Annotated in this window: 33 protein-coding genes; 15 read left to right on the top strand and 18 right to left on the bottom strand. The window is 38.9% G+C overall.

What is annotated here, in order from left to right:
* Nucleotides 1-725: 725 nt before the first annotated feature.
* Nucleotides 726-1,616, bottom strand: a complete 891-nt coding sequence (locus GQR38_RS19050; RefSeq protein ID WP_007583526.1) for a tetratricopeptide repeat protein — start codon at nucleotides 1,614-1,616, stop codon at nucleotides 726-728.
* Nucleotides 1,617-2,786: 1,170 nt separating this feature from the next.
* On the opposite strand from GQR38_RS19050, the gene katG reads away from it, so the two are divergent.
* Nucleotides 2,787-4,967 (top strand): catalase/peroxidase HPI, encoded by a 2,181-nt coding sequence (katG, locus tag GQR38_RS19045; protein ID WP_165722934.1) that lies wholly within the window; start codon nucleotides 2,787-2,789, stop codon nucleotides 4,965-4,967.
* 178 nt (nucleotides 4,968-5,145) lie between these two features.
* Here katG and GQR38_RS19040 read toward each other — a convergent pair whose 3' ends face one another.
* Nucleotides 5,146-5,718, bottom strand: a complete 573-nt coding sequence (locus tag GQR38_RS19040; RefSeq protein ID WP_010555231.1) for a hypothetical protein — start codon at nucleotides 5,716-5,718, stop codon at nucleotides 5,146-5,148.
* A 192-nt stretch (nucleotides 5,719-5,910) separates the two neighbouring features.
* Between GQR38_RS19040 and arfB the strand changes: the two genes are divergently transcribed.
* A complete protein-coding gene (gene arfB / locus GQR38_RS19035) occupies nucleotides 5,911-6,324 on the top strand; it encodes an alternative ribosome rescue aminoacyl-tRNA hydrolase ArfB (protein WP_007583522.1) in 414 nt (137 codons plus the stop codon).
* A gap of 129 nt (nucleotides 6,325-6,453) precedes the next feature.
* On the opposite strand, the gene eat is transcribed toward arfB, so the two are convergent.
* The 3 genes from eat to GQR38_RS19020 are packed head-to-tail and all read right to left on the bottom strand — an operon-like array spanning nucleotide 6,454 to nucleotide 10,210.
* On the bottom strand, nucleotides 6,454-7,860 hold the full coding sequence (gene eat / locus GQR38_RS19030) for an ethanolamine permease (protein ID WP_165722935.1): 1,407 nt from the start codon (nucleotides 7,858-7,860) through the stop codon (nucleotides 6,454-6,456).
* 59 nt (nucleotides 7,861-7,919) lie between these two features.
* On the bottom strand, nucleotides 7,920-8,807 hold the full coding sequence (gene eutC, locus GQR38_RS19025; RefSeq protein ID WP_165722936.1) for an ethanolamine ammonia-lyase subunit EutC: 888 nt from the start codon (nucleotides 8,805-8,807) through the stop codon (nucleotides 7,920-7,922).
* Nucleotides 8,804-10,210 (bottom strand): ethanolamine ammonia-lyase subunit EutB, encoded by a 1,407-nt coding sequence (locus tag GQR38_RS19020; protein WP_165722937.1) that lies wholly within the window; start codon nucleotides 10,208-10,210, stop codon nucleotides 8,804-8,806. The genes eutC and GQR38_RS19020 overlap by 4 nt, the downstream gene beginning before the upstream one ends.
* 220 nt (nucleotides 10,211-10,430) lie before the next feature.
* Between GQR38_RS19020 and GQR38_RS19015 the strand changes: the two genes are divergently transcribed.
* Entirely contained in the window at nucleotides 10,431-11,387 is a 957-nt protein-coding gene (locus tag GQR38_RS19015; protein ID WP_165722938.1) for a helix-turn-helix domain-containing protein, read from the top strand.
* Nucleotides 11,388-12,050: 663 nt separating this feature from the next.
* Here GQR38_RS19015 and GQR38_RS19010 read toward each other — a convergent pair.
* From GQR38_RS19010 to GQR38_RS19000, 3 genes are all read right to left on the bottom strand, one after another.
* A complete protein-coding gene (locus GQR38_RS19010) occupies nucleotides 12,051-12,251 on the bottom strand; it encodes a ribosome alternative rescue factor ArfA (protein ID WP_165722939.1) in 201 nt (66 codons plus the stop codon).
* A gap of 215 nt (nucleotides 12,252-12,466) precedes the next feature.
* Nucleotides 12,467-15,007 carry a TonB-dependent receptor gene (locus GQR38_RS19005; RefSeq protein WP_007583516.1) on the bottom strand — a complete coding sequence of 847 codons (2,541 nt, stop codon included), beginning with the start codon at nucleotides 15,005-15,007 and terminating at the stop codon, nucleotides 12,467-12,469.
* A 251-nt stretch (nucleotides 15,008-15,258) separates the two neighbouring features.
* Nucleotides 15,259-16,212 (bottom strand): HAMP domain-containing sensor histidine kinase, encoded by a 954-nt coding sequence (locus GQR38_RS19000; RefSeq protein ID WP_165722940.1) that lies wholly within the window; start codon nucleotides 16,210-16,212, stop codon nucleotides 15,259-15,261.
* Nucleotides 16,213-16,412: 200 nt separating this feature from the next.
* Here GQR38_RS19000 and GQR38_RS18995 point away from each other — a divergent pair, with 200 nt between their 5' ends.
* Nucleotides 16,413-17,741 (top strand): HD domain-containing phosphohydrolase, encoded by a 1,329-nt coding sequence (locus tag GQR38_RS18995; RefSeq protein ID WP_165722941.1) that lies wholly within the window; start codon nucleotides 16,413-16,415, stop codon nucleotides 17,739-17,741.
* A gap of 74 nt (nucleotides 17,742-17,815) precedes the next feature.
* Nucleotides 17,816-18,835, top strand: coding sequence for a ferrochelatase (gene hemH / locus GQR38_RS18990; protein WP_007583511.1), 1,020 nt, complete (start codon nucleotides 17,816-17,818; stop codon nucleotides 18,833-18,835).
* Between the two features lie 586 nt (nucleotides 18,836-19,421).
* On the opposite strand, the gene GQR38_RS18985 is transcribed toward hemH, so the two are convergent.
* The 6 genes from GQR38_RS18985 to GQR38_RS18960 all read right to left on the bottom strand — a co-directional run bounded on the left by GQR38_RS18985 (nucleotide 19,422) and on the right by GQR38_RS18960 (nucleotide 25,392).
* On the bottom strand, nucleotides 19,422-19,742 hold the full coding sequence (locus tag GQR38_RS18985; protein ID WP_007583509.1) for a hypothetical protein: 321 nt from the start codon (nucleotides 19,740-19,742) through the stop codon (nucleotides 19,422-19,424).
* Nucleotides 19,743-19,751: 9 nt separating this feature from the next.
* Entirely contained in the window at nucleotides 19,752-20,495 is a 744-nt protein-coding gene (locus GQR38_RS18980; protein ID WP_165722942.1) for a nuclear transport factor 2 family protein, read from the bottom strand.
* Nucleotides 20,496-20,746: 251 nt separating this feature from the next.
* A complete protein-coding gene (locus GQR38_RS18975; protein ID WP_024591141.1) occupies nucleotides 20,747-21,490 on the bottom strand; it encodes a ferredoxin--NADP reductase in 744 nt (247 codons plus the stop codon).
* A 514-nt stretch (nucleotides 21,491-22,004) separates the two neighbouring features.
* Nucleotides 22,005-23,603: an ABC-F family ATPase gene (locus GQR38_RS18970; protein ID WP_165722943.1), complete on the bottom strand. Its 1,599-nt coding sequence runs from the start codon at nucleotides 23,601-23,603 to the stop codon at nucleotides 22,005-22,007.
* 294 nt (nucleotides 23,604-23,897) lie between these two features.
* On the bottom strand, nucleotides 23,898-24,638 hold the full coding sequence (locus GQR38_RS18965; protein ID WP_165722944.1) for a transporter substrate-binding domain-containing protein: 741 nt from the start codon (nucleotides 24,636-24,638) through the stop codon (nucleotides 23,898-23,900).
* A gap of 13 nt (nucleotides 24,639-24,651) precedes the next feature.
* The gene (locus GQR38_RS18960; protein WP_165722945.1) at nucleotides 24,652-25,392 is read right to left on the bottom strand and encodes a transporter substrate-binding domain-containing protein; all 741 of its coding nucleotides are present in this window, start codon (nucleotides 25,390-25,392) and stop codon (nucleotides 24,652-24,654) included.
* Between the two features lie 196 nt (nucleotides 25,393-25,588).
* Between GQR38_RS18960 and GQR38_RS18955 the strand changes: the two genes are divergently transcribed.
* The 5 genes from GQR38_RS18955 to GQR38_RS18935 all read left to right on the top strand — a co-directional run bounded on the left by GQR38_RS18955 (nucleotide 25,589) and on the right by GQR38_RS18935 (nucleotide 31,952).
* A complete protein-coding gene (locus tag GQR38_RS18955) occupies nucleotides 25,589-26,833 on the top strand; it encodes a UPF0149 family protein (protein ID WP_165722946.1) in 1,245 nt (414 codons plus the stop codon).
* A gap of 208 nt (nucleotides 26,834-27,041) precedes the next feature.
* Nucleotides 27,042-27,638 (top strand): class I SAM-dependent methyltransferase, encoded by a 597-nt coding sequence (locus GQR38_RS18950; protein ID WP_165722947.1) that lies wholly within the window; start codon nucleotides 27,042-27,044, stop codon nucleotides 27,636-27,638.
* Nucleotides 27,635-28,735 (top strand): HNH endonuclease, encoded by a 1,101-nt coding sequence (locus GQR38_RS18945; protein ID WP_165722948.1) that lies wholly within the window; start codon nucleotides 27,635-27,637, stop codon nucleotides 28,733-28,735. The genes GQR38_RS18950 and GQR38_RS18945 overlap by 4 nt, the downstream gene beginning before the upstream one ends.
* A gap of 516 nt (nucleotides 28,736-29,251) precedes the next feature.
* Nucleotides 29,252-30,838: an AAA family ATPase gene (locus tag GQR38_RS18940; protein WP_165722949.1), complete on the top strand. Its 1,587-nt coding sequence runs from the start codon at nucleotides 29,252-29,254 to the stop codon at nucleotides 30,836-30,838.
* 1 nt (nucleotide 30,839) lies between these two features.
* Nucleotides 30,840-31,952, top strand: coding sequence for a hypothetical protein (locus tag GQR38_RS18935; RefSeq protein WP_165722950.1), 1,113 nt, complete (start codon nucleotides 30,840-30,842; stop codon nucleotides 31,950-31,952).
* 31 nt (nucleotides 31,953-31,983) lie between these two features.
* Here GQR38_RS18935 and GQR38_RS18930 read toward each other — a convergent pair whose 3' ends face one another.
* Both GQR38_RS18930 and GQR38_RS18920 read right to left on the bottom strand, forming a co-directional pair.
* Nucleotides 31,984-35,136 (bottom strand): DEAD/DEAH box helicase, encoded by a 3,153-nt coding sequence (locus tag GQR38_RS18930; RefSeq protein ID WP_165722951.1) that lies wholly within the window; start codon nucleotides 35,134-35,136, stop codon nucleotides 31,984-31,986.
* 519 nt (nucleotides 35,137-35,655) lie between these two features.
* Nucleotides 35,656-36,135, bottom strand: coding sequence for a PD-(D/E)XK nuclease superfamily protein (locus tag GQR38_RS18920; RefSeq protein WP_165722952.1), 480 nt, complete (start codon nucleotides 36,133-36,135; stop codon nucleotides 35,656-35,658).
* A 1,172-nt stretch (nucleotides 36,136-37,307) separates the two neighbouring features.
* Here GQR38_RS18920 and GQR38_RS18915 point away from each other — a divergent pair.
* The 5 genes from GQR38_RS18915 (at nucleotide 37,308) to GQR38_RS18895 (ending at nucleotide 42,411) form a co-directional block, all read left to right on the top strand.
* On the top strand, nucleotides 37,308-37,793 hold the full coding sequence (locus tag GQR38_RS18915) for a hypothetical protein (RefSeq protein WP_165722953.1): 486 nt from the start codon (nucleotides 37,308-37,310) through the stop codon (nucleotides 37,791-37,793).
* A gap of 2 nt (nucleotides 37,794-37,795) precedes the next feature.
* Nucleotides 37,796-38,929, top strand: a complete 1,134-nt coding sequence (locus tag GQR38_RS18910) for a DUF1570 domain-containing protein (RefSeq protein ID WP_165722954.1) — start codon at nucleotides 37,796-37,798, stop codon at nucleotides 38,927-38,929.
* A gap of 272 nt (nucleotides 38,930-39,201) precedes the next feature.
* Entirely contained in the window at nucleotides 39,202-39,528 is a 327-nt protein-coding gene (locus GQR38_RS18905) for a helix-turn-helix transcriptional regulator (RefSeq protein WP_165722955.1), read from the top strand.
* On the top strand, nucleotides 39,512-40,900 hold the full coding sequence (locus tag GQR38_RS18900; protein WP_165722956.1) for a HipA domain-containing protein: 1,389 nt from the start codon (nucleotides 39,512-39,514) through the stop codon (nucleotides 40,898-40,900). The genes GQR38_RS18905 and GQR38_RS18900 overlap by 17 nt, the downstream gene beginning before the upstream one ends.
* Nucleotides 40,901-41,316: 416 nt before the next feature.
* Nucleotides 41,317-42,411: a Fic family protein gene (locus tag GQR38_RS18895; RefSeq protein WP_165722957.1), complete on the top strand. Its 1,095-nt coding sequence runs from the start codon at nucleotides 41,317-41,319 to the stop codon at nucleotides 42,409-42,411.
* A gap of 175 nt (nucleotides 42,412-42,586) precedes the next feature.
* On the opposite strand, the gene GQR38_RS18890 is transcribed toward GQR38_RS18895, so the two are convergent.
* Both GQR38_RS18890 and GQR38_RS18885 read right to left on the bottom strand, forming a co-directional pair.
* Nucleotides 42,587-43,012, bottom strand: a complete 426-nt coding sequence (locus GQR38_RS18890) for a DUF86 domain-containing protein (RefSeq protein ID WP_033037879.1) — start codon at nucleotides 43,010-43,012, stop codon at nucleotides 42,587-42,589.
* The gene (locus GQR38_RS18885) at nucleotides 43,005-43,394 is read right to left on the bottom strand and encodes a nucleotidyltransferase domain-containing protein (protein ID WP_002962075.1); all 390 of its coding nucleotides are present in this window, start codon (nucleotides 43,392-43,394) and stop codon (nucleotides 43,005-43,007) included. The genes GQR38_RS18890 and GQR38_RS18885 overlap by 8 nt, the downstream gene beginning before the upstream one ends.
* Between the last annotated feature and the right edge of the window lie 174 nt (nucleotides 43,395-43,568).

Here is a 43,568-nt window from a genome sequence, read left to right as displayed (position 1 = left end):
CAAGAAAGTTAAATACGACCTTGAAGCTTAAAATGAGAGATGGTATCTACAGGTGGATTTTAGCCACCGCGTTAAGTTTTCCACGTAGGCGCAGAGCTCGCTCGCGCGAGAAGCGCAGCTTCTAATTACTTAATCACCCATCCTAAAAACTACGTTTTTAAACGCCCGCAAGCAGCGCGTCTACAAGTGAATTTTAACCACCGCGTTAAGTTTTCCACGTAGGCGCTAAGCTTGCTCGCGCGAGAAGCACAGCTTCTAATTACTTAAGCTAACTACTCTAAAAGCGCAGCATCTCTAAACCTATTTGTGTATAACAGCCCTAAAAAACAATATGCACGCAGAGAAGAAAAGGAGGAGCAAATGAGAAGAGCAAAACCAATGCTGACTCGGCATTATAAAAGTACAAGCGTTGCTTTAAAAGCTTGTAACCTGCGCGAATAGAAGTGTTTATACCAAGTTTAAAGTATGACTTGTTGCTCATGTTAGAAGCACAGTTTCTGATTGTTTTTATTATTTTAACTTCTAAGCTCTTCTCTAAAAGCGCAGCGTCTCTAAACCTCTTTGTGAATTAATCACTTTAGGTCTTAACTCTACGGTAGAGCAGAGTTTGTAGAGCGCAGTAAAGCTTCTAATTACACAACAAACATAACCTTTAAAAACAAAAAAAGGGCCAAGGCCCTTTTTTATGATGTTGCGCCTAATCATACAGGCCAAATACTGAGTGCTTAAACAACTTCACCAGCTACTATCGTATTAAAGCTGTCGTTGTCATGTAAGCTTGCAAATGCGCTCTCATGTAATAGCTCATTACGTAAATTTGGAGAGTATTCAAGTGCCATTTTAATGTCGGCTAATGCATCAGCATGCTTATGTGTTAGCGCATAAGCACATGCTCGTTGCCAATAGGCATAACCATAGACACTATCTATATCAATGGCTTGATTACACAATTCAATGGCTTGTGCTGTTTCATTTATTTCTAATAACGCATCGGCCTTATAAGCAATGGCTTCAACATCCTCTGGTTTACGTTTTAAAATCTCATCAAATATTTCAATTTTATTAGCAAAATCACTTTCTAAATTAGCACGCATCCATAACGAATGAACCTCGTTGGTAACCGATATGCGCTCTTGGTTACTGAGTATTTCTTCTGAGCGTACGCGTAGTTTTTCTTCAAGAATTTTTAATCGGTCTTCATACTCGTCAGTAATTACACTTACACGTGTATTTACAATATCTTCTACTTTGTTTTTAACATCGCGTAGTGAGTTCCAGCCCACTAAAACCAAAATAGAAGCCGTAGCGGTAATTATAAAAAATACATTATTAATAGTATCGGTAGTGTATGTTAACGCGCGATCTGCAGTATCAAGCTGTGCATGAGTAACTTGCTTAGTTACATCCTCACGGAGCTTTTGTTGATCTTGCCTTACGGCTTTTAGCTCGTCGAGTATGTAGCGCTCCATTAGCGGTTTAAACATAGACTCTTTAAGTTGTTTGAGGGCTTGTTGCTCTTGTTGTGCTGTAGGGGCTGCTGGTTTTTGTTCAGCAGAATTTACTATACCCGAAAAAAAAGTTAAACAAACAAAAAGTGTAGATAGGTAATAACGCATCGGTACGCCTAATTAAATTAATTACTGTAATAACTTTAACATGCAGGGCTGAATGGCACTAGGGCGCGTTGACTTTTCAGGATTAAAATTGACCTAATTTAGATAGGAGCAATAGTTGTAAGAATTTTTTAGTCTAGAGGCTAGGGCGTGTTGACCTTTCGTGATTAATTTTGCAGCTGTATATTTGGTTTTTAGGCAAGGCAGAGCCTATGTAGTGTGGTTATTCCCCATAAATAGGCGATAACGAAGCATAAATGCCAAACATGCGCTGCCCTTAGGGTTCTTTCTAGGGACGATTTACTCTTTGTTGCTCGGTTTTTACTTAGCCCACTAGGTTACAAACCTCGCGCCGGATTAAATCGTCCCTAGATTAAACAAATTTCAATCCACAAAGGTCAACACGCCCTAGCAATAACAGGTTAAAGCATGAGCATTTTGCTAATACTTAGGTGGTTTTAAGAAAAAATAGGCAAAAAAAACCAGCTCAATATGAGCTGGCAAAAACTGCTTAAAACAACAATATGTCGTAGGGATTCACAGGAGAACAACTTTATACTAACTGAATCTTTATGAACAAATACTTAATTCAATTCAATTAGTTAAAAATATAAGAATACTCAAAGTATTCGGTTTATAAAGTAAAGGTGCATTGGGCTTAAGTAATGCACCTTTATAATTATAACTATATAACTACAATTTCATGGTGAAGGGGGGTATTCCAATGTGCGCTTTAAATAAATTAAAGCCACTTTTAAACCCTTCACATACCATTACGCCGAAATTTTTCAATTCGATCACAGGTCTAGTAAAAAGGTTAAGGTTAATTCACTAATTTGTTTTTTTTATCTTACGTAATACTTTACACGAGCGTCATCAGGTTTATTTTTACTATTATTTTGAACGTAATTACAAAGCTATTGTTAAATACATCATTAGCAAAAGGCCAATCAAAAATATAAATTGGAGCAATCGTTTTAAATAGTATGTTGAGGCTGGCGTAGCATAATTTATGCGCCTATATTAAGGATACGTAAGTGTTTAGGCAGGCACACTAAATAATAAGTAAGCCGATTAAATAAAAATAACCGTTACTTTTTAAAAAGTTATAAATACATAAACAACAATACTGATTGATTAAGTATTTTACTTTTCTATTATAAGGATTCCAGAATGAGCAACCCTAAAGCAGGCCAATGTCCGGTCATGCACGGCAGTAATACTAAAACGTCTAATCCCAATACTGATTGGTGGCCAAATGCCCTAAACTTAGACATTCTTCATCAGCACGACACCAAATCAAACCCATACAATAGCGACTTTAATTACGCTGAAGCATTTAAATCAATCGATCTTGACGCGCTAAAAACAGACGTAAAAAGCTTAATGACCGATAGCCAAGATTGGTGGCCAGCCGATTGGGGACATTACGGCGGTTTAATGATTCGTCTAGCATGGCACTCAGCGGGTTCATACCGTTTAGCCGATGGTAGAGGGGGCGGTGGTACAGGTAATCAACGTTTTGCGCCACTAAATTCATGGCCAGACAACGGTAACCTCGACAAAGCGCGCCGTTTACTTTGGCCAATAAAGAAAAAATACGGTAACAAGCTTTCATGGGCCGACTTAATTATTTTAGCGGGCAACATGGCATACGAATCAATGGGTTTAAAAACCTTTGGTTTTGCCGGCGGCCGAGAAGATATTTGGCACCCTGAAAAAGACGTTTACTGGGGAGCCGAAAAAGAATGGTTAGCGCCAAGTGACGGTCGTTACGAAAGTGTAGATAAACCAGATACCATGGAAAATCCATTAGCCGCAGTACAAATGGGCTTAATTTATGTAAACCCTGAAGGTGTAAATGGTATTCCTGATCCGCTTAAAACAGCGGCCCAAATTCGCGAAACTTTTGCACGTATGGCAATGGATGACGAAGAAACCGCTGCATTAACGGTAGGCGGGCACACAGTAGGTAAAGCGCACGGTAATGGCAAAGCAGAAAACTTAGGACCAGAACCAGAAGCAGCTGACGTACACGAGCAAGGCCTTGGTTGGAATAACACTACAACACGTGGGATTGGCCGCGATACAGTTACATCAGGTGTAGAGGGCGCATGGACTACGCACCCAACACAATGGGACAACGAATACTGTAAGCTTTTATTAACCTACGAATGGGAACTCACTAAAAGCCCAGCAGGCGCTCATCAGTGGGAGCCTATTAATATTAAAGAAGAAGACAAACCTGTCGATGTAGAAGATTCATCAATTCGTTTAAACCCAATGATGACAGATGCTGATATGGCCATGAAAGTGGACCCAACGTACCGTAAAATTATTGAGCGTTTTTATAACGACTTTGACTACTTTTCAGACGTGTTTGCACGTGCCTGGTTTAAACTAACTCACCGCGATTTAGGTCCTAAATCATGTTACTTAGGTGCTGACGTACCAAGCGAAGACTTAATTTGGCAAGATCCAATTCCAGCCGTTGATTACACATTAACAGACGACGAAATTAGCAATCTAAAAACCACATTATTAAATTGTGGTGTTAGTGCCGCTGATTTAATAAATACAGCTTGGGATAGCGCACGTACTTATCGTGGTTCTGATAAACGTGGCGGCGCAAATGGTGCACGCATTCGTTTAGCACCGCAAAAAGATTGGCAAGGTAATGAGCCAGAACGTTTAGCATCAGTACTTAGTGCGCTTGAAAAAGTGCAGGCTGGCTTGAGTAAACCTGTTAGCATCGCCGACTTAATTATTTTAGGTGGTACAGCAGCCGTAGAACAAGCTGCAAAACAAGCTGGTGTTGATGTAAACGTGCCGTTTGCTCCAGGACGTGGAGATGCAACAGATGAAATGACTGATGCAGAATCGTTTGATGTACTAGAACCCATTCACGATGGTTTTAGAAACTGGCTGAAAAAAGATTACGCAGTATCAGCTGAAGAGTTATTACTAGAGCGCAGCCAACTAATGGGGTTAAGTGCACCAGAAATGTCGGTACTTATTGGTGGGATGCGAGTACTAGGTACTAACTATGCTGGCAGCGAACACGGCGTATTTACAAATAGTGTAGGCTTATTAACCAACGACTTCTTTGTAAACTTAACTGACATGTCAAACCGTTGGGAGCCAACTCAAAAAGGTTTATACAATATAGTAGACCGTAAAAGTGGCACTACTAAATGGACTGCAACACGCGTTGATTTAGTATTTGGATCAAACTCTATATTGCGCGCACTTGCTGAGTTTTATGCACAAGACGACAACAAAGAGCGCTTTGTACATGACTTTGTAAACGCATGGGTAAAAGTAATGAACGCAGACAGATTCGATCTTAAATAATCTGTACGCTAAATAAAAACGGGGGAGTAATAATTTACTCCCCCGTTTTTGCATATAGTCCCGGTCAGTATTACTTATAAAATATTGTAATTTATCTAAGTCATATAAAAATTAGGCATTAAAAAAGGCGGCAAAAGCCACCTTCTTATAAAACAATAAAACAATAAAACAATAAAACTTATAGAAGTGCAAAAAGCTTTTGTAGTTGTGGCATATATTCGCTCACAAGTTCAAGGTTACTTTCGCTTACTAAAGACTCTGTAGACTCCTCAGCTGCGCTTGACGATTTACCAAACGAACCCATTAACGAGCTAGCGCCTTTATCTTTAGCACTTTTCATGCTTTGAAAACCGCCCATTACTTTATTCGCTGTTTCTTGATTATCAGCCGAAAGACCCGATTTAAGGTTTTCGATATAAGCCATTGATACTTCAGAACCTACAGTTACTAGTTGCTCTGGTGTAAAGCCGTAGCGGCCTGTAACACCCGCGAAGCTTTTGTATAGGTCTTGCTCTTTAATCATGCTTAGTGCGCTATTAGCTAGAGAGCTTTGCTCGTCAACACTTTGATCTGCAGAACCACCTAACATACTTGCTAAGTCTAAGTCTTTTAAAGACTCTTGGCTGCTTGCCCAGCTCGTTACAGCTGGCAGTGCTTTCATATAGCTTTGAAGTTGACCTTCGTTAATATCTACTGCAAGGCTTGAGAAACTCATTGCTAATAAGCTAAGTGATACAAGTATTTTTTTCATTGAGCATTTCCTAGTATTAAAGTTGTGCCAATTAGAAACTAATAAGCAACACTTGCCAACACAAAATAATATATTGGCTGATTTTATAGTACAATTTATGAGAATTTATTTAAGTTCTAAGAATTTAGTTCATTCACCACAAGCTAATGTACTGATGATATAATACATTTTTGACAAATAGAGCTGAACACAATGTTAACAATTTCAAATACTGTCACTATCGATGAATGGGAACTAGAGCTTACGGCTATTCGTTCGCAAGGTGCCGGTGGTCAAAATGTTAACAAAGTAGCCAGTGCCATTCATTTACGCTTTGATATTAATCGCTCTAAATTACCTGATTTTTATAAAGAGCGTTTGCTAGCCTTAAATGATACAAGAATTACCAAAGAGGGCGTTTTAATAATTAAAGCGCAAAGCCACCGTACGCAAGAGCTAAACCGAGAAGATGCCCTTAAGCGCTTAAAAGATTTAATTCTTAGTGCTACCGTTGTTAATAAAGCGCGTCGTGCCACCAAGCCTAGCCGTAATTCACAGCGCAAACGTATGGATAAAAAAACTAAACATGGGCAAAACAAAGCGCTACGCGGCAACATTAAGTTTTAGTTTTAAACGGTATAAATAAAATATAGAGGGGACTTGATGTCTAAATGTAGGCGCTATTTTTACATCCTACAGCGTGCATAAAAATATAAGTGAGGGGTCTCCTCACTTATATTTAATAGCTATTAATGTCTACTTAGCCATTTCTAAATCAGATTCTGCATCCGCCAGCATTGCAAATTCTTCGTCCGCGCTTTTAGCAACTAAGTGTTTTGAGCTATAGCCAAAGTAATATGCGGCGCCCACAATAAACAGCACCATAGTGTATAAAAATGCACGAGGGTCAAACGCATACACACCCGTTAATGCTATAAGCGAAAGTACTAAAGCAATGCTTGACGTAACTACGCCACCTGGAGTTTTGTACGGGCGAGGTAAATCAGGTTGTTTAACGCGAAGTAAAATATGGCTCAGCGCCATTAATGCATACGAGAGCGTTGCACCTACTACTGCCATTGCAAGTATTAAATCACCCTCACCACTGAGTGATACTAAAAAGCCAAATACTGCCGGTACAATCAACGCACGTGCTGGCACTTTGCGATTAGTCGTAATAGACAACGAACGTGGTAAATAACCGGCTCTAGATAAAGCAAACACTAAGCGACTATAACCATAAATAATAGAGAAAAACGAAGCGACTAAACCCGCAAGCCCTAATATATTTACAACGGTTGCTAAGCCCTCACTACCGGATGCATTTAATGCATCAACTAAAGGCACAGCACTTGCCCCCATTGCAGCAGCACCGCCAGCACCAGGTACTAAAACAACAACTAAAAAAGCAGTAAATAACAAAAAGATCATTGCACCAATAATGCCTTTTGGCACATCTTTAGCGGGATCTTTTGCTTCTTCAGCAGCAAGCGGTACACCTTCAACCGCTAAAAATAACCACATGGCAAACGGTAATGCAGCCCAAACCCCGTACCAACCTAAAGGTAAAAACTCACTGGCTCCCACTGCATTTGTTACGGGGACGTCAAATAAGCGCGATGCATCAAAATTTGTGATTAAAACAAAAGCCGTTGCAATAATAGCTAATACCGCTAAACCACTTATTACCATCATTACTTTAAGCGCTTCTCCTACGCCCGCTAAATGAATTCCCACAAATAGTAAGTAAAATAATGCATATACCCATGGGCCATTAAACCCGGTGAGGGCTTCAACTGCCGAACCAATAAAAATAACAATAGCAGCGGGTGCTAAGGCATATTCAATTAATACGGCAAGCCCGGTTAAATAGCCTCCCGCTGGCCCCATAGCTTGACGCGCAAAACTATAACCACCGCCTGCAGCAGGTATTGCAGCTGACATTTCAGCAAGCGATAGTACAAGCGCTAAATACATAACCGCCATTAATACTGCAGCAATGGCAAAACCACCCCAACCGGCTTCGGCGATACCAAAGTTCCAGCCTGCAAAGTCACCCGATATTACATACGACACACCCAAACCTGCGAGCAATAACCACCCCGCAGTACCCCGTTTTAACTGTCTTTTAGCAAGGTACTCTGTATTATTATTAGTAGACATAACCTTTCTCCGTTGATGTTTAGTTTTTATTTTTTTATTTCATGTGTTTTTAATTAAAATTACTCAGCAATTAAAAAGTTAGTGGTTGAAACCTGATGCTCAATTACATCATCTTGTGTGCGGTCTTTTAAATTAACCCCAGTTAGTTTCAGTTTTTTAGCTTCACGTAATAAGTACAGTGCGCGTCTCGCCGCTTCTGTATAAGGTAGGCCTGCAGGGCGAATATTCGATATGCAATTACGACATGCATCGTTAAGTCCTGTTTTGGGCTCCCATGTTAAATACAAGCCAAGGCTATCTGGCGAACTAAGTCCTGGGCGCTCTCCTATTAACACCATAACCACCTGCGCATTTAGCAACTCACCTATATCGTCGCCAATCGCTACTCGCCCTTGCTCAACCAAAGTAATGGGAGCAATTTTAAATTGCTTGTCTGTTGTAAGGTGCGTTAATAGCTCTGTTATAAATGGGTATGCATTTTTTTGTACCGCCAACGACGAAAGTCCATCAACCACTACAATCGCTAAATCGTATTTAGCCTGCGCAGTGTGCTTTTGTTTATTCATATAGCTGAGAAGTACTTGCCTACCATTTTCATCAAGTTTACGGCCTAAATCGGGTCGCTGAAGGTAAGTAACCCTGTCAACGGCTTGGCTGTGTAAATGCAGGGGAGGGGCAACCTCTTTTAGAGCACTAATATTGCCTAGTTGCTCAGTCATTGCGTTAATATCAAGCGGAAAACTCACCGCATCACGCGCTTGTGCATGAGATAGCTGAAAAGCCAGCATTTCTGAGGTTGGCAAACTTATACCGGCGCGACCAAGCCCAATACGGGCGTCGGTAAAACGCCGTAAATCACTCCAAGGGTTGTGCACTACATTACCGTTATTTTTATGCTCATTTACTGAGTTATCTAATGGAGTGGTCGGTTTTGAACGTGATTTCATGAGCCACCTCCAGCAATTGCACCCAGAGGTTTAGCAAAAGCGGGAGGCAAGGTATCTGAAAGTGTGATGTCGGTAGTGCTTTGCATAATTTTCATTTTGCTTAGCCATGCTTCAAACTCAGGGGCGGGTCTAGAGCCAAGAACTCGACGCACATATAATGCATCATGAAACGACGTAGTTTGGTAGTTAAGCATAATATCGTCAGAGCCAGGTATTCCCATTACAAACGAGCAACCTGCAACACCTAATAGCGTTAGCAAATTATCCATATCGTTTTGATCGGCCTCTGCATGATTGGTGTAACACACGTCGCACCCCATCGGTATGCCTAGTAACTTAGCGCAAAAGTGATCCTCAAGTCCTGCTCGGGTAATTTCTTTACCATCAAACAAATATTCAGGGCCAATAAACCCCACCACGGTATTTACCAGTAACGGGTTAAACTTACGAGCAACTGCATAAGCGCGAGCTTCACACGTTTGCTGATCAAGGCCATGATGCGCATTTGCTGAAAGCGAACTGCCTTGCCCAGTTTCAAAATACATCACATTATTGCCAACAGTGCCGCGCTTTAAACTCAAAGCGGCATCTTGCGCTTCAGCTAAGGTATTTAAATTAAAACCAAAACTTGAGTTAGTAGCCTCCGTGCCGCCAATCGACTGAAATACCAAATCAACCGGCGCGCCAGCTTCTATACATTCAATAGTGTTAGTAACATGTGTAAGCACACAGCTTTGCGTCGGTATGGCGTATTTTTGAATAACATCATCCATTAATGTCATTAATTTAATGGCCTGGGCAACGTTGTCGGTTGCTGGGTTTATACCTATTACGGCATCGCCATTACCGTATAGCAGCCCATCAAGCATGCATGCAGCAATACCGTTAATATCGTCAGTTGGATGATTTGGTTGTAAACGTGTAGATAAATGCCCAGGGAGGCCAATAGTGTTTCTAAAAGCACTTGTAACATGGCACTTTTTAGCAATTAATATGAGATCTTGATTGCGCATTATTTTGCTAACTGCAGCAGCCATTTCAGGCGTAATTCCTTGCCTTATACTTGCAAGTACAGCGGGTGTTGCAAAGTCGCTTAAAAGCCAATTACGAAAATCGCCTACAGTTAAATGTGCAATAGCCATAAAGGCATTGGCATCGTGCTCGTCAATAATTAAGCGTGTAATTTCGTCATCTTCGTAGGGAATAAGTACCTCATTTAAAAATGTTTTAAGAGGTACATCGGCCAATGTCATTTGAGCCACAGCACGTTCTTGTGCTGATTGTGCAATGACACCCGCTAAGCGATCACCCGAACGTTGCGGCGTTGCTTTAGCCATTAACTGGGCTAAGTTCTTGAATTTATAAGTGTGTGTACCTAAAGTGTAACTGTACGCTTGCCCCATGATTTACTCCACATAACTAATATGATAAACCTTGGTATAGGTTTTGCTGCATCTTTAGCTATAAATCAATTTTCAATAGTTACAAGACAGCTTATTTTGTACCAAGTAACTATCGAATTTCGGCAAAAGATTATTTATTAATCCAATTCAATTGGTTACATACGCAAAGCGGTGTTAACTTAACCATAATAAAAGTGTAACGAAAAAGAGCATCCCCTATATGGCGCAGCAAAGTAGCTACAACGCACCACTAAAGAGCAAGGTGCAAACACACGATATAGACGAGCAAGCGCATAGCCTTACTCAATGGCAGCAAAAATACGATCAAATGAGCGACGGCAGCTTTTATGGTTTTATTGAAGAAACAGATTACGCCAATATTCATGTGTTTAAAGAATACACCGAGCGAGCGCTTCGTCAGCAATGTAACATCGCCCCCAATTCTGTTTGGCTTGGCATTCCTTGTCAGTCGCAGCAAAGTAAGATTAATGGTCTAAGTGTGGCAAGTAATCAATTTATGTGCCGTACAAGTGATAATGACTTTGAGCTGATAACCCCTGAGCAATTTAATATTTATGGTTTGGTAATCGATTGGAACTCAATTGAATATATGGCGCAGCTACAAGGCGTAACATTGAAAAACCTGTCATCTGCCCAATCAGCTCGCTTATCGGTAAGCAACTCATCATTACAAACGGCAAGGCAAATAATTAATAGCATGGTTGTAGGCAAGGGCTTTGGACTTAAAACCGAATCGCAACAAGATATGCTAAACATGTTGGCACTACACTTATTACAAGCAGATAATCCACAACAAAATATTGCGCCAAGTTATAAACATCGAAAAGCCGTAGTAGATAAAGTAAAAGATTACGTGGCCACAAATCCACAAAACCCAATAACCATAACCGAGCTATGCGAGCTTGCTTTTGTAAGTAGGCGCACACTTCAGTATAGTTTTGAGAGTATTTTAGGAATTAACCCTTTGCGGTTTTTACGTTTAACACGCTTAAATAATGTAAGGCGGGAACTAAAAAAATTAAACCAAGATAAGCCCATTTCAGTAATAGCAGCGAATTGGGGATTTTGGCACGCGGGACAATTTGCTAAAGATTACACGCAACTTTTTGGTGAAAACCCATCACAAACAGTTAAAAGTAATAGTTTTAAAGGTTAGAAACTACACTTCTAACGTGAGCACGTTTCTTCTACAGACCATACTCTAACTTGAGTTAAACACCTGTGGACGCGCAGCTTGCTGGCGTTTAAAACCACCGCTTTTACATTTAGTCGGGTGCATTAGTAAGCAAGTAATTAAATCACCACCGAGAAGTGAAGGAGAAAACAAGGAGCAGTGACTAACCATTACTCGTGTTTTCTCTGTGTAGCGCACAGCGCCTCGGTGAGCTCGGTGGTGAAATATCATATAACTTAAACAAATGGACTTTGTCTTCTCATTTACTCCTCTTTTTCTTCTCTTTGTGCATTCATATTTTTAAGGGCTGTTATTCACAAAGAGGTTTAGAGGCGCTTCGCTTTTAGAGGACAGCTTGGAGTTAAAATAATAAAGAACTAAAAGTGAAAGCGAGGTATAAAACCTCACCTACATCGTGCAAACAGCAAACCCGTAGGCGCGAATTTATTTCGCGCTTATGTAATTTAGCTTTAATACTTTAAAAGTAAAAGCGAGGTATAAAATCTCACCTATATTGTGCAAACACCAAACCCGTAGGCGCGAATTTACTTCGCGCTTATGTAATTTAGCTTAAATGCTTTAAAGTAAAAGCGAGGTATAAAACCTCGCTTATTATATTCAAAAGCCCTATTTGATCGGTGCTATTTAAGCCGCGATTAAATAGGACTCTTGTCCTGAATGTTTGTTGCTACGTTTAAACGAGCCTTTGCCTTTTTTAGCTTTAACCACTTGTGGTTTAAATAATTTAGAGGTGACCATTGCCGCTAGTGCATTGTGGTTTATCACGCCTCGCCCTGTGTCTACCGCGCTGTTGCTTGCGGTTTTTGCTTTAGATTTTTTAGTCATATATTTCCTATCAGCCAATGGTTATTTTAAGTTAAATAATAAAAAGGCTTTTATATTAGCCTATTTAAGAGATGGCGATTGTAGGCTTAATTTTCAACCGCGCAAGTATTTTTAATGCCCAACAGGTGCTTTTTTAATAATAAAAAAGCATAAAAAAGCGCAGTTAATAACTGCGCTTAATATTACTTAGTTTGCTTTACTTTTTTATAAGATAATTAAAAACTAAAGCTTACTTTTGCATAGTACGTTCTGCCGTCAAAGCCGTATGGCAATGCGCGTACTGGGTATTTAAATGCGCCGTTGGTGATAAAGTTAAGTACTTCGTCGTCGCCTAGCTCGTCTGGCGTTTCGTCAAATACGTTATCGGCACCCACCGAAAGCGCAAACATGTCGTTAATTTGGTAGCTCACGTTTAAGTCAACTAACACAGCAGATTCAACCGTACTTGTTGGTTTAAATGAACCGGTAGGCGAAAGCTCACCTGGTAATGAAATATGGTCGTTACCAAAGTATTTTACATCTGTTTCGCCAAAGTAGTTAAAGCGAATGGTTGATGTGTAGGCATCGCGCTCGTAGTCAAACGTAAGCGTTGCACGTTCACTAGGTTGTCCGTCGGTAAAAAAGCTACGTTGTAGGTCGTCAAAAGCAACCGCTTCAGGAATACCGTCTTCAGCATTTACGCCGTCAATTTTAGTATCGTTTAGGTTACCCGCAAAGGTTATTCCTAAATTGCCGCCTTCAACTTCAGTGCGGTACGATGCAATAATATCAACACCTTGCGTAGTAGAATCAACTGAGTTTGAGAAGTAGTTAGCTTGCACTGCTCCTGTTGCTTGTAGTGCTGCAACCGCTTCTGAGCTAAACGATACGTCGTCAGCCGTAAGTAAGCTGCCAAGCGTTATACGGTCTTCAATTTCTACACGGTAAAAATCAACCGTTAACGAAAGCTCGCTTGTTACATCGTAAACAAAACCTGCGCTGTAGTTTGTTGATGTTTCAAGCTCTAAGCTATCTACGCCTAACGCACTTGGGAAAGCTGTACCGGTGTTTGCAGTGAACGACTGCGTTAATGTACCGTCTGAGCCTAAGTTAGTTGTAAAGGCTGTATAACCACTTTGTTGAAGTGATGGTGCTCTAAAACCAGTAGATACCGCACCACGTACAGCAAAGTCATCTGAAAATTCATAACGTGTTGCTAATTTACCAATTAAATCATCCCCAGCATCTGAGAAATCTTCATAACGTAGCGCACCACTTACGTTCCATGCGTCGGTGATCATAGTTTCTACGTCTACATAAACTGCGTAGCTGTTACGGTCGCTGTCGTTAGCCGCTTCAGGGCGTAGGCCGTTATAAGCCTGAAAACCACACTGTGCAAATTGGTCCGGATCGTTTACTGATGGGTACGAGGTATCCATATTTGCTAGTCCACAGGCGTATGATGCTTCATCGCCAGGCACTATTTCGTAGTTTTCTTTACGGTATTCAGCGCCTACTGTTACATATAAAGGTTCACCACGGCCAATATCTACAATACCGTTTACATCAAGGTTAACCGTTGTTTGATCAAATCTAAAACCACCTGAGTAACCGCCACTAGGGCCTGAATTTGCTGCAATATCGGCATCGCTTGCACTTGGGTTGTTAAATAAATACTCAGCCGCGTAAGAAGCGTTTAATGTATTACGTGATGTAAAGTCGTATTGGTTTTCACCATAAACGGCCGATACATCGTAATTCCAATCTGTGTTTATATCGCCTTTAAAACCAAGCGCGACTGAAATATCTTGTGCTTCGTTATATATGCGCGGTAAAAAACCATCGCTGTATACTTGTGTTACGTTTTTAGAGGCTTCGTTAAAGTTACGGTAAAAACCATTACCCAGCGCCGTGCGCTCTGAGTAGCCACCAAACGAGTAAAGCTCGCCGTCGCCCATTGGTAATGCCATGTTGTAAAATAACGATGTAAATTCACTTTCTGAGTTACCTTGGCCCCAGCGTACATCTTCACTTAACGTACCTGGTTCAACATTAAGCGAACCCCCCGTATCACGCTCGGCGCGGTTAGTGCCATCGGCATCACGGTACTCAAGCGATAGGTTAATAAAGCCGCCTTCGCTGCCTATATCAAAACCACGGTTTAAACCTGCTGAAATAGTGTCGCCGTCACCTTCACTTGTGCCGCCGTATTGTACAAAACCCGTTGTAATACCGGTTGAGTTATTAAGAGATAAGTTAATTACGCCTGCAATAGCATCAGAGCCATATTGCGCCGCTGCGCCATCGCGTAATACTTCAACGCCTTTAAGGGCCGTTAGCGGAATGGCATTCATATCGGTACCCGCAGCGCCTGCGCCAACCGTACCGTTAAGGCCAAAAATTGATTGGTTATGACGACGTTTACCATTTACTAATACAAGAGTTTGATCTGGCTGTAGGCCACGAAGTGTTGCGGGTCTAAATAAATCAGAACCGTCAGATACTTGTGTACGCGAAAAATTAAATGAAGGCGCTGTCGCTTGCAGGCTTTGGCCAAGCTCGGTAAAACCACCTTTGGTTAAATCATCTGCGTCAATTAAATCAATAGGAGAAGAAGACTCAGTAGAAGTACGGTTAGATACACGCGATCCTAATACAGATATTTGCTCAATGTTTTTAGCAGCTTGCACTGGTGCTTCTTCTGCGTTAACAATGCTTGGTGCGCTAAACGCGAAAGCAACGGCTACAGCAAGTGTGTTTAAACGGTATGTTGGCATAGTGACGACCCTGTTTTTTGTGTTCTTATAATATGTGTGTGGTTATGGTGCTCATAACCTGTTGCAAACATCCTAGCAACATATGCAAACAAAAAGAAATGAAAAAAACTAAATATTTGGTCTAAGTATGCAAATAAATTTCAAGATAAGAAAAAACCACGTTTAATCGATTAAAATACACGCTACAAGAGCATTAAACTTCAAAATTTACCTATTAACTTTTTATTTACATTGTGATTTTGTTCGTTAGTTTACGCTTTTAAAGGTAATAGGCAGCGGATGGTCGTACCTGTCCCTAATGTGCTGTTAACTTCTATTTTTCCGCCATGATCGCTCACCATAGCGTATACAAGTGTCATACCCATACCGGTACCTTCTCCAACTTCTTTTGTTGTATAAAAAGGGTCAAACATATGCGCTATTGTATCTTCACTCATTCCACAGCCATTATCTTTTACCTCAATACAGATATTTGTGTTTAGTTCAAAAATATTAACCTCAATAATGCAGCCTTTTTCTAAATCAAGCTCGCATGCTTGCCAAGCATTCATTAATAGATTTACAAAAATTTGATTAATTGATGATAAATTACACCAAATAAGTGGTAGGGGTTCAAACCGCGTTTTTATTTCGCATAATTTAAGTTTGCTACTTAATAATCTTAAAGCATTATTAGCACCCGTTGTTACATCGGTTAGTTGTTTATCTTGCGAGGAGGAGGGGTGGGCAAAGTTTAATAAGTCATGCACAATTTGTTTTATTCGTTTGAGCCCTTCAACGCTGTCGTTAACTTGTCCCTGCAAATTGTTATAAAGCCACGCATACGGATACTGTAAATTGAGTATGTCGATTTCGTGTTTAAAACGGCTTTCTTTAATTTCATTGTTTAAGTATTGCTCGTTAAGTTTTAGCAACGTGATAAGCAAAGGGGTAGAATTTTGTAAGCTTTCTATATTACTCATTGCATAGGCAAGCGGGGTATTTATTTCATGGGCTACGCCTGCACAAAGCGTTCCTAAGGTTGCCATTTTTTCGGTTTGCACAAACAGCATTTGCTGGTGTTCTAAATCGGCTACTTTTTTTTGTAATTCATTATTTATGGCAACTAAAACGGTGCTTTTATCTTTGAGTAATTGTTCTGCGGCCAAGCGCAGCTTTTGTTCGTTTAAAAAAGCACGTTCAAAATTACCATCTGATCCATTCATTCCTTTCATCCATATAGATAACTTTATACTTAACGTTTAGTCGTCTACATGCAAATTTGCAACTTTAGTGTGAGCATTTATCTACTTATAGATAATAACCACATTAGGTGACTCCTACTCTATATAAAAGGTAAGCATAAACAGGTCACGGATGTTTTTTTAAGCTATTATTTAGCCAGAAGTAATTTAAAGGCGGCGCAATGACTCAAGCAACACCAAACACACCGATGAATCAGGTTGATGTACTTTGCATTGATGATGATGAAATAGTACTACGCACATTAACCCGTTTACTTGAAGTAAATGGCCTGTCGGTTATTGTTTGCGATAATCCACAAAACGCATTAACACTTTTTAAAAATCATGAGTTTGGTTTAATTATTAGCGACATGCGCATGCCAGTAATGAACGGTGCCGAGTTTTTAGAAAAAGCACGCGCGCTGGCACCCGACACCCAACGTATTTTGTTAACCGGTTACGCCGATATACAAACAACCCTAGCGGCTGTTAACCAAGGTCAAATAAATGGCTATATTCAAAAGCCTTGGCAAAACGACTTATTACTTCGAAGCATTAAAGATAGCCTAGAAAAATTTGCGCTAAAAAAGCAAAACAAAAAATTAGAAACACAAGTTAAGGCACAAAACCAAGAACTACTTGAGCTAAACAACACGTTAGAGCAACGAGTAGAAAAACGTACCTTACAAATCAAACAAGTTTTAAAAAAGCTTGAAGATGCCAACGAGCGCGAAAAACAAGAGCACAAATCAACCGTTGAGCTGCTATATAATTTTGTTAACGCAAACCCTTATCTTGATGGCAACAAAGCACAAAATATTGCAAATACCTGTACACAAATAGCGCTTTACTTAAACCTGTCGCAAAAAAGCATTGATCTTGCCCCAATGGCTGGTTATTTAGCACAAATAGGTTTGCTTGCTATGGACCCTGAACTTTATAAAAAACCGCTAAATCGGTTAAATGAGCAACAGCGTAAGACCTTTTATACTCACCCAAGTACTGCACAATTAATGCTAATGCCAGCAATACATTTACACGATTTGTCGGATGCTATTTATTATCAGTTTGAACGTTTTAACGGAAATGGAATGCCCAAAGGCCTTGCTGGAAACGACATACCGATAGGGGCTATGGTATTAGGGTTAGCGCGCGATTACTGGGATGCGTTTGAGCAGAGCAATGCAAGCGATGAAAAGCAGCGCCATGAGGACGCACTCGAAAGTGTAAAACTTTATAGTGGTTCGTTTTACCACCCTAAAATAGTTCGTGCGCTTGAAGCAAGCCATGCAAAACTACACGAACAAAAAAGTTCAGCAGGATCAGTACTAATTTGTAATGCCCATGAACTCAAAGAGCAAATGATACTCGGCCATGCTCTGCACAGCCATTCGGGTATAATGTTGCTGCCTAAAGGTCATGTATTTAGCCGTAAATCAATAGAAAAACTGCAGCAACTAGAATCTAAAAAACCAGCCCCATTTAGAATTATGGTTAAAACTGCTAAATGATTGATCTAAACGGCAGTTTTTTTCGTTACAATGTGCATAAAATACATTATTGAATTTGCTTGAAGGAGCACTCTGTGTCGCGATTTTCTGCGGTTACTGACAATCCCCATGATGGGCGTTTTAACCAAAAAACGGGAATACTGCTTACTAACCTAGGTAGCCCTGATGCACCAACAGCTGCTGCGCTTCGTATATACTTACGTGAGTTTTTATCAGATCCACGCATTGTAGAAATACCACGCCTAGTATGGATGATAATTTTACATGGCATTATTTTGCGTGTGCGCCCTAAGCGTTCAGCTAAATTATACGAAAGTATATGGACCGAAAATGGCTCACCGCTTACTCACATTACTCGCCAACAAAGCGTAAAGCTAAATACCTTATTAAAAGAGCAAGGTTATACCAATACCGAAGTCGTAATGGCTATGCGCTATGGCAATCCCTCAATAGAGGCCGGCCTTGAGGAGCTTCGTGATAAAGGCTTAACGCGTATAATTATTTTACCAATGTACCCGCAATATTCTAGCCCAACCACGGGTTCAACGTTCGATGCTGTATCGAGCGTACTGCGTAAATGGCGCTGGGTGCCAGAGCTGCACTTTATTAATGGCTATCATAAAAACACCCGTTATATTGAGTCACTTGCTAATAGTATTAGTGAGGATTTAGAAGCGAATGGTATGCCACAAAAAATTGTTTTTTCGTATCACGGTATGCCTAAACTATTTTTAGAGCGAGGCGATCCGTACCATTGCCTATGTTTACAAACCACGCGTTTAGTTGTCGAAAAACTGGGCCTTGATAAAGACAAAGTAATTAGTACTTTTCAAAGTCGATTTGGTAAAGCCGAGTGGTTAAAGCCTTACACCGACGCAACGCTTGAAGCCCTGCCTGATGAGGGTATTACCGATGTAGCTATTATCAGCCCAGCTTTTAGCGCCGACTGCCTAGAAACACTTGAAGAGCTTGAAGGCGAAAATCGTGAAATATTCGAAAACGCAGGCGGCAAAAAATACCGTTACATAGCGGCACTAAACGACAGAGACGACCATATAGAAGCTGTGTTTGATGTTATAAAACCTATGTTGTAACCCAAGCTTACTAAAGCACATAGCTAAACATATTTCGCATTAAGCGGTGTTAAAATTAACACCACTTTTTTTGTTTTTAGGGCTTTTAAAATATTTAGTTAATTAATTCACAAAGAGCTTAAGAGACGCTGCGCTTTTAGAGTAGTGATAAAACATAAATATACTGGTTTTTGTTTTTAGCTTTTCTCATTTACTCCTCTTTTACTTCTCATTTACTCCTCTTTTACTTCTCATTGTGCAAATAAAAGCTTTTAAAGAGCTAATTAATTCACAAAGAGGTTAAGAGGCGCTGCGCTTTTAGAGTAGTGATAAAACATAAAAATACTGTTTTTGGCTTTTCTCATTTACTCCTCTTTTACTTCTCATTGTGCAAATAGAAGCTTTTAAAGGGCGAATTATCCACAAAGAGGTTAAGAGGCGCTGCGCTTTTAAAGTAAGTGATACATATTGGCCGATCTGGTTTTTCTCAGTTATTACTGATTACTTTATCTTTGTGAAAGAAATTACTTATACTTTTAATAATAATTAAAATAAATAAAAACGCATTGTGGAAGGGGGAGAATACCTAAGCAACAGCAATTAAACGCTATCGCTTAAAGTATAAATCAATCGCTTTAGTGAGGAGCTCGTCGAGTTGCTCTTCAAATTCTTCAATATTAATATCAAAGTGCTTTAAGTAAGCTCGAGCCTGCACAAGGGATAAATTACGGCTGTTAACGCTATATTGTCGCTCGTCTATGGTTTTATCGTAACGAGGTAAAAATACAAATTGGCCATAAAATGGTGACTTAATATGTTTATTTGCAAAACGACAAAAATCTTCAACATGCTCAGCACCCTTAGGGCCAAGGCAACCGGGCTCGATGCGATACATTAAGCGAATTTTTTTGTCGTCATTTATTTGCATATAAAGCCTTTATCTAAAAAACAGTACGCGTACTATTTTTCCATCTTTAATTTGGTAACTCGAAATAAGTTCTGAACGTTTATCAACTACCTTTTCGTCAGTTGAGCAGGTTTCTGATAGTTCGTGATCAATCACTATATCACCGTGCACTATGCGCTTAATTGGTGATGAGTGAATACACTTTAACTTTTTAAACATTAGCCCATAACGTTCTATTAGTTTTTCTTTACCTTTAAATAATAGCTCATTAGGGAAAATATAAAACTCAACATCTTCGGCATATACCCGCAGAAACTCTTCAATGTTACGCGCGTTATAGGCTTTAACTAACTGCTCTACTACCGCAAGTGATTCGCGCGATTGCTTAGCTTTAGTTTGCTGCTTAACTGTTAGCGCTTCTTTTGCTTGCGTAACTGCTTTTTCAGCTTCGGCTACTGCCACTGCTTTTTCTATTTTATTTTTAGGCTTTTCAGTGGGTTTAATCTGCTCGTTACCTAATACTTTTGAATCGTCTGGTTTAGTCGCATCAATTGTTGGCTTTTTAAGCTCAGGTGCTTTGTATTCAAGCGTATTTACTTTGTCGTCAGCTTTAGCCTGAGTTGTTGATTGCTCATCTTCAACTTTTGGTTTTTCAACGTTTGCTTGAGCTTCAACTTGCTGCTCTTTTTGCTCAGGCTCGCTTTGTTCTGCGGCGTAAGTAATAAGTGCAACTGTAGTAATTAACGAGGCAAAAATAATAGATAACGGTTTCATAACTTTCCTAAAATGAACACTAAACACGTGTAATACCAATTACATTAAATAAGTGATCTATTATAGCGTCAAGAAAATAGCACAATAACAAGGCGAAAATTGTGACATATAGTTGTTCTATATGAATAACTTTTAACGCAGTTAGTGAGTTATTTAATGCGATAGAATGATCATATTTTTGATAATATTGGTATAAGGGTGCAACATAGCAAATTTTAACGTTATCGGGTAGTTAATACCACCACTGTAGCCTACCAGTACTGCTCTACAGTAATGTTACCGGGTGCTTTGCGGCGGTTACGCGTAAAGTTTTTATCGAGAAGTAGCGCTGTTGTGTCTTTTACCATTTGTGGATTTCCGCAAATCATAAATTGCGCGTTACTAGGCTCAGGGTTTAATTTTACATGTTCAAACAAGCCGTTGCTCTCAATAGCGTTAGTAATCCGGCCACTTAAGCCTTGTAATGGCTCTTCTCTACTTACAACGGGAATATAGTTGAGTTGTTCTGGGTACACTCGTAATAGTTCGTTAATAAGTGCCTGATAGCTCAAATCGTTATTAAAACGTACGCCATGCACTAAGTTTATGCTTTTGTATTTTTTCCACACATCGGGCTGTTGTAATATCGATAAAAAAGGCCCTATGGCAGTGCCAGTACCTAACATCCAAAGCTGATCGCTTTGTGGTATTTCATCAAGGGTAAAAAAGCCAGTTGCGCGTTGTTCTATTAATACGGTTTCGCCAGGTTGTAATGTAGCTAAACGAGGAGAAAGCAAACCGTCAATAACGTTAATAAGGTAAAATTCAAGATCGGGATTTTCAGGGGCATTCACATATGAATAAGCCCGAGCAATACGCTTGTCGCCATCCATTATAGAAAGCTTTGTAAATTGCCCTGCTTTAAACGGCTCTACATTAGCATTAACGGTTAAGCTAAAGAGCGTTTCGCTCCACCATGTTACGCTTTTTACTGTTGCTTCAACCCAATTAGACATAGTTACCTCTTGGTTTAGCCATTAAAGTTTTAAATAACTCACTCCATAAACATTAGCATTAAGTGACAAAGACTTACAGGAGAATATGACTAGATTTAAAGCAGTAATGTATGCAGAATTTACCAATAAAATAATGTGAATAATTAGCTCTGCGATAAGAGCCATTAATTGCATAAGGAAAAGCGAAGCAGCAGTAACTAAGAAAAATAAAGTCAAAAAAACAGTGCTTTTTTATTTTATCACTCACTTTAAAAGCGATGCGTCTTATATCACCATTAGTGAATTATTTACTTGAAAAACTATTGCACTAGGAGAAGCCAAAGAGGAGTAAATGAGAAGAACCAAGCCAGAAACGAGTATTTTATCACTGACTCTAAAAGCGTAGCGTCTCTTAACCTCTTAGTGAATTATTTATTTAAGCCTTTATTAATTAATTTTATAGTTAAACTCAAATTCCACACATAAAAAAACGGCGCTAAATTTAGCACCGTTTTTATAAGCAATTAGAAAAAGTTTACGCTTTTTTCTCTTCACAACTTGCTAGGTATTCGTCAAACGTACCTTGGAAGTCGATTACTTTTTTATCTTTAATATCAATGATACGCGTAGCTAATGACGATACAAACTCGCGGTCATGGCTTACAAAAATAAGCGTACCTTCAAAGTCTTTAAGCGCATTGTTAAGCGCTTCAATGGCTTCCATATCCATGTGGTTAGTTGGTTCGTCCATAACAAGCACATTAACGTCTTGCATCATTAACTTACCAAATAACAGGCGGTTTTTTTCACCACCAGAACAGTTACGCGCTTTTTTGTTTGAATCGTCTGCTGTAAACAACAAACGGCCTAACATGCCACGAACCATTAAATCGTTGTGCTTAGCTGTACGCCATTGCGACATCCAATCAAACAACGTTAAATCGTTTTCAAAATCTTTAGTGCTGTCTTGCGGGCAATAGCCAAAGGTCGCATTTTCAGACCATTTAATTTCGCCTTCATTACTTTTAAGCTCATCTACTAAACAGCGTAAAAATGTAGTTTTACCCACACCATTTTCGCCAATTACAGCAAGCTTAGCGCCAGCTTCTAGTAGTAAGTCGCCACCAGTAAATAACGTTTCGCCATCAAAACCATGGCCAAGCTTATTAACTTCAAGCGCTTGACGATACATTTTTTTACCTTCGTCAAACGAAAGTGATGGGCTCATACGGCTTGAAGATTTAACTTCATCAAGCTTAATTTTATCCATTTTTTTAGCACGCGAACTCGCTTGCTTAGCTTTTGAAGCGTTAGCACCAAAACGGTTAACAAAGTCTTGTAGCTCGTCAATCTCAGCGCTCTTTTTAGCATTTTCAGCTAAAAGTTGCTCGCGTTGTAGGCCCGCAGCATCTAAAAACTTCTCGTAGTTACCAGGGTAAATACGCAGCTCGCCGTAATCAATGTCGGCCATGTGTGTACATACCGAGTTTAAAAAGTGACGGTCATGGGAAATAATAATCATCGTACATTTACGTTTGTTAAGCTCGTTTGCAAGCCACGTAATTGTATGAATATCCAAGTTATTGGTAGGCTCATCCAGTAGCAAAATGTCAGGATTTGCAAATAACGCTTGTGCTAAAAGCACACGTAGTTTCCAACCTGGAGCAACGTTTGCCATTAACCCGTAATGAAATTCTTTATCGATACCCGCTTCAAGCAAAATTTCTTCAGCGCGGCTCTCTGCCGTGTAACCGTCCATTTCAGCAAATACGCTTTCAAGATCGGCTACTTTCATGCCGTCGTCTTCGCTCATTTCTGGTAACGAGTAAATACGTTCGCGCTCTTGCTTTACTTTCCAAAGCTCCACGTCGCCCATAATTACCGCGTCTACAACGCTGTATTGCTCAAAAGCAAACTGGTCTTGGCTTAGGTTACCTACTTTTAACCCTGGAGTAATAGATACATTACCCGCACTTGGAACAAGCGCACCGCTTAAAATTTTCATGAAAGTCGACTTGCCGCAGCCGTTAGCGCCAATTAAACCGTAACGGTTACCGTTACCAAATTTAGCTGAAATGTTTTCAAACAACGGCTCTGCGCCAAACTGCATCGTAATATTTGCGGTGGAGATCAAAAAGGGTAATCCTAGATTAGTACTGACAGGAGTACGCTGCAGCAACACGCCACAAACAAGAACCAGACAATAGGGTAAATTAGCTGGCGAATTATACAGATCAGCCACAACTAATGAAAGATAAAAGGCAGCTAATTTATAACCAAGCGAAAATAACGGCAATTCTCGTTTTTAAGCCACTATTTTTAGCGTATGTAGTGTTGAATGTGCTTACAGCCACAATGTAAATAATTACTAACGCCAGGCAATATTAAAGAAGTGTTGCAGCTAAAGAGCTAAGTTATTGCCCATGCTTTAATGCACAGGTTGATAAATTAACTTTATAGCAGCCGCATTTTTAGTAATTAATTGATTAATGGTCGCCACGTCATCAAGTGTTAGCGACTCCTTGCTTAGCATAAAATGCACATTGTTAACGTTAATCGGTGTAATAGACTTTACCTGCGTAATTGAGGGGTGTTTTTTTACAAAGTACTGCGCAACCACTGAGTCTTCAATAACATAGTCGATTCGTTTTTTATCTAACATGCTAAATCGATTATTTGCTTGAGCAGTAAGCACTACCTGTGTTGAATACTTAGTTTTTAGTTGTTCAAGCTCGTTACCAAAAAAGCTTCCTCGGTTAATACCAGCTGTAAACTCCTTACTAAAAAGCTCAGGTAAGCTTGTCACATCAGGCGAGTCTTTATGTTTATAAAGATGCATAACTTCTTCGCGGTAGGGCAAACTAAAGTGCGCATATTGAGCGCGTTTTTTTGTATAACTTGCCGCGTAGGTCATATCTACTCGGCCATTTTTAAGCTCAGCTTGAACACGCGAAAAACTCGGAAAATAAGTCCATTTAATACAAAATTTTGAATCTTTAAAAATAGCGTTTACAGCATCCACTTCTGTGCCTAAAAATGTATCACCTTGTTTAACAAGATAAGGCGGCCAATTGGTTTCGTTAGTGCCCATTACTAATGTTTTTGAACACGCAAGGGCATTAAAGTGAGTAAATAGCAGTGTAGTAAATGCTAAAAATAAAGTTTTCATTACACTCCTTAAATTAGTGTTCAAACAACGCTTTAAGTGCTGTTTTATTTTTGTTTATATATTCATTAATTACCGCAAGCTCAGTAACCGACACCGTTTGTTTGCTAAACATTAAATAAATATCGTCTTTATTTACATGCTCAATATTGGTTACTAATTTTATATTTGAGCCTTTTTTGCCAAAATAAGCCCCCACTAACTCGTCTTCAATAGCAAAATCAATACGTTGTTTATTAAGCATTTCAAAGCGTTTACTGGTTGCACTGGTGTATTCAATCTGCTTTTTATATTTAGTTTTATATTGCTCAAACTTCTCGCCGTAATAGCTTCCTAAGTTAGCGCCAACAATAAAGCCTTGTTTAAAAATGTCTTCGAGGTTTTTAACACTATGCTGATTATTTTTGTTTTCGTATAAGCGCATAACCTCAGTTCGGTAGTTATCACTAAAGTGCACATATTTAGCGCGCTCGTCTGTATAACTTGCAGCCCATCCTAAATCAATACGGCCGTATTTAAGCTCAATAAAAGCCCGCTTAGAATTTGGCAGTAACTTAACTTCAAAACAAAAAGGGGAGTCAGCAAATATAATGTTAAGCGCATCAACCTCCAAGCCTTGCAGCTTACCGTTAATGCCCATTACATAAGGCGGCCAAAAAGCATCGTGCGATGCCACGCTAAAGGTTCTCTCACAAGCAAATACATTAAATGGAGCCGTAAACAGCAAACATAAAAATACAGTAATTAATTTATTCATTGCGCCTCATAGTTATTATTTTTGCTTATTATTACAACAGTATAAACCAGCTTTTGTATTTTAGCGGCGCGGGCTTGTTAAATTTGTAAATATTCCGTTAAAAATTCATTTTTAGGATAAAACAACTAAACTAGCGTTGTTGGTAGCTTTATCTATGGGTACACTAATAATAAATTTATACATAGCAGGGCACGTTATGTCACCAGCCAAAATACGCAGTGATGTTATAAAACTCAGTGAATTAAGCACTAAAAAACCAGATTATTACTTTATCCAAGGCTACTTAATGGGATTAGGTGTATTACCTCAACTACTTGTTCCCAGTGAGTGGCACCCAGATCTATTTGGAGAGTTTAATATTCAAAACGAGACTGAGCTAAAATACCTCGAAAGCTTAATGGCTCTGTATAACCAAAGCATGGATAAAATAATTCAAAACGAATTAAAAATGCCAGCAAAATGCAGCCTATCTAAACAAGACTACCGTGAGTCACTAAAGCCGAATATGCCCCTACCAAATTACTGTAAAGGGGTTTTACAGGCGCTTAAACACGTAAATAAACGTGCACTTAATGCACTACAAAAACAGGCTGTTGATAGCCTAAGTGGCGTTTTAAAAGCTTTTACTAGCGAAAAAGCAGCGGCAAAAGTATTTGGTGAATTTGCCCAATACAATGCTCAAGAATACAAACGTAATTATGTTTATTACATGGCCGACGCTATTTTTGAGCTTCGCTTTAGTAACGACCTAACTTTAAGTGATGAAGATGAGGCCGAATTTAACAGCACCTTTTTAGACGAAGAACCAAATGAATTAGATGAGCTTGATGAATTACTTGAACTGGTACTTGCCGATACAGAGCTAAAAGCACTTGAACCAATGCAAATGCTTTTAGAAATAATGGAAAGTGGGCTCATAACAAAGCAATTTATTAAAGACAACACCGGGTACTTTTGGGGCTTGCACGAAACCCGACCTTATATGATGCTTCGCGCGCATCGAGCAAAAATACATGCACTGCATGGTTATACCCAAAAAGCGCAATCAGAACTCGAAGAGTTATTAAAGCTAAACCCAAACGACAATCAAGCAAACCGCTTTTTATTAATGAACTGCCTAATCATTAATAAACAATGGGATAAGCTAGACGCTCTATTGGCCGACTTTGATTTTCAAGAACTACATGCAACAGCCAGCCGAGCGCTAAGTACTTTTGTAAAGCATGGTGATTCAAAACCAGCTAACGATTACAAAAAAATGCTCCAGCAGCAAAATAAACACTTTACCAAAATACTCACCGGCCAAGAAAAACTAAAAGAACAACAGCCGCCATATTTCAGCCCAGGCAGTAAAGAAGAGGTAGGTGTTTATCTTGATTCGTTAGGTAAACAAGCGTGGATTTCGGTGCCTGCGAGCCTTTTTTGGTTGAGAAAAAAGTAATAACAATTCGCGTAAAAAGTGCTAAGCGTGATTTATGTCGCGCTCAGTGCTCAACATAAGCACTTAATAACAACGGCGTATTAATTTAAAAATTTCTACTTATTAAGCCTATATTTAATGCGCTTGTTCCTGTAGATTAAACAAATAATGAATGCAGTATTAACAGTGTCTTAGCTGTTAAACGATTAGCCAAGGAGCGGTAAGTCTCGTGTCAAACACCACACTTACTTATTACAACCAAAATGCCAAAGCCTTTAGCGACTCAACACTTAACGTTGATATGTCGGCGCTTTACGCTGAGTTTTTACCGCACGTTGCACAACATGGACGTATTTTAGATGCCGGTTGTGGCAGCGCGCGCGATGCCGCATTTTTCAAAGCGCAGGGTTTTACTGTAAGTGCGTTTGATGCAAGCCCAGAGCTGGCAGAGTTGGCAAGCAGTTACTTACAACAACCTGTAGCGGTTAAAACATTCCAAGAGCTAAATAGTGTAAATCAATACGACGGTATTTGGTGCTGCGCTAGTTTATTACACGTTCCAAAAGCTGAGTTACCGCAGGTATTTTTAAACCTACGAAATGCGCTCAAACCGAATGGTGTTTTGTATGTATCGTTTAAATATGGCGATACAGAGCGTGTGCATAATGGTCGTGAATTTACCGATTTAAACGAAAATGCTTTAACGCATTTACTTAGCCATACGCAGTTAAAAGCTATTAAACAATGGCAAAGCGTTGATCAGCGCCCAGATCGCGAAAGTGAAGTGTGGCTAAATGCGCTTATAAAAGTAGTACACGTTTTATGATTGGATCAATGCAGCAACAGCTCGACTTTATTGCTTACATTCAGCGCTTATTAGTTGAAGGTGATTTTAGTGCTACTTATAAGTTTGCACTTTTACATGCACTGGCTGATATTAGTATCGAAAAACATCACGCCGATCCGCAAGCACAGTTACAAATAAAATTTGATGAATTAGTCGATAAATTTATTACTTTATATTGGCACCAAGCATCGCCATTTGGTGCAATTGGTAATAATAGAGAGCAACTACTTTTACAAAATACCAACTCTAATAAACAAGCCAAAATTATAACCACGCTTCATGATGCAAAATTAAATAATATTAATTCAATTAGCCAATTAAAAAAGAGCCAAGGTTGGAAAAATATACGTAGCTCAACACTAAAAACCATTAAAGACGGCCCGCTATGGCTCTTACAAAAATTAAATGGCAAAGAAGAGTGTTTCTTGTATCCCCATATTAAAGGCCAATCATACATTACTTTAAATGAAGGTATTGCAGGCTGCTTTAGGCGTTTTTACGACCTAGTTGTTTATTTAGCAAAAAATGCATGGCTGCAAAAAATTCAAAGTATTAAGCATAACCAAGCCTTAATTGGCCCACAAAGCCAACTACATGATTTTTTATTCGGCTTTGATCGCAATGCACTGAGTAAGGCAAAGCCTGTGTTGATAGAGCTTCAGCACGGCAATTGTTTTTATTGCCAAAAACCGTTGAACAGTAAAACCGAGGTTGATCACTTTATACCGTTTGCTCGTTACGCAAATGATTTAGGTCATAACTTTGTGGCAGCACATAGCACCTGTAATAACAGTAAAAGTGACTTTTTAGCAGCGCAACTTCACCGCGAACGTTGGCAAGAACAAAATTTAGTGATTAATAGCCAGCATTTAACAAGTGAACTTAGTAATTACTTTAATTGTGATTCAGATAAGTCACTTGCAGTAAGTAATTGGGCATATCAGGTAGCGCAGGTTAACAGTGCAAAATTATGGGTAAAGAAAGGTTATTTTGAAGAAGCGGCTGGTTTTAAATATCAGCAACCAAGTGCAGGGCTGGATTTAGTAGCGGAAGAAAAGCCAAGGTATGACGTGTAATACAGAATTTGTAGTTCGTGCTGTAGGTGTGGGTTTATCTCGCGCTTTAACTTGTAGGCGCAGAGCTTGCTCGCGCGAAAAGCGAAGCTTTTAAATTTCGGTGTAATTAATGTGTAGGTGTGATTTTACATCGCGCTCATAAATTGGTGTTTTGGCGTATGGATTTAGATATTTAAAAACCTTTATTCGAGGTTATATCGCGTTGGCGATGGCAACCAAAGGGCGGCTGCCGCCGACCGCCCTTTGGAATCCCACGGCGCACCCGAGGATCACACTTTATCTTCAACTTACGTTAATGATGTGAACGTAACCAGCGTGGATAGGCCATCCATGGCCAAGCTACGCTTTGTACAGCATCCATGCTGTAAATTACTCATCATTAACTAAGTTTCAGGTGTGATCACGGGGAATTGGCGTGTGTTGATGGATTGGTGTTTATTTATAAGGGCGGGAGTCTTCTAGGATTAACGATAAGAATATAGTTTATAAAACACAATAATATAACGAGGAAAGAAAGTGCTAAATTCATTACGACTGAGAAATTTCAGGAGCTTTTCTGATGATCAAGAAAATCCATTTATTAATCTAAAACCACTTACTATATTTGTTGGAAAAAATAGTAGTGGAAAAAGCACTTTTTTAAGATCACTACCCTTACTACGACAATCAATTGAGGTTAAAACTACAGGTCCTTTATTATGGTATGGATCTTATATAGATTTTGGAGCATTTTCTGAAGTAAAAAAGTTCGAAAGTGAGAGTAACGAAGTATACATCGACTTTGATCTTGATATAAATTACAAAGACCTTAATGATATCTTTTTGTTTCCATGGGATAGAGGCCGGTTTCTTCGCGAAAAATTACAAACAAGAATAGAGCTTGGTGTGGGGGAAGTTGATAAAAAAACAGTTTTAAAAAGCTTAAAAATATATATCGATGATATTGAGTACAAAATGTTATTTGATAGCAGTGGTAAATGTCGTTTAATTATTGATGGATATGAATATGAAGATTTAGATAATATTGTTTATATAGAAAATGATCAATTTCTTCCACAAATTGGTGGGGTTAATTTAAGACAAAGAAAGTCAGGAGATAAAATAGAAAAAGTAAAACTTTGGGATCCTAATTACCTAGAAAGATTTTTTTCAGAGCAACTCGATAATAAGTTAAAAGAAATATTTAGTGCAGGAACAGGACAAGAAAAGATAAAGAAAGGGACCTCAAAATTAGATTTAATATACGAAGTAGATACAAAAAGATTTTTGAAAAAAATATTTTCAGATCAAAAAGTTTTTATGAAAAAAATAGAAAGTTGTAATGAGGTATTTTTAAAAGAAATTTACTCTCTATGTATCCATAAAAGTTTGGCTCGTGTAATTAGAGTAATTAACAAGGACATGGAGAAAACTTTAAAAAATATAAGGTATATCGCTCCCTTACGAGCTACGGCTGAGAGATATTATCGTCATCAAGACCTCCAAGTTAAAGAGATAGATCATACAGGTTCAAACTTAGCTATGTTATTGAGATCTCTAAGCGTTAAACATACTGGAGAGTTTACTCGTTGGACTAAGGAAAACTTTGGTTTTAAAGTTCGTGTTGAAGAAGATGGATTACATTATGCTTTAAAAATACAAACAGATGAAGATCAAAAGGAATACAATATTAACGATATGGGATTTGGTTTTTCTCAAATATTACCGATTGTTACTTCTATTTGGATTGAAATTAGTAATAAATTTCCTGATGATTTACATCGACGAGATACTAGTAAAAAGCAATTAATATTTGCAATTGAGCAACCAGAGTTACATCTACATCCTGAATATCAATCTAAACTCGCTACTGTGTTCGCAAGAGTGATTAAAGTAGCTGAACTAAATAACATACATCTAAACATAATCTTTGAAACACATAGTAAAACAATGGTGGATACTATTGGCGACTGTATAGATGAAAATATTATAGCTAATGATGATGTCAATATAGTGTTGTTTGAAAAAGACATAAAAACTAGTTCAACTAAAGTTAATTTTGCCACTTTCGATAACGATGGTGACCTAAATAATTGGCCTATTGGCTTTTTTTACGGTAGGTAATATGTTGATATTTATTGAGAACTGCGTACCGAATGATTACTTAGAATCACCATTAAAAATGAAGTCGTTACAAAAGCTATTAGAAAGTCATTCAGAAAAAAATAATATTGTAATTGGCTCAAAAAAAGTAATGAACTCTATAGTAAACTCTAGTCATTATTCACATTCCGATAAAAAGGCTGCATTTGATATATTAGAGTGCCGCTCAGAAAATAAGCAGCTAAAAGATACTTTAGAGCTTTATTGTATTATTGATTTTCATATTGAGAAAAGCATATTACAAAATGAAAGTGGGAAACTAATTCCCAGGCTATCTTATAAGGAGATAGCAGCCCCTAGGCATGCTGAGCCAGTTTTATTAATTACAGAGAATGCAAGGGATTATGAGTTATTTAGCTTTGCAGCTGAAGCCTATTTAAAAGCAAATTTTGCTTCAAAAATTGCTGTGAAATTTAATAACATCCTTGGTGCTGGAAGCCATAGCAAAGAGCAATTCGATACCTGTAGTGAGCATAATCCATTTGTATTATGCATTGTAGATAATGATAAAGCCCATCCTAAAAAAGGAGAAGGCTCAACATCAAGTTCTTTCACTACTGCTGACAGAAAATTAAGTAAAAGCAAATTGGCAATAGTTTTGAATCAAAGAGAAATTGAAAACATAATTCCTTTAAAGTATTTAGAAGAATTGTGTAAAGTACCCAACACTTCTGATGCTTTCGTTGATACATTCGACGAACTCAAGCCCTTCTTTACCAAAAAGAAAAATTTCCGCTCTCATTTTGATCATAAAGATGGGTTGAGTTTACAACAAGCAATTGCGCTCGATAAGAAATATGGTGATTTTTGGCTACCTATGCTTGAAAAATATAATAAATTTAACACTAAAGATTGCTTTATTGAGAAGGAATGCTTCGGTTGTAACTCTTGCCCAAAAATTGATGGTTTTGGAAGTAATTTACTTCAACAGTTTAACAACTATTTAAAAAGTGAAAACCTAATACACTTAAATAATAAAATTGAAGATAATCTAAGAGAGACATGGTCAAATTTAGGGCTGTCTCTAGTGAGTTGGGGCTGTGCACCAAACACTAAGACAATTAGGACAACTTAAGTTGCCTACAGCGAACCTCTGAGGTCGTGAATCACCCAACCGCTAATTTTCCCGCCCCATGCCACATTTCACTTGGCATGGGTTGGGTTAACTCCCACGTTATATTCATCGGTTGGCTGCCATCATGGCTTTGGTATTTTACTTCGCCGTAGTTTACAAATCCCATAGTTCTGCCGTTTTGATCTTTGCCTTGTTCGCGCACAAATAACAGGATGGTTTTGCCTGTTTGTTGATGCTGAATATAACTAAGGCCACGGCCGTGTTCTGGGCGGGCGCTGTTTTGCGTTTGCCAATGGAACAAAGTAGGGCTGATTGCGTAGTCGTGATACAACGTGGTGGGTGAATAGGTTTTTTCACACTTATTAAGTGTTACAAATAACAGCTCTAGGTTTTGGTTTTTAAATTCTAAAACACCTTCGCGGGCGGTCGATTTTTTATCAAACGCGTGCGCGCCAAAAGCTGCTAGTATTTGCTGGCGAGTGTAGCGGCTGTGTAATTTTATGGCGTGATTTGGCAGGCTCGCTAAATAGCTTTCTTGCTGGTGAATACGGTTTATTAATAGCGTAATTACTTGAGCAAGTTCGTGCTGTAGCTCTTTGTGTTTAAGCGCTTGTAAGCTTTGTTCAAGCGTTTTAAACCCCAAGCTTTTACCAGTGCTATCCCAAAAATTGTAATGCGCCATAAGCGCGTACTGTTGGTTTTGTGATGTTGGCGTAAAACTAAAGTCGTTGTTACATAAATCACGTAAAAAGCATAAGTAGCTGAGCGAGTCGCAGCCGAGTAATTGAGTGTTGATTGCGCGGTAATACGCGGCGTAGACATCGGCTTGGTCTGCGGGTATTTCATCACCTTTTAACCATTGCCAGCCGCCGAGCTTTTTATCTTTTGGTTTGTATATATCTTCAAGCGTAACTTGCGGGTTTATACGTAAAAAGTTACTTAGTGTAAGCGCGTCATTAGTGTGTTGCGAATAGCTATTTATAAGCTGCTGTAAACGGCGTTTAGAGTTTATAGCTTGCTGAATATTTTTTAATATTGTTTGTTGTGTGCGCTTTTGTAGCTCAATACGGCAACCCAGCGGTAAATGCGGGAAGTTGTTTTCAATCTCGGTTTTTATTGGCTGGTTACTTTTACCAATAAGTGCGCGAAATTTACTAGCAAAGTCGTATTCTGGGCGGGCATTGCCTACAAAGTCGAGTACGGTACAGCACTGCTTTTGGCTGTTATCGGGTAGGCGTAAACCTCGGCCGAGTTGCTGTAAAAACAGCGTTAGGCTTTCAGTCGGGCGTAAAAATAACAGAGTATCGACCTCTGGAATATCGACACCTTCGTTAAAAATATCAACCACGCAAAGTATTTGTATTTCGCCTTGGCGTAGTGCTTGCTGTTTGGCCGCGCGCTCATTGGTGTTTTTACTGGTCAGCACATCGGCGTTTATGCCTGCTAAGCTAAACTTTTTAGCCATAAATTCTGCGTGTTTTTGGCTTACGCAAAACGCGAGTGCTTTAATAGCGTGAACATTGGTTACGATATCAGCAAGGCTGGATATAATTTTGTTAGCGCGGCTGTTCTCGCCTGTATAAAGGTTACTTAGCTCGCTTATATCGTAACGGCCGCCTCGCCATGTTATTTGGCTTAGGTCGGTATCGTCATCTAGTCCAAAGTATTGAAATGGGCATAAATGGCGTTGATTTATAGCCTCTGGTAAGCGAATTTCAGCGGCTATTACCCCGCAAAAATCATCGAGTATATTTGCGCCATCTTGTCGCTCTGGTGTAGCGGTTAAGCCAAGTAATATTGTGGGTGTAAAGTAACTTAAAATAGTGCGATAACTGGCAGCGCTTACGTGATGTACTTCGTCTATTACTATGTAGTCGTAGTAATCATTGGTTAAATTGAGCGATTCAATTTGGCTATTAAGCGTTTGGATGGATGCAAATAATTGGTTATAGCGTTGTGGTTTGTAGTTACCTACCCACAGCTCGCCAAAGTCGTTATTTTTAAGCACACCACGGTAAGCGCTTTGTGCTTGTTTTAGTATTTCTTCACGGTGGGCTACAAACAAAAAGTGTGCGTTTGGGTTTTTATCGTAAACAGTTTTAAAGTCGAACGCCGATATTATTGTTTTGCCTGTGCCGGTTGCAGCAACCACTAAGTTTTTAAAACGATTATGTACGCTGCGCTCAGCACTTAGCTTTTCTAAAATAGCGAGCTGATGCGTTTTTGGTGTTATATCAAAATAAAACTGACTGCTTGATTGCCCAACACCGCGTTGCTCGTTAAGTGAATTAATGAGCCTTTCCTTACACTCAACAGCGCCTGTAAATAGCTCGAAGTCTTTTGATTCCCAGTAGGTTTCAAACGTACTTTTGGTTTTAGCTATTATATGCGGAATTTCTTGTGCGGTAATTTTTAAGTTCCATTCAAGGCCGCTGGTAAGCGCCGAATGCGATAAGTTAGACGAGCCAATATAGCCTGTATGAAAACCCGTATTGCGCATAAATAAGTAAGATTTAGCGTGTAGGCGTTCTTGCTGATTGTTATAACTTAGCTTTACTTCGGTATTTGGTAGGTTTGCTAAAAACTCAACCGCTTTAGCATCCGTTGCGCCCATGTAAGAAGTAGTAATAACTTTGAGCTTATTGCCGCTTTTGGTAAACGCTTCAAGCTCATTTTTAAAAATGCGTAGCCCCGTCCATTTTATAAATGAGACCAGCCAGTAAATAGTGTCGGACGATTTAATCTCGCGCTTTAGCTCGGTTTCGAGCGATATACCTGCATTAGCACCGCTAAATAATTCACTTTGTGTAAGCCCTGTAAATGGAAATATATCGCTTGAGTAATCTTTAAGGTTGGCCGCAATCGGGTTTTGAGTATTAAACAGCGCGGTAAGTATTCGGCCTTGGCTGTCGATAAGGTTTTCGTTGATTAATGCGTCATCGCGAATATGATCTTTAAGCCAAAGTACAAGGCTATTAGCTAGGCTAATTTGTTCTTGTAGGCGCTCGTTTGAGTTAGGAATGGCATTTATTGCATGCTCAACAAGCTTACCTAAAAAGCGTGAAAGCCATGTTGCGGCTTCAGCCGTTTCAAGCTGGCGCTCGCCAACATAAAATTGATCACGATTTAAGTTTTGCTCAATTACTTGCGTAATTAACTGCTCATAAATACCAATTTGCTGCATTAAAACCACTCCCTGTTTGCGAGTGGTTAGTTTACTTAAATGCGGTACAGCTACAAGTATTAATCGACTAAGTTACTAGTAATTAAGTACAAACGTGTGAGTTAAGTATTAGCTAACACGCAATTTTTTATCATAAATTAAACTTGAGTGAATAGTGTGATCATCAATGAGTAGTCAAGGGATCAAAGAGTTATCAGCGATCTCAGTCCATTGAACTGATATATCACTAATATACTACTGGGAGTCACCTCCGAGAATGAAGAAAACACCAATAATAATAGCTATTGTTGTTAGGTGTTCTAACAAGCGGATTAATTTCATAATCCAATAGCTAGAGAACTCTTCTATACCAGCACTATTACGCCTTTCGAATGAACTTTTACTGAAATATATTTTTAAAATAATACCTGCAATAATTAATGTAACGCCAATTGAATAATACATATATTTCCTTATTAATGATTAATACGAGCAGCTCTAGCTTCTTTATCTATTTGCTCTATGATTTAAGCTTATTAGTTAGCGATCAGTTAAATAGGTAAGAAATTCATTCTTAGAAGCAAATACTTTAAATACTTTCGTAGTATTGTTTCGAGTTTGTTCTAACAGCCAAGAAAATGCTTCCTTTTTATATCCTTTACCGTCAAAAACTATGATCACGGTATTTTCTGGTGCATGAGTTAATGATTCATAAAAAAATGGAAACTTCTGATCTACTGAGCCACTTTGAACTTGGCGGTGAGCTTCAACTCTTAGTAACCCCTTAGTCTTGTGATTAATTAAAAATGTACTACGACGAGTGCCACCGTACATATCTCTATAGACAGAGCGTCTTAAGTACTTTTGTGGATTAGGTGACGTACTATTACATTCCATATAACCAATAGAAGTTAGTTCTTCTTCAAGTTCCGTACAGAATTTCCTATTTGATTCCTGAGGAGAGCCAATTTGCTCATTTTTATCGAGTAGTTCATCAAACAGTGGTAATTGATCATCCATGCATCTTATTCCTTTAGATTGAATGAATAACATACTAAAAAAGAGGTACGAATAAAAGTGGAACTTGTTCAAAATAACTAATCCGGCATCTATCTATAATTAGGATATAAAATTTAGTTGCAGACATAATCTAAAAATCTTAGTAACCAAAGCGAATTTAAAGGCATTAGCCAAGGCTTCCCCCCGTGATCACATCCAAAATTTAATTAATGATGGGTAATTAACAGCATGGATGCTGTTAAAAGCGTAGCTTGGCCAAGGATGGCCTATCTAGGCTGGTTACGTTCATATCATTAATTTAAATTGAGGAAATAATGTGATCCTCGGGGCGCAGTGGGTGACGAATGACCAAAGCGTAGCTTTGCAGCTTGAGGAAGTGGAAGCATGGATGCTGACAGGGACACGGCTTCAGGGATGAATTATTAGCAGCAGAGCTTATTTGAAGAAGATCGCCCTTTGGTTGCCATCGCAAATGCGATATTAAGTAAATTCAATTTAAAAGCTTCGCTTTTCGCGCAAGCAAGCTTTGCGCCTACAGCAAATTTTAAGGCAGCTGCTAAGATAACTCCCCCTTCAACTTCACCTTAGAACACATAATTAATGAGTAATTACCTCGCATGGATGCGAGTAAAGCGATGCTTGCAAATGGGTGAAAAACGTAGTTTTGAACGAGAGGGTAGGGATACCCGAACTGGGCAGCGTACAGGGATGTGAAAGTTGTGCGTTCATCGCGTTTACGTTCATATTAATTATTTGTTTAAGGATAAGTGAAATTGAGGGGTGCCGTGGGGTTCCAAGGGGCGGTCGGCGGTATCCGCCCCTTGGTTGCCATCGCCAACGCGATATAAGTAAATTATTTTAAAAGCTTCGCTTTTCGCGCGAGCAAGCTGGGCGCCTACAGGTGTTTAGGTGAGCTTTGCTTGTTGATTGAGGTAATGAGCTAGTTATTAAAGAGAAAGCGCGATGTAAAATCGCACCTACGCTTTTGTTGAGTGCGGTGGTTTAATTATTGTAGGTGAGGTTTTATACCTCGCGGGTGCTTTGTAAAAACTAAGACACAAGGTGAACTCCCACCCATAGCTTTAATTTTTACTTTTTGGTTTAGTAATGTTGATGTGTTTTTTCACATTTATAGGTACACTCTTTTAAAGCTTTAATTCAGGGAATGAATAATGATTAAATGGATTTTACTGGTATTTATTAGCGTATTTACAACTTTTCCTCAAGCTGGTGAGGCTTACACACAAGCCCAGTGCGATAGCATTAAAAAGCAGCGCGAAGCTATTCGCTCTCAATTTAGACGTGGCTACAGTAATAAAGAAGGTGAGCGTTTAACTGCACGCGATAAAGCGCTATTTACCTTACTTGCTAACCACTGCAGTAAGCCTAAAAAGAGTGGTAGCGCTTATCAGGCTACTTCTTCTACCTCAACTCGTACGCCTAATAGCAATTGGTTACTCAATCAAAAAGTATCAAACATGTCTTTGCACAGCGATAGCTATAAAGATGCCGCTAAGCTTGATGCTTGGTCAAAGTTTTATAAGTTGCCTAAACGTTGCCGCAAAAAAGGGATGGAGTCGGCCGACTTTGTATGGTGTAGCGAGTATCGGGGTCAGCAAAAAGAGTTGTTTGAAGCACAGTGGCAAGGGCGCCAATAAAGATGTTTAAAACAAAATTGCGCGTGGTGTTTGTATTTTTTGTGCTGCTAATTGCATCGGCGCTCATTGCTAATCATTTTACTGGGCGAGTATTTAATTATCACGATCCTATAGGTGAAGTTAAACGAATTTATAGTAGTTTATCGTCGCAGTTAGCTACTGAACCGTTAGCGACTAAACAGCTCAAAAATGTAAGCACGGCTACTTTACAAAATGTATCAATATCTGCCGATAATCATTTATCGCAAGCTAACAATACGCGCTGCGTGGATGTGTCGTTGGGTAAGGTTAAATATAAACGTAATGGCGATATATTTACGTGGACAGACAGTGACGGTGTTCCGCATTTTAGTGATAAAAAACCGGATTTTGCGGTAGCAACTTACGATACAGGTTTTATTGAACCGTTAGATTACTTTGACCTCTCTTTAAATACGCCCAATTTACCTTCGTCATTTAACCAAGAGTTACGCATAAAACTCAATACTGTATTTAAAGTATATGGACAGATTATTGGCGTGCATGCACTTAAAAAGGTAAAGCTGAATTTAACGGTATTGCCTACGCGCGGTGCTTATGAGGCCGCAATTAAGCAACGCGGTGGTGACTCTACAAACACTGCGGGTATGTATTTTCACGCGAGTAATTCTGCTTTTATTCATTATGATAATGCACACAGTGCAATGCGAACTGCGGTACATGAAGCAGTGCACGCCATTAATAAAGCGGTCTTAGGCTACACCCCGAGATGGTTTAATGAGGGATTTGCAGAATACTTTGAGCTTACTAAAAGTAATATGCAAACAGCTATTGTTGAGTCGAATAGTTCATGGACGAAAAATAACAATATTACTAAAAGTGTATTTTCGATTGATTCGTTAGTGGGTTTGGATGACTCGTGGAAAGGAGGTGATACCAGTAAGCTGTACGCAAGCAGTTGGGCTGCAATTTACTTTTTAATGGATACTCAAGCAGGGCGATCGTTACTTAATAATATAATGCTTGCTGAGCAAGAATCCCTCTGTAATAAGCTATCTGAAAAGCAATTAAAAACGATGATGCATAAGCAATTCCCTAATCTTCATCGTGAATATTCTCAGCGGTTAAAAAAGCCTTTAAAAGCGCATATATTTTAAATAAGGTAAAAATTTAAAAGCTACGCTTTTCGCGCGAGCAAGCTGGGTGCCTACAGGTGTTTAGGCGGGCTATTAAGCTCAAAATGTCATTAACTTTCCATAAGTAACTTATGCTTTACTTATGGGGTTGTGTTTTATTTTACTTCCTATAAGTAAAGTAAGGTTTACTTATAGGCAGTAAATATACGTTCAAACTTAAAAGTAAGTTATATTTGACTTTTGGGTAGGCTACCCTAAAATAAATTGTATAAGTAAACTATAGTTGACCTTTAATGAGTGAATTACCAGCAAAAAGAACACTTGGAAGAGTTGTTAAACGCACTGAAATGCCTGATCTATCAAAGCCGTTTTCATCGGTGCGGCTCGCTAAAGCGATTACTTCAAAGCGAACAGGCATGAAGCTTACATTGGTTGATGTATCGCAAGCACTTAATATTTCAAAGCCTACGCTGATAAAAATAGAAAAAGGTGATGTGAATGTGCAGTTTTTTAATGTACTCAAAGTGATGGAATACTTGGGGTTGTCGTTTAGCCTTGTCAGTGATGACGAGTCGCACCACAATAACAACGAAGAGGTGAGCGATGAGCAGTGGTATTAAAAAAAACAGCTTGGATGTATTTATTGGGCATACGCAGAAGATAGGTGCGATAGCCCTTGATATAGGCTCTGAAAATGATATTGCATTTACCTATGAGTCTGAGTGGATTAATAAGGGGTTTGCTATTTCACCACACTTACCGCTCAATGGTGATTTTGACTCACGTGATGTGCGTAATTATTTACAAAACTTATTACCCGAGGGCAAAGGTCTTGATGAGATTATAAGTAGTACTACTATCTCTAAAAATAATACGTTTGGTTTGATTAAAGTAATTGGCGAGGAAACGTCAGGCGCTTTGTCGTTTAGAGCAAGTAACAGTACTTTAAAGCAAACATCTTTTCGTGAAGTAACTAGTGACGAGCTAAGCCAAAAACTTAAACGCTTTGTACAAGTTGGAGAGCCAATTACTCATTGGGATGGCCGAACTCGGCTCTCTGTTGCTGGCGTTCAAGACAAACTAAACCTACTCGAAATCGATAGTAAATTAGGATTTGGTGAAGGGGAGCTATGTTCTAATAAAATTTTTAAATTTGAAACAGGTACCGCGCCTTTCATTGCAGTAAATGAACTTTTTACCATGCTTTTGGCAAAAGAGTCGGGGCTCAATGTTCCCCATGTTGAGTTGCGCACTTACGCAGATATAAGAGTATTTGTAATAGATCGCTTTGATAGGCGCGTTACACAAGATCAAAGCCGTGTATTACGTCGTCATATTATTGATGGTTGCCAAGCCACTAATTTACCTCCTTCTTATAAATATGAGCGTCAGCATGGTGATGATGGGGATGGTATTTATATTCGAGATGGCGTTTCTTTTGCAAAACTCTTTAATGTTAAAACAACGAATGTACAAGCGTATGAGGCTCAGCTTATTCGTTGGATGACATTTAATATTTTAGTACGTAATTACGATGCTCATGGCAAAAACATTAGTTTTTTTGTTGGTAAAAATGGTTTAGAGCTTACGCCGTTTTACGACTTGGTAAATATAGAGGCTATTATTGAGCAGGGAAGCATTGACCGTGATATGGGCTATCTACAGCCCAAAATATCAAGGTGTTATGCTATGTCAGTGGGTGAGCATAATTCGCAAAGTGCAGGCAATTTTACTAATGAGATTACAGCTTATATGTTAGCTGATTTTGCTGATGAATTTGCTATTTCACTACCACGGATGCAACTACTTATGAGTCAAACCGTTGACTCTGTATTAGCCGCAATTGATACGGCTAAAGTTTCTGCTGTTAAAAATAACTTGTCTACTGCTGAATTAGCACACATTGATTTGTGCATAAGAATAATTAATAAAGCTGCAAATAAGCTGAGTGAGCAAATAATACAACTACCAAATATGGATGCATTTATTTAAATATTAGAAAATAAATACATGCATTTTGAGTAAGTAATTCATATTTTGGTTGTCAGCATCAACGCGATATTTGCAAATTAAAATTAAAAGCGCGAGATAAATTCCGGCTTACAATTTAAAAGCTACGCTTTTCGCGCGAGCAAGCTGGGCGCCTACAGGTGTTGAGCTTGGCCTTATTTAAAAGCCAAAGCGCGATATAAAATCGCACCTACGCTTTTGTTGAGAGTGGTGTTTGCAATGATGTAGGTGAGGTTTTATACCTCGCTTATAAATGGATTGTTTTTACCATTGAAAAATGAATTATTGTTCTATGTAGCGCTTAAAAGTAATGAGGCAATTAACCCTGCTATTCGCCTCATTGCATGAGGCAAATAAATAACATAGACTGAAGCTAATTACCTTTAGGACTAAAGACTATGTGGATATGGCAACAGCAAAACTGGCCAAACTTTACGTGGGATGCTGCAGCGCTTGCTCCTTTACTAAGGGAGCTTTCATATAATCAAGGTTTATTAGTAGGGCGTATGGGCGTGCAAAGTGCTCAACAAAAGCAGCAAGCCCTTGATACCTTACTTGCAAATATTATTCACTCCAGTGCGATTGAGGGTGAAAAGCTTAATGCATTTTCGGTTCGCTCTTCTCTTGCTAAAAAGCTCAATATTAATGAGCAACCTTACCCAACAACAGTGCAAAGCGATAATCTTGCAGAGATTATGCTTGATGCAATAAATAACACAGACTCACCGCTTAATTTAGAGCGAGTGCTTAATTGGCATCGCTTATTGTTTGCAGGTGAGCAAAGCTTATTTACTAAAATTGAGGGAGGGCAATTGCGTGGTGACGAGCCAATGCAAGTGGTGTCGGGGCGTTTAGATAAACCGGTATTACATTTTACGGCGCCTCCTAAAGAGCGAGTAAATAAAGAGCTTTCGCTATTTTTTAACTGGTTTAACAAAACGCAAAACGATCCTCAAATAGATCCTTTTATACGGGCAGCTATCGCACATTTATGGTTTGTAACAATACATCCACTTGAGGATGGTAATGGGCGTATTACACGCCTTATAACCGACCAGGCATTAGCGCAAGAACATGCTGAGTCAATTCGGTTTTACGCTATGTCGGTGGCTATTTTAGAAGACAGAAAAAGCTACTACGAGGTGCTTGAAGCCACTCAACGTGGAGAGCTTTGTATTACAAAGTGGATTAAATGGTTTTTACGTACGCTTAATAATGCGATACACCATACGCTTAATAATATTGAGCAAACAATTTTTAAAACCAATTACTGGGCAAGTAAAGATCAAACAAAGTTAGGTGAGCAGCAAGTAAAAGTGCTTAATAAGTTACTTGATGGCCAATTTGAACAGGGTATTAGTGCGAGTCAGTATCAAAAGGTGGCTAAGGTTAGCCGTGCAACCGCAACACGCCATTTATCGGACTTGCAAACGCTTGGATTTTTAACAAAAACCGCCGCAGGTGGGCGTAGTACACGTTACAAAATTGCCTAATGAGGCAATTACTCACATTATTCACCTCATTACGTGAGGCGAATAGGTGTTTTAAATTGTTACAGGTGAGGTTTTATACCTCGCATGGTGTTTTTATAAAGCGAAAGCGCGATGTAAAATCGCAACTACGGTTTTGTTCAGTGCAGTGGTTTAATTATTGTAGGTGAGGTTTTACCTATGAATCTTTGTTTAGCTCTGTAATCGCTTTAATACTAAATGCGTGCATAGTTATGTAGTGTTGCTTTTTAATGATTGTTTTAACGATACTTTGATCAATATTTAAGTAATCGTGAACAAGAGCATTTCGTAAGCCTATAATTTTACGCCATGACAGTAGTTCTGCCTCGCTCAAAAAGCCTAAATTAGTAAGTTCGCTAAATGTTTGATAGGCGTTGCTACTGGTACTACTTTTGTGCTGCTTAAGCCAATGCTTTGATAAACCAATACACACCTCGGTCATTAACTGTAGTAATCGCTCTGCAGCTCGGTAGTCTCTGCTATTAAGTGAATCGATTTGACTGAGTTCGTCGAGTTCTTGCATATATTCGTCAATATGGCGTGTTACTTCACTTAAATAAAGTGTAATTCCGGTATCAGTCATGTTTACTCGCTATGGTTTCAAATTCGAACTGGCTATATATACGCTGCTGCTCTTTCATCGCCCTAACACTATTATTGCTTATAATTATTTTTCCATATTCAATAACGTTGAAAGCTAAATAACTTGGAATAATATTTATATCAACAATCGAAATAAGTTGTTCGTTAAGATTAAGTGCATTACTTATTTCAAGCTCAAGCTCTTTTGGCCTAAGGCGCTTATCGAACGATTCCAGATCAAAGTTTTTAAATGCTATGGCTAAGTCAATGTCACTATGAGGCTGAGCTGTCCCTTTTGCATGGGAGCCATATAGCCAAACTACATCAATGTCGGTGTTTTGATGTAAATACTCAATTATTTTTTGTATAACTTCATTTGCCACGAAAAAGTAACCATTGATAAAAACAGTAATAATAACCTATCAGTTTTATAGTGAACATTAAAACTGATATTTGTTTTATTTAATTTAAAAGCTTAGCTTTTCGCGCGAGCAAGCTTTGCGCCTTGTATCTCTCATTGATAAATGATTAGCTATCATTTATCACATCGAAGTCAG

The sequence above is a fragment of the Pseudoalteromonas sp. c7(2019) genome (assembly GCF_011378625.1).
Classification (GTDB): Bacteria; Pseudomonadota; Gammaproteobacteria; order Enterobacterales; family Alteromonadaceae; genus Pseudoalteromonas; species Pseudoalteromonas arctica.
This window is presented reverse-complemented; position numbering and strand designations above follow the sequence as displayed.

Bases quoted from the DNA above. Each gene is read 5' to 3' on its own strand.
- arfB (WP_007583522.1), top strand. From the start codon at position 5,911: ATGTTAACAATTTCAAATACTGTCACTATCGATGAATGGGAACTAGAG.
- GQR38_RS18960 (WP_165722945.1), bottom strand. From the start codon at position 25,392: ATGAATAAATTAATTACTGTATTTTTATGTTTGCTGTTTACGGCTCCA.
- GQR38_RS18900 (WP_165722956.1), top strand. From the start codon at position 39,512: ATGAGCAGTGGTATTAAAAAAAACAGCTTGGATGTATTTATTGGGCAT.
- GQR38_RS18910 (WP_165722954.1), top strand. From the start codon at position 37,796: ATGTTTAAAACAAAATTGCGCGTGGTGTTTGTATTTTTTGTGCTGCTA.
- GQR38_RS19015 (WP_165722938.1), top strand. From the start codon at position 10,431: ATGGCGCAGCAAAGTAGCTACAACGCACCACTAAAGAGCAAGGTGCAA.
- GQR38_RS19005 (WP_007583516.1), bottom strand. From the start codon at position 15,007: ATGCCAACATACCGTTTAAACACACTTGCTGTAGCCGTTGCTTTCGCG.
- GQR38_RS19020 (WP_165722937.1), bottom strand. From the start codon at position 10,210: ATGGGGCAAGCGTACAGTTACACTTTAGGTACACACACTTATAAATTC.
- GQR38_RS18895 (WP_165722957.1), top strand. From the start codon at position 41,317: ATGTGGATATGGCAACAGCAAAACTGGCCAAACTTTACGTGGGATGCT.
- GQR38_RS19010 (WP_165722939.1), bottom strand. From the start codon at position 12,251: ATGACTAAAAAATCTAAAGCAAAAACCGCAAGCAACAGCGCGGTAGAC.
- GQR38_RS18995 (WP_165722941.1), top strand. From the start codon at position 16,413: ATGACTCAAGCAACACCAAACACACCGATGAATCAGGTTGATGTACTT.
- GQR38_RS18945 (WP_165722948.1), top strand. From the start codon at position 27,635: ATGATTGGATCAATGCAGCAACAGCTCGACTTTATTGCTTACATTCAG.
- GQR38_RS18935 (WP_165722950.1), top strand. From the start codon at position 30,840: ATGTTGATATTTATTGAGAACTGCGTACCGAATGATTACTTAGAATCA.
- GQR38_RS18915 (WP_165722953.1), top strand. From the start codon at position 37,308: ATGATTAAATGGATTTTACTGGTATTTATTAGCGTATTTACAACTTTT.
- GQR38_RS18920 (WP_165722952.1), bottom strand. From the start codon at position 36,135: ATGGATGATCAATTACCACTGTTTGATGAACTACTCGATAAAAATGAG.
- GQR38_RS18930 (WP_165722951.1), bottom strand. From the start codon at position 35,136: ATGCAGCAAATTGGTATTTATGAGCAGTTAATTACGCAAGTAATTGAG.
- katG (WP_165722934.1), top strand. From the start codon at position 2,787: ATGAGCAACCCTAAAGCAGGCCAATGTCCGGTCATGCACGGCAGTAAT.
- GQR38_RS18890 (WP_033037879.1), bottom strand. From the start codon at position 43,012: ATGACTGATACCGGAATTACACTTTATTTAAGTGAAGTAACACGCCAT.
- GQR38_RS19050 (WP_007583526.1), bottom strand. From the start codon at position 1,616: ATGCGTTATTACCTATCTACACTTTTTGTTTGTTTAACTTTTTTTTCG.
- GQR38_RS18955 (WP_165722946.1), top strand. From the start codon at position 25,589: ATGTCACCAGCCAAAATACGCAGTGATGTTATAAAACTCAGTGAATTA.
- GQR38_RS18965 (WP_165722944.1), bottom strand. From the start codon at position 24,638: ATGAAAACTTTATTTTTAGCATTTACTACACTGCTATTTACTCACTTT.
- GQR38_RS18975 (WP_024591141.1), bottom strand. From the start codon at position 21,490: ATGTCTAATTGGGTTGAAGCAACAGTAAAAAGCGTAACATGGTGGAGC.
- eat (WP_165722935.1), bottom strand. From the start codon at position 7,860: ATGTCTACTAATAATAATACAGAGTACCTTGCTAAAAGACAGTTAAAA.
- GQR38_RS19000 (WP_165722940.1), bottom strand. From the start codon at position 16,212: ATGAATGGATCAGATGGTAATTTTGAACGTGCTTTTTTAAACGAACAA.
- GQR38_RS19040 (WP_010555231.1), bottom strand. From the start codon at position 5,718: ATGAAAAAAATACTTGTATCACTTAGCTTATTAGCAATGAGTTTCTCA.
- GQR38_RS18985 (WP_007583509.1), bottom strand. From the start codon at position 19,742: ATGCAAATAAATGACGACAAAAAAATTCGCTTAATGTATCGCATCGAG.
- eutC (WP_165722936.1), bottom strand. From the start codon at position 8,807: ATGAAATCACGTTCAAAACCGACCACTCCATTAGATAACTCAGTAAAT.
- GQR38_RS18905 (WP_165722955.1), top strand. From the start codon at position 39,202: ATGAGTGAATTACCAGCAAAAAGAACACTTGGAAGAGTTGTTAAACGC.
- GQR38_RS18980 (WP_165722942.1), bottom strand. From the start codon at position 20,495: ATGAAACCGTTATCTATTATTTTTGCCTCGTTAATTACTACAGTTGCA.